At 61.0% G+C, this 55107-nt stretch carries 59 protein-coding genes and 2 pseudogenes (1 of these 61 only partly in view); 41 read left to right on the forward strand and 20 right to left on the reverse strand.

Annotation, left to right across the window (positions count from 1 at the left end):
* The first annotated feature begins 156 nt into the window (after positions 1 to 156).
* On the forward strand, positions 157 to 1389 hold the full coding sequence (locus tag OUZ52_RS02885; protein ID WP_266156799.1) for an MFS transporter: 1233 nt from the start codon (positions 157 to 159) through the stop codon (positions 1387 to 1389).
* A 70-nt stretch (positions 1390 to 1459) separates the two neighbouring features.
* Positions 1460 to 1945, forward strand: a complete 486-nt coding sequence (locus tag OUZ52_RS02890) for an FKBP-type peptidyl-prolyl cis-trans isomerase (protein WP_266156800.1) — start codon at positions 1460 to 1462, stop codon at positions 1943 to 1945.
* Between the two features lie 87 nt (positions 1946 to 2032).
* Here the strand turns inward: OUZ52_RS02890 and OUZ52_RS02895 are convergent, their stop codons facing one another.
* From OUZ52_RS02895 to OUZ52_RS02910, 4 genes are all read right to left on the reverse strand, one after another.
* Positions 2033 to 2461 (reverse strand): organic hydroperoxide resistance protein, encoded by a 429-nt coding sequence (locus OUZ52_RS02895; protein ID WP_266156801.1) that lies wholly within the window; start codon positions 2459 to 2461, stop codon positions 2033 to 2035.
* A 4-nt stretch (positions 2462 to 2465) separates the two neighbouring features.
* Positions 2466 to 2924, reverse strand: coding sequence for a MarR family winged helix-turn-helix transcriptional regulator (locus OUZ52_RS02900; protein WP_266156802.1), 459 nt, complete (start codon positions 2922 to 2924; stop codon positions 2466 to 2468).
* Between the two features lie 76 nt (positions 2925 to 3000).
* Positions 3001 to 3549: a C40 family peptidase gene (locus tag OUZ52_RS02905; protein WP_266156871.1), complete on the reverse strand. Its 549-nt coding sequence runs from the start codon at positions 3547 to 3549 to the stop codon at positions 3001 to 3003.
* Between the two features lie 137 nt (positions 3550 to 3686).
* Positions 3687 to 5003, reverse strand: coding sequence for a hypothetical protein (locus tag OUZ52_RS02910; protein WP_266156803.1), 1317 nt, complete (start codon positions 5001 to 5003; stop codon positions 3687 to 3689).
* 59 nt (positions 5004 to 5062) lie between these two features.
* On the opposite strand from OUZ52_RS02910, the gene OUZ52_RS02915 reads away from it, so the two are divergent.
* On the forward strand, positions 5063 to 6322 hold the full coding sequence (locus OUZ52_RS02915; protein ID WP_266156804.1) for an NAD(P)/FAD-dependent oxidoreductase: 1260 nt from the start codon (positions 5063 to 5065) through the stop codon (positions 6320 to 6322).
* Between the two features lie 428 nt (positions 6323 to 6750).
* Positions 6751 to 6948, forward strand: a complete 198-nt coding sequence (locus OUZ52_RS02920; protein WP_266156805.1) for a hypothetical protein — start codon at positions 6751 to 6753, stop codon at positions 6946 to 6948.
* Between the two features lie 66 nt (positions 6949 to 7014).
* Here the strand turns inward: OUZ52_RS02920 and OUZ52_RS02925 are convergent, their stop codons facing one another.
* Genes OUZ52_RS02925 through OUZ52_RS02935 form a run of 3 tightly spaced genes read right to left on the reverse strand, consistent with a single transcriptional unit; the run spans position 7015 to position 9559 of the window.
* A complete protein-coding gene (locus tag OUZ52_RS02925; protein WP_266156806.1) occupies positions 7015 to 7443 on the reverse strand; it encodes a RidA family protein in 429 nt (142 codons plus the stop codon).
* 37 nt (positions 7444 to 7480) lie between these two features.
* Positions 7481 to 8149, reverse strand: coding sequence for a carbonate dehydratase (gene can, locus OUZ52_RS02930; protein ID WP_266156807.1), 669 nt, complete (start codon positions 8147 to 8149; stop codon positions 7481 to 7483).
* A 9-nt stretch (positions 8150 to 8158) separates the two neighbouring features.
* Positions 8159 to 9559, reverse strand: a complete 1401-nt coding sequence (locus tag OUZ52_RS02935) for an aldehyde dehydrogenase (protein ID WP_266156872.1) — start codon at positions 9557 to 9559, stop codon at positions 8159 to 8161.
* Here OUZ52_RS02935 and OUZ52_RS02940 point away from each other — a divergent pair.
* Complete coding sequence (locus OUZ52_RS02940) at positions 9518 to 9661, forward strand: hypothetical protein (protein ID WP_266156808.1); 144 nt, start codon at positions 9518 to 9520, stop codon at positions 9659 to 9661. The two genes, OUZ52_RS02935 and OUZ52_RS02940, sit on opposite strands and share 42 nt — an antisense overlap.
* A 219-nt stretch (positions 9662 to 9880) precedes the next feature.
* On the opposite strand, the gene OUZ52_RS02945 is transcribed toward OUZ52_RS02940, so the two are convergent.
* The 4 genes from OUZ52_RS02945 to asnS all read right to left on the reverse strand — a co-directional run bounded on the left by OUZ52_RS02945 (position 9881) and on the right by asnS (position 13312).
* Complete coding sequence (locus OUZ52_RS02945) at positions 9881 to 10672, reverse strand: SDR family NAD(P)-dependent oxidoreductase (RefSeq protein WP_266156809.1); 792 nt, start codon at positions 10670 to 10672, stop codon at positions 9881 to 9883.
* 25 nt (positions 10673 to 10697) lie between these two features.
* Positions 10698 to 11012: a hypothetical protein gene (locus tag OUZ52_RS02950; RefSeq protein WP_266156810.1), complete on the reverse strand. Its 315-nt coding sequence runs from the start codon at positions 11010 to 11012 to the stop codon at positions 10698 to 10700.
* Positions 11013 to 11053: 41 nt separating this feature from the next.
* Positions 11054 to 11815, reverse strand: a complete 762-nt coding sequence (locus tag OUZ52_RS02955; protein ID WP_323135309.1) for a MalM family protein — start codon at positions 11813 to 11815, stop codon at positions 11054 to 11056.
* Between the two features lie 96 nt (positions 11816 to 11911).
* Positions 11912 to 13312: an asparagine--tRNA ligase gene (gene asnS, locus OUZ52_RS02960; protein ID WP_266156812.1), complete on the reverse strand. Its 1401-nt coding sequence runs from the start codon at positions 13310 to 13312 to the stop codon at positions 11912 to 11914.
* Between the two features lie 128 nt (positions 13313 to 13440).
* Here asnS and OUZ52_RS02965 point away from each other — a divergent pair, with 128 nt between their 5' ends.
* The 8 genes from OUZ52_RS02965 to OUZ52_RS03000 all read left to right on the forward strand — a co-directional run bounded on the left by OUZ52_RS02965 (position 13441) and on the right by OUZ52_RS03000 (position 21864).
* A complete protein-coding gene (locus OUZ52_RS02965; RefSeq protein WP_266156813.1) occupies positions 13441 to 13767 on the forward strand; it encodes a HesB/IscA family protein in 327 nt (108 codons plus the stop codon).
* A gap of 222 nt (positions 13768 to 13989) precedes the next feature.
* Positions 13990 to 14421, forward strand: a complete 432-nt coding sequence (gene rpsF / locus OUZ52_RS02970) for a 30S ribosomal protein S6 (protein WP_114844068.1) — start codon at positions 13990 to 13992, stop codon at positions 14419 to 14421.
* Positions 14422 to 14435: 14 nt separating this feature from the next.
* A complete protein-coding gene (rpsR, locus tag OUZ52_RS02975; protein ID WP_114844067.1) occupies positions 14436 to 14666 on the forward strand; it encodes a 30S ribosomal protein S18 in 231 nt (76 codons plus the stop codon).
* A 106-nt stretch (positions 14667 to 14772) separates the two neighbouring features.
* On the forward strand, positions 14773 to 15222 hold the full coding sequence (gene rplI / locus OUZ52_RS02980; RefSeq protein WP_266156814.1) for a 50S ribosomal protein L9: 450 nt from the start codon (positions 14773 to 14775) through the stop codon (positions 15220 to 15222).
* Positions 15223 to 15561: 339 nt separating this feature from the next.
* Positions 15562 to 16956, forward strand: coding sequence for a replicative DNA helicase (locus OUZ52_RS02985; RefSeq protein WP_266156815.1), 1395 nt, complete (start codon positions 15562 to 15564; stop codon positions 16954 to 16956).
* Positions 16957 to 17292: 336 nt separating this feature from the next.
* A complete protein-coding gene (alr, locus tag OUZ52_RS02990; protein WP_266156816.1) occupies positions 17293 to 18381 on the forward strand; it encodes an alanine racemase in 1089 nt (362 codons plus the stop codon).
* 231 nt (positions 18382 to 18612) lie between these two features.
* Positions 18613 to 19995 carry a DNA repair protein RadA gene (gene radA / locus OUZ52_RS02995; RefSeq protein WP_266156817.1) on the forward strand — a complete coding sequence of 461 codons (1383 nt, stop codon included), beginning with the start codon at positions 18613 to 18615 and terminating at the stop codon, positions 19993 to 19995.
* Between the two features lie 165 nt (positions 19996 to 20160).
* The gene (locus OUZ52_RS03000) at positions 20161 to 21864 is read left to right on the forward strand and encodes a hydrogenase maturation protein (RefSeq protein ID WP_266156818.1); all 1704 of its coding nucleotides are present in this window, start codon (positions 20161 to 20163) and stop codon (positions 21862 to 21864) included.
* A 15-nt stretch (positions 21865 to 21879) separates the two neighbouring features.
* On the opposite strand, the gene OUZ52_RS03005 is transcribed toward OUZ52_RS03000, so the two are convergent.
* Entirely contained in the window at positions 21880 to 22677 is a 798-nt protein-coding gene (locus tag OUZ52_RS03005) for a cytochrome C assembly family protein (protein ID WP_266156819.1), read from the reverse strand.
* Positions 22678 to 22865: 188 nt separating this feature from the next.
* Here OUZ52_RS03005 and ffh point away from each other — a divergent pair, with 188 nt between their 5' ends.
* From ffh to rplS, 5 genes are all read left to right on the forward strand, one after another.
* Positions 22866 to 24248, forward strand: a complete 1383-nt coding sequence (ffh, locus tag OUZ52_RS03010; RefSeq protein ID WP_266156820.1) for a signal recognition particle protein — start codon at positions 22866 to 22868, stop codon at positions 24246 to 24248.
* A gap of 162 nt (positions 24249 to 24410) precedes the next feature.
* Positions 24411 to 24665 (forward strand): 30S ribosomal protein S16, encoded by a 255-nt coding sequence (gene rpsP, locus OUZ52_RS03015; protein ID WP_114844057.1) that lies wholly within the window; start codon positions 24411 to 24413, stop codon positions 24663 to 24665.
* Positions 24666 to 24667: 2 nt separating this feature from the next.
* A complete protein-coding gene (gene rimM / locus OUZ52_RS03020; protein WP_266156821.1) occupies positions 24668 to 25183 on the forward strand; it encodes a ribosome maturation factor RimM in 516 nt (171 codons plus the stop codon).
* A gap of 21 nt (positions 25184 to 25204) precedes the next feature.
* The gene (trmD, locus tag OUZ52_RS03025; RefSeq protein ID WP_266156822.1) at positions 25205 to 25963 is read left to right on the forward strand and encodes a tRNA (guanosine(37)-N1)-methyltransferase TrmD; all 759 of its coding nucleotides are present in this window, start codon (positions 25205 to 25207) and stop codon (positions 25961 to 25963) included.
* A gap of 29 nt (positions 25964 to 25992) precedes the next feature.
* Positions 25993 to 26394 carry a 50S ribosomal protein L19 gene (gene rplS, locus OUZ52_RS03030; RefSeq protein ID WP_266156823.1) on the forward strand — a complete coding sequence of 134 codons (402 nt, stop codon included), beginning with the start codon at positions 25993 to 25995 and terminating at the stop codon, positions 26392 to 26394.
* A gap of 167 nt (positions 26395 to 26561) precedes the next feature.
* Here the strand turns inward: rplS and OUZ52_RS03035 are convergent, their stop codons facing one another.
* On the reverse strand, positions 26562 to 28607 hold the full coding sequence (locus OUZ52_RS03035; RefSeq protein ID WP_266156824.1) for a GGDEF/EAL domain-containing response regulator: 2046 nt from the start codon (positions 28605 to 28607) through the stop codon (positions 26562 to 26564).
* Positions 28608 to 28759: 152 nt separating this feature from the next.
* On the reverse strand, positions 28760 to 29803 hold the full coding sequence (gene epmB / locus OUZ52_RS03040) for an EF-P beta-lysylation protein EpmB (protein WP_266156825.1): 1044 nt from the start codon (positions 29801 to 29803) through the stop codon (positions 28760 to 28762).
* A 121-nt stretch (positions 29804 to 29924) separates the two neighbouring features.
* On the opposite strand from epmB, the gene efp reads away from it, so the two are divergent.
* The 8 genes and pseudogenes from efp to OUZ52_RS03080 all read left to right on the forward strand — a co-directional run bounded on the left by efp (position 29925) and on the right by OUZ52_RS03080 (position 36163).
* Positions 29925 to 30491, forward strand: a complete 567-nt coding sequence (efp, locus tag OUZ52_RS03045) for an elongation factor P (RefSeq protein ID WP_266156826.1) — start codon at positions 29925 to 29927, stop codon at positions 30489 to 30491.
* A gap of 155 nt (positions 30492 to 30646) precedes the next feature.
* A pseudogene (locus OUZ52_RS03050) lies at positions 30647 to 31940 on the forward strand (TRZ/ATZ family hydrolase).
* A gap of 49 nt (positions 31941 to 31989) precedes the next feature.
* Positions 31990 to 32244, forward strand: a complete 255-nt coding sequence (locus tag OUZ52_RS03055; protein WP_266156827.1) for a YciI family protein — start codon at positions 31990 to 31992, stop codon at positions 32242 to 32244.
* Between the two features lie 84 nt (positions 32245 to 32328).
* Positions 32329 to 33033 carry a bifunctional 2-polyprenyl-6-hydroxyphenol methylase/3-demethylubiquinol 3-O-methyltransferase UbiG gene (ubiG, locus tag OUZ52_RS03060; protein ID WP_266156828.1) on the forward strand — a complete coding sequence of 235 codons (705 nt, stop codon included), beginning with the start codon at positions 32329 to 32331 and terminating at the stop codon, positions 33031 to 33033.
* Positions 33034 to 33074: 41 nt separating this feature from the next.
* Positions 33075 to 33755: a phosphoglycolate phosphatase gene (gene gph, locus OUZ52_RS03065; protein ID WP_266156873.1), complete on the forward strand. Its 681-nt coding sequence runs from the start codon at positions 33075 to 33077 to the stop codon at positions 33753 to 33755.
* An 11-nt stretch (positions 33756 to 33766) separates the two neighbouring features.
* Positions 33767 to 34618 carry a squalene/phytoene synthase family protein gene (locus OUZ52_RS03070; RefSeq protein WP_266156829.1) on the forward strand — a complete coding sequence of 284 codons (852 nt, stop codon included), beginning with the start codon at positions 33767 to 33769 and terminating at the stop codon, positions 34616 to 34618.
* A gap of 107 nt (positions 34619 to 34725) precedes the next feature.
* Positions 34726 to 35658 (forward strand): GTP cyclohydrolase FolE2, encoded by a 933-nt coding sequence (gene folE2, locus OUZ52_RS03075; protein WP_266156830.1) that lies wholly within the window; start codon positions 34726 to 34728, stop codon positions 35656 to 35658.
* Between the two features lie 70 nt (positions 35659 to 35728).
* On the forward strand, positions 35729 to 36163 hold the full coding sequence (locus OUZ52_RS03080; protein WP_266156831.1) for a YbaY family lipoprotein: 435 nt from the start codon (positions 35729 to 35731) through the stop codon (positions 36161 to 36163).
* A gap of 76 nt (positions 36164 to 36239) precedes the next feature.
* Here OUZ52_RS03080 and OUZ52_RS03085 read toward each other — a convergent pair whose 3' ends face one another.
* From OUZ52_RS03085 to yidD, 4 genes are all read right to left on the reverse strand, one after another.
* A complete protein-coding gene (locus OUZ52_RS03085) occupies positions 36240 to 36884 on the reverse strand; it encodes a DUF4339 domain-containing protein (RefSeq protein WP_266156832.1) in 645 nt (214 codons plus the stop codon).
* The gene (locus OUZ52_RS03090; RefSeq protein WP_266156833.1) at positions 36881 to 37708 is read right to left on the reverse strand and encodes a M23 family metallopeptidase; all 828 of its coding nucleotides are present in this window, start codon (positions 37706 to 37708) and stop codon (positions 36881 to 36883) included. The genes OUZ52_RS03085 and OUZ52_RS03090 overlap by 4 nt, the downstream gene beginning before the upstream one ends.
* Positions 37705 to 39042, reverse strand: a complete 1338-nt coding sequence (locus tag OUZ52_RS03095) for a dihydroorotase (protein ID WP_266156834.1) — start codon at positions 39040 to 39042, stop codon at positions 37705 to 37707. Before OUZ52_RS03095 ends, OUZ52_RS03090 begins: the two co-directional genes overlap by 4 nt.
* Positions 39043 to 39300: 258 nt before the next feature.
* A complete protein-coding gene (gene yidD / locus OUZ52_RS03100; RefSeq protein WP_266156835.1) occupies positions 39301 to 39558 on the reverse strand; it encodes a membrane protein insertion efficiency factor YidD in 258 nt (85 codons plus the stop codon).
* 139 nt (positions 39559 to 39697) lie between these two features.
* On the opposite strand from yidD, the gene dksA reads away from it, so the two are divergent.
* Positions 39698 to 40873 (forward strand): RNA polymerase-binding protein DksA, encoded by a 1176-nt coding sequence (gene dksA, locus OUZ52_RS03105; protein WP_266156836.1) that lies wholly within the window; start codon positions 39698 to 39700, stop codon positions 40871 to 40873.
* 74 nt (positions 40874 to 40947) lie between these two features.
* Here the strand turns inward: dksA and OUZ52_RS03110 are convergent, their stop codons facing one another.
* Both OUZ52_RS03110 and cysS read right to left on the reverse strand, forming a co-directional pair.
* Positions 40948 to 41382 carry a SufE family protein gene (locus tag OUZ52_RS03110; RefSeq protein WP_266156837.1) on the reverse strand — a complete coding sequence of 145 codons (435 nt, stop codon included), beginning with the start codon at positions 41380 to 41382 and terminating at the stop codon, positions 40948 to 40950.
* A gap of 30 nt (positions 41383 to 41412) precedes the next feature.
* Positions 41413 to 42795: a cysteine--tRNA ligase gene (gene cysS, locus OUZ52_RS03115; protein ID WP_266156838.1), complete on the reverse strand. Its 1383-nt coding sequence runs from the start codon at positions 42793 to 42795 to the stop codon at positions 41413 to 41415.
* A gap of 180 nt (positions 42796 to 42975) precedes the next feature.
* Here cysS and OUZ52_RS03120 point away from each other — a divergent pair, with 180 nt between their 5' ends.
* From OUZ52_RS03120 to OUZ52_RS03185, 14 genes and pseudogenes are all read left to right on the forward strand, one after another.
* Positions 42976 to 43512, forward strand: coding sequence for a glycine zipper 2TM domain-containing protein (locus OUZ52_RS03120; protein ID WP_266156839.1), 537 nt, complete (start codon positions 42976 to 42978; stop codon positions 43510 to 43512).
* Positions 43513 to 43812: 300 nt separating this feature from the next.
* Positions 43813 to 44820 carry an N-acetylornithine carbamoyltransferase gene (locus OUZ52_RS03125; RefSeq protein WP_266156840.1) on the forward strand — a complete coding sequence of 336 codons (1008 nt, stop codon included), beginning with the start codon at positions 43813 to 43815 and terminating at the stop codon, positions 44818 to 44820.
* 21 nt (positions 44821 to 44841) lie between these two features.
* The gene (locus OUZ52_RS03130) at positions 44842 to 45471 is read left to right on the forward strand and encodes an FMN-binding negative transcriptional regulator (protein ID WP_266156841.1); all 630 of its coding nucleotides are present in this window, start codon (positions 44842 to 44844) and stop codon (positions 45469 to 45471) included.
* Positions 45468 to 45944, forward strand: coding sequence for an OsmC family protein (locus OUZ52_RS03135; RefSeq protein ID WP_266156842.1), 477 nt, complete (start codon positions 45468 to 45470; stop codon positions 45942 to 45944). The genes OUZ52_RS03130 and OUZ52_RS03135 overlap by 4 nt, the downstream gene beginning before the upstream one ends.
* 30 nt (positions 45945 to 45974) lie before the next feature.
* A complete protein-coding gene (locus tag OUZ52_RS03140; RefSeq protein WP_266156843.1) occupies positions 45975 to 47165 on the forward strand; it encodes an argininosuccinate synthase in 1191 nt (396 codons plus the stop codon).
* 12 nt (positions 47166 to 47177) lie between these two features.
* Entirely contained in the window at positions 47178 to 47618 is a 441-nt protein-coding gene (locus OUZ52_RS03145) for a GNAT family N-acetyltransferase (RefSeq protein WP_266156844.1), read from the forward strand.
* Between the two features lie 33 nt (positions 47619 to 47651).
* Positions 47652 to 48752: an acetylornithine deacetylase gene (locus OUZ52_RS03150; RefSeq protein WP_266156846.1), complete on the forward strand. Its 1101-nt coding sequence runs from the start codon at positions 47652 to 47654 to the stop codon at positions 48750 to 48752.
* A gap of 37 nt (positions 48753 to 48789) precedes the next feature.
* Entirely contained in the window at positions 48790 to 50055 is a 1266-nt protein-coding gene (locus tag OUZ52_RS03155; RefSeq protein ID WP_266156874.1) for an acetylglutamate kinase, read from the forward strand.
* Between the two features lie 59 nt (positions 50056 to 50114).
* Positions 50115 to 51071: an N-acetyl-gamma-glutamyl-phosphate reductase gene (gene argC / locus OUZ52_RS03160; RefSeq protein WP_266156848.1), complete on the forward strand. Its 957-nt coding sequence runs from the start codon at positions 50115 to 50117 to the stop codon at positions 51069 to 51071.
* 57 nt (positions 51072 to 51128) lie between these two features.
* Positions 51129 to 51707: an aminoacyl--tRNA ligase-related protein gene (locus OUZ52_RS03165; protein WP_266156849.1), complete on the forward strand. Its 579-nt coding sequence runs from the start codon at positions 51129 to 51131 to the stop codon at positions 51705 to 51707.
* Positions 51708 to 51741: 34 nt separating this feature from the next.
* Complete coding sequence (locus OUZ52_RS03170) at positions 51742 to 52398, forward strand: His/Gly/Thr/Pro-type tRNA ligase C-terminal domain-containing protein (protein WP_266156850.1); 657 nt, start codon at positions 51742 to 51744, stop codon at positions 52396 to 52398.
* Between the two features lie 108 nt (positions 52399 to 52506).
* Positions 52507 to 53802 (forward strand): argininosuccinate lyase, encoded by a 1296-nt coding sequence (argH, locus tag OUZ52_RS03175; protein ID WP_266156851.1) that lies wholly within the window; start codon positions 52507 to 52509, stop codon positions 53800 to 53802.
* 6 nt (positions 53803 to 53808) lie between these two features.
* A pseudogene (gene proB / locus OUZ52_RS03180) lies at positions 53809 to 54919 on the forward strand (glutamate 5-kinase).
* 29 nt (positions 54920 to 54948) lie between these two features.
* A protein-coding gene (locus tag OUZ52_RS03185) for a glutamate-5-semialdehyde dehydrogenase (protein WP_266156875.1) crosses the window boundary here: on the forward strand, positions 54949 to 55107 show its 5' end (the start). The gene runs 1113 nt beyond the window's last position; only the first 159 of its 1272 coding nucleotides appear in the window; it begins with the start codon at positions 54949 to 54951; its stop codon lies off the right edge, out of view.

A 55107-nucleotide genomic window follows, 5' to 3' on the forward strand; every position in this document is an offset into this window, starting at 1 on the left:
CGAGGGCTTGCATGCGATTCTCTGCGTGCACGAGTCGGGGCGATAGTTGCGGTAATGGCACTACAGGTGCAATGCCTCGCCCATCCAGGCGTTTCTTGTCAGCAACTGTGCGGCAGCATGTTAGCCTCGCGATTCACTGCCATTCGGGAGCTGTCGATGTCGTTCCTGTCACCTCTGCGCGAACTCAATCACCAGCAGCGCCATACCGTGCTGGCGAGCTTTTTGGGCTGGACGCTGGATGCGTTTGATTATTTTCTGCTGGTGTTCGTCATCGTCGGTATCTCGCATGAATTCAATGTGGATAAGACCGAGGTTACTTATGGCTTGTTCTTGACGCTTGCCGCGCGGCCGATTGGTGCCTTGCTGTTTGGCCGCCTGGCAGACCGTTTCGGTCGCCGGCCGATTCTCATGCTCGACGTCATTCTGTTTTCGCTGTTCGAGCTGGCGACTGCCTTTTCGCCTTCGCTGACGGTGCTGTTGGTGCTGCGCTTTATGTTCGGCGTGGCGATGGGCGGCGAGTGGGGGCTGGGCGCCTCACTGGCGATGGAGTCGATTCCGGCGAAGTCGCGCGGCATGGTGTCCGGGCTGCTGCAAAGCGGCTACCCCTGCGGTTTTTTCCTCGGCGCGCTGGTGAATTGGTTATTGGTCGATCACATCGGCTGGCGTGGCCTGTTCATGGTTGGCGTGGTGCCGGCGCTGTTGGTGCTGTACATCCGCCGCAAAGTGCCCGAGTCGCCGGTATGGCAGGAAACCCAGCAGACGCAGAAGCGCAGCTTGATGGAGGCGATGCAAGGGCATTGGAAGCTGGCGATTTATTTGATGCTGTTGATGATGGCATTCAACATGTTCAGCCACGGCTCGCAGGACATGTACCCGACCTTCCTGCAGGAAAACCTGCATATTCCCGCGGGCTCGGGTACGGCGTTCATGCTCACGGCCTTGCTTAATCTGGGCGCCCTCGTCGGCGGCTTGTTCTTTGGCACCTGGTCGGAACGAGTCGGCCGGCGCAAAGCGATTGCGATCGCCGCGCTGCTGGCGATTCCGGCGATTCCACTATGGGTTTATGGTGGCTCGCTGTTGTTATTGGGGCTTGGCGCGTTCTTGATCCAGGTGATGGTGCAGGGCGCCTGGGGTGTCGTGCCCACCCATCTGAATGAGCTGTCGCCTGACGCGGTGCGTGGCACCTTGCCGGGCTTTGCCTATCAAATGGGCAATTTGCTGGCGGCGATCACGGCGACCGCCCAAACCTGGCTGGCGGGTCGGCATGGTGGCGACTTCGCCTTCGCCATGTCGCTATGGATGGCCGCGGTGGCGGTGTTGCTGGCCTTGCTCGCCTGGTTTGGCCCCGAGGCGCGTGGCGTGGGCTTTGGCAAGGCGCGAGGGCGATAAGTGATGGGTATCGTCCCGTCTTTCCCGGTGCTGCTAGAATCCGCCGTTTGCACTTATGACGAGACAGGCAATGAAGGCTGGCAAGGACAAGGTCATCTCGCTCCACTACACACTTACTGTGGACGGCGAAAAGGTTGAGAGTTCGCACGATCGCAATGAGCCGCTGTGGGTATTGCTAGGCCATGGCCAGCTGATCCCGGGGCTGGAAAAAGCCTTGGAAGAGCATGAGGCGGGTGAATCGCTGCAGGTCGATGTGGCGCCGGTCGATGGTTATGGCGAGCGTCAGGAGGGCCAGATCCAGCGCGTGCCGAAGAAATATTTCCAGCAGGCGGCCAAGCTCAAGCCGGGTATGACCACGGTATTGGCGCTGAAGGAAGGTGGTCACCGCGTGGTGGTCGTGCACAAGGTCGGCATGAGCACGGTCGATGTGGATTTGAACCACCCGATGGCGGGCAAGTCGCTGCACTTCGACGTCAGCATCAACGAAGTGCGCGATGGCAGCGAAGAAGAGATCAAGCACGGTCACGCGCACCCGCCGGGTGCCGAAGCGCACTGAGCGCAGCGGATCAGATAAAACAACGGCGCCCTGAGGCGCCGTTGTTTTATCTGGTTTGCGTCAGCCTTTAGGCCGTCGTAGCGGCGATCAGGCCAGGCTGATCTGTACGTCGATGTTGCCGCGAGTCGCGTGCGAGTACGGGCAGATATCGCTATGGGCGGTGTCTACCAATTCTTGCGCTACGGCGCGGTCGATACCCGGCAGGCTCACTTCGAGTTTTACGGCAATGCCGAAGCCGGTCGGTTCACGCGGGCCGATACCCACTTGCGCGGTTACCGAAGCTTCCTTCAATGCCACCTTGCGCTCACGTGCCACGAAACGCACGGCACCTTCAAAGCAAGCGGCATAACCGGCGGCGAACAACTGCTCTGGATTGCTGCCGGCGCCGCCGGGACCACCGAGTTCCTTCGGCACTTTCAGGTCAAAATCGAGCACGCCGTCGCTGCTGTGGATATGACCTTCGCGGCCGCCCTTGGCGGTAGCTGTAGCGGTATAGAGAATTTTGCTGACGCTCATGACTTCAGTTTCCTTCGTGGGAGGGGTGATTGAGTTGCGTGGCCAGCCGTTTCAGCTCGTCGCGCAGGTGCTGCACATCTTCAAGGGATAGACATAGCCGGTTGCCCAGGCAGCCAGGAATCGGCGTGGCTTGCTCGCGTAACGCAAGCCCGCGTGGCTGGAGGCGGATTTCCACTTCGCGTTCATCGCTGCTGCGGCGCTGGCGGTCGATCAGGCCTGCTGCCTGCAATCGCTTGAGCAGGGGGGTCAGTGTTCCGGAATCCAGTTGCAGCCGCTGCCCCAGTTCGCGCACGGTGAGGCCATCCTGTTCCCAGAGCACCAGCATCACCAGATATTGCGGGTAGGTGAGGCCGAGCGCTTCCAGCAGTGGGCGATAGGCTGATGTCATCGCTCGCGACGCTGCATAAAGCGCGAAGCAGAGTTGTTCATCGAGGAGTAGCGAGAGGGTGGGGGCGGCTTTCATGGGGCGTATCTAATCACACAATTAAATTGTGTGCAATATAATTTTTCGAAAGGAGTCGCAACGGCCCGCGAAGGCCTTAGTTGAGCAGGCGTTTGCCGTAGGTGAAGTGATCGCGCCAGTACGGCCCGTCGATGTCATCCAGCCGCACCGTGCCGCCACTGTTGGGCGCATGCACAAAGCGGCCTTTGCCGACATACACGCCGACATGGCTGATGTTGCCGCGGCTGCCGAAGAACACCAGGTCGCCGCTGACCAGGTCGGTCATGCTGCCCACCTTGCGGCCATTCATCAGAGCCATGTCGTGCGAGGTACGCGGCAGCATGAGGTTGGCCGCATTGCGATAAATATAAGTGACCAGGCCGCTGCAATCGAAACCGCCATCGGGGGTATTGCCGCCCCAGCGGTACGGTGTGCCGACCAGGGCGATAGCGCGAAACAGCACGTCGTTGGCCGTGCCGATGTTGGCTTCAGAGGGCCCTCGCGCCGGCTCGTTGGCCAGGCCGGAACGCGAATCTTTGAAGGTTGGTTGTGGCTTGCGTGGCGCACTGCCACAAGCGGCCAGCAGCAAGATCGCGACCGCCAGCGTCAGCTGGGATGCGACTCGGAATGAGGCCGGCCGGGCCATGAATGAGGTATCGGGGCGTAAGCGCATGTGACAACCTCGAATGAATCTGGGTAGAGGTTATCAAATCAATAGCTTGCGTGATAGTTCTAACGGTGTGGTTTAGCCGTGGCCGGTGAGGCCGCGCGGCCGCTCAGTGCTCAGGATTTCTGTTCATTGATATGCACCGTTCGCGTGCTTAGCACGCGTCCGTCATCGCTGGAGCTGCGCAGGCGGTAATCGCCGGGGCGCAGATAGAGCACGCCGGTGCTGTCCGGGTCGAGCAGCGTGCAGCGATCGGCAGGTATGCCCTGATCGGATTCGTTGGCGTAATGCGCGTCGACGACGCAGGGGAAATGGCCGCTGCATAAGTCGGTGCTTATCGTATGCGTTCGACGCTGGCCATCCAGGCCTAGCCAGGCAGGGCGCCGGTGATGGCCGGCGGGGGGCAGCAAGACGCTGATGTCGTAGACAGACGACTGGGCGCTCCAGGCATTGCCTGTGGCGCGATTGAGCAACACCGTCGGGCCTTTGGGCTGAAAGCTGGCAATCAACGAGCGGTAAACCGTATCGCCGCGCATCGGGCCGACATCACGTAATTGGGTCTGGTCGATCGACAGCGGATCGATGCCGCTGAGTTGTTTCAAATGCATGGCCATCGGCTGGATGCTGTCGCCAAAACTGCCGATATCCTTGTCGATATGCGCGTAGCCGGCATGTACCAGCAGGCGTGCTTTGGGATCGTGCATGAACACGCGTTGATACAGATTGTCAGCCTGGCTGGCTTCACGGCCAGCGGTAGTCATGGTGTCTGATTCGTAAGGCACGATGACAAAGCCGAGCTTGATCGCTTCGCGCACGAGCTCGCCGTAGATCGGCTCGTGCAGGTACTCCGAGCCACTGCTTAGTACCGGGTAGCCGCGCTGCGTCAGCGCGGTGTCTTTTGCGTCCAGCGCTTCTACCGCGAAATAGTTGAACCCCAGCGCGCGCAGTCGCGGCAACAATTCGAGGGTGAGCACCCGGGTGTGGGCGTCGTGATGGGCTTCGTTGACCATCACCAGGCGCCGGTCGGCAGCCAGTTTGGCGATGGCCTCTACCGCATCGACGGCTTGCCAGCCGGCAGCTTGCGGCAGCTCGGTTTTGGCGCGGACGCGGTTATCGAAAGGGAAGTCGCGGATGGCTTCGTTATACATCCCCAGCTCGTTCTCGGCGCTGGCCAAGAGCTGTTGCGCGACCAGCCGATCGGCTTCGGACAGGCGCGGCAGGGATTCGCTCAGGAACTCGTAGCGGGCGAGATCGTTTTTCAGCAGTGACAGCTCGCGTAGCAGGTTGTGTTGATAGGTCGTGGCCGGCGCCGAGGAGGACGATGCCGGTTGCTGCGCGGCATGCGCTGCGGGCATTGCCGATAGGGCAAGCAGTAAACCAAGGCGGGCGAGCTGGATAGGCATGGTCGGGATGGCATCTGGCATTCGCATCATGCATGTCCTGGTCGATTCAGGGTCAGAGGGTAGGTCCGTCGCGCCGCTACAATACGCGGATGGATGCTTCACGTAGCGATGTGCTGATTCTTGGTGGCGGTGTCATTGGCCTGGCCTGCGCTCTGTACCTGCTCAAGGCGGGTGTTTCGGTGCGGGTGCTGGAACAAGGTACGCCGGGATGCGGCAGTTCGCATGGGAACTGCGGCACGATTACGCCCAGCCATGCCGCGCCGCTGGCCATGCCGGGGGTGCTTGGCGTGGCGCTGCGTTCGATCTTTCGAGCCGATGCGCCGCTGTATTTGAATCCACGTCCTGAGTGGGATCGCCTGCGCTGGTTATGGGGCTTTGCCCGCCACTGCAATTGGCGTGATTTTCAGCATGCCGCGGAGGCGCGCTCGGCCATCTTGCAGCGCTCGCGCCGGCTGATCGAGGCCCTGGTGCGTGGCGATGGCCTGGATTGCGAATTTGTTCCGCGCGGCGAGCTATATGCCTATCGGACGCCGGCGGCACTGGCGGCGGACGAGCGCCATCACGCCGCCGTGCTGGATCGCCTGGGGGTTGAGGTACAGCGTCTCAGCGGTGCGGAGGTGGAAGCCTTGGAGCCTGCACTCAGGCCGGGGGTTGTCGGTGGCTTGTTCCATCCCGATGATGCCCAGCTGCGGCCTGATCGCTATGTGGCTGAGCTGGCGCGACGGGTGCAGGAACTGGGCGGGGTGATTGAGAACGGGGCACGCATCGATCATTTCGGTACCCGCTCAGGTGCTATCGATTTTGTCCGCACCACGCGCGGTGTATTTCGTGGCGAGCAGGTGGTGATGGCCTTGGGTGCCTGGTCGCCGCTGCTGGGACGCATGCTTGATCTGCGCTTGCCGATGCAGCCTGGCAAGGGCTATTCGCTGACGTATACCCGGCCTCAGCGGGTGCCCCGTCATGCACTGGTTTTGCGCGAAGCTGCCGTTTGCGTCACTACCTGGGGCAGTGGTTACCGCCTGGGCAGCACGATGGAGTTTTCCGGTTACGACGAAGGGCTTAACCGGACCCGGTTGGATGCCTTGCGCCGCGGCGCCGCCGCCGGCCTGCACGAGCCTGAAGGGCCGCAATTGCTGGAAGAGTGGTGGGGCTGGCGGCCGATGAGCATGGACGAAATACCGATTATCGGCCCAAGCAGCCGTTGGTCGAATCTGACCCTGGCGACGGCCCACGGCATGCTGGGTGTCAGCATGTCAGCGGCTACCGGCGAGTTGGTCGCGGCGCAGTTGACGAAGACCGCGGCGGCTATCGATCCGGCGCCCTATGCGCCAGCTCGATTCGGTCTGTAAGCGGGGCGATATGTGGCTTGTTCCGGGAGTGCGCGGCTTATAGTTAAGCCGTGGATAAACAAGATTTGCTGGTTCTGCCGGAGTATTGAATCGCAATAAATTGCGAATTAATGTATTCGCCTCGACTTAGCCGTCCAAATGCCCGGTGTGCGTAGAGCTGATGCCTTGTTTTAAGCCGTCTTGAGCTATGTCACAGGGTGGAAACACGATGCCCGGAGCAGAGGCTGGTTTGGTCAATGCGCAAATAATTGCGTTTCGACTTGGCATATTTGAAAGTCAAGAACTGCACTTGTGCAGGTAGAAAAAATAGTGTGATACCGCCCGTTTCGACGACTGGATCACGATGCTATCGTGGCCGCGTCGCGCCGCTCGCGCTGCCGGGTTCCGGCCGGGTCCGCGTCACTCTCTAACGTTTGAGGCATACGACTATGCGTAAACTTGCAATCGCTTCCCTGCTGGTAGCTGCCGTGGCTTTCTCCGGCTCCGTGCTGGCAACTCAGTCCACCGCCGCTCAGCCGGGCTCGGGCAAGTCGGCGTCCGGGCAGATGCTGGCCAAGAAAAAGGCCGCCAGCAAACCGGCTCATGGTCATAAGCACAAAGCTGCCAAGACGGCAAAGAGCGCCTAATCGCGTTTGCTGTGTAGCGGCTTGCAACCCCGGCGAGTTACCGCCGGGGTTTTTTATGGCGTGGATTTATTGCGCAGCGGGTGACAGCGCGGCGATGCACTTCAGCTCGATCGCGATCGGCGTCGGTAAGGCAGTAATCCCCAGCGTCGTGCGGCACGCGTCGACGCCGACGAAGTGCTCGGCGTAGAGGCGGTTGTAGGTGGAGAAGTCATTCGCCATGTCGGTGAGAAACACCGTGACGTCGACCAAGTCAGTCCATGCCGCGCCACTGGCTTCGAGCACCGCCCGCACATTGGCAAAGACTTGCCTGCATTGTGCCGCGATGTCATAGGCGATCAGCTTGCCATCCGCATCGTAGACGTTGCCGGGGATGGCGTTGCTGCCGGGTTGGCGTGGACCGACGCCGGATAAGAACAACAAATCGCCCACGCGACGCGCATGTGGATAAGCGCCCACGGGAGCGGGTGCGGACTCGGTACGGATGATGTTGCTCATCGAGCCGCGCTCACTGGATCGGTACCGTGCAGGGCGATCATCGCGGCTGCCCTGGAATAGCGATGAGCTGCTCAAGGGCCTGGCTATAGGCAAGCGGCAGCGACATGCGCGAATCGACGTGCATATCCAGGTCTTTGATATGGCCATCGAACAGGCTGTAACACCATGCGTGCACGGACAGCTTCTGGCCGCGCTCCCAGGCATCGATCACGCTGGTGGTTTGACAGACATTGGCCACTTGTTCGATCACGTTGAGCTCGCACAAGCGGCTGCTGCGCAAATGGGCCAAATCCAAGGCGGCCAGTGCGCCGGCGTGTTTCTGGGCGACGTCGCCCACGTGCCGCAGCCAATTGTCGACGAGGCCGAGGCGGCGATCGTCGATCACTGCCTGCACACCGCCGCAACCGTAGTGGCCGACCACCAGGATGTGCTCCACCTTGAGCACATCGACGGCGAATTGAATCGTGCTGAGGCAGTTGAGATCCGTGTGCGACACCACGTTGGCGACATTGCGCTGGACGAAGATGTCGCCGGGTGGCAGGTCGACAATCTGCGTGGCGGGCACGCGTGAATCGGAACAGCCGATCCATAGGTAGCGGGGCGCTTGCTGTTGCGATAGGCGCTCGAAGAAGCGCGGATCTTCCGCACGAACCGAAGCGGACCAGCGGCGGTTACCGTCGAGGAGACCTTGCAGGGGATTGCTCAAAGGGAAACCTCAGTAGCGAATGCAAATATTTTTCGGTTCGGTGAAGAAACGCAGTGCTTCGACGCCTCCCTCACGACCGACGCCCGATTGTTTGGTGCCGCCAAAGGGCGTGCGCAAATCGCGCAGCAGCCAGCAGTTGATCCATACGATGCCGAAGTCCAGCAGCGCAGCAAGCCGATGCGCGCGCGACAGATCGCAAGTCCACAGCGAGGCGGCCAAGCCGTAGCTGCTGTCGTTGGCGATGGCCAGGGCCTCGGCCTCGTCGTCAAACGGAATGAGGCTGACTACCGGGCCAAAGATTTCGAGTTGATTGGTGATCGCGCCCGAAGCCAGTCCTTCGATAACCGTCGGCGCGACATACCAGCCATCGGCGCAGCGGCCGGGTAGATGGATGGCTTCGCCGCCACAGAGTATCTGGCCGCCTTCGGCACGGGCTTGCGCGATGCAATCCATCACTTTGTCGAAGTGCGCCTGCGAGACAAGTGCGCCGAGATCGCTGCCGCTGTCGTTGGGGTCGCCCACGGTCAGCGCGCGCACCCGCGCGAGATAGCGTTGGCGAAAACTGTCGTAGATCGAGCGTTGCACCAGCAGGCGCGAGCCGCACAGGCAGATCTCACCCTGGTTGGCAAAACCCGATCGAACGATGATGTCGAGGTTGGCGTCGCTAAGGTCTGCATCGGCAAACACGATGGCGGGATTCTTGCCGCCAAGCTCAAGCGAGACTTTCTTGAAATGCGGTGCGGCGGTGGCGGCGATGCTGGCCCCGGTCTTGGTGCTACCGGTGAAAGAGATCGCCTTGACCGTGGGATGCTCGACGATGGCTTGGCCCACGCTGGGACCGCGGCCTTGCACGATATTCAATACGCCCGGCGGGAATCCCGCCTCAATGCTTAGCTCACCCAGCAGTGCCGCCGTGCATGGGGTGATTTCCGATGGCTTGGCGACAACGCTGTTTCCGGCGGCCAGCGCGGGGGCGATCTTCCAGGTGAACAGGTATAGCGGCAGGTTCCATGGGCTGATACAGCCCACCACGCCCAGCGGCTGGCGCAAGGTGTAGTTGATCGCGCCCGCTCCGGTTACGCCATGGTCCGTCGCATGCGATTCACTACCCCACGGCACGATGGCTGCCGCGAAGTAACGCAGATTGCTCACCGCGCGCGGGATGTCGAGACTGCGTGCCAGGGCCAGCGGCTTGCCGCTGTCGCGCGACTCCAGCGCGGCGAATTCGTCAAGGCGCGCTTCCAGCAAATCGGCCAGCCGCTGCAACAGCCGACTGCGTTGCTCCAATGGCGTCGCGGCCCAGGCAGGTGCCGCATGCTGGGCCGCGGTGACAGCAGCAGCCACATCGGCGGCGCTGGAGTCGGGGCAGTGAGCAAACAGCTTGCCGGTGGCGGGCTCGAATACATCCAGCCATTGATCGGCGCATGGCGCCTGCTGATGGCCGTCGATCAGGTTGGCAAGGCGCAGATTTCGCTTGGGCTGAGCTTAAGGCCTGGGTCGGTCGGGGGGTAGGGCGGGGAGCGGGGAACAGAGTTGAGAGCAGGGGGCGGGGAATAGGGAACGGGGAACGTGAAGGTCGTGTGGTGATTGCGGCGCATCGTTCTTTTGGATCTTTCTTTGTTTTAGCCCTTGCTTTTCCGCTTCTGCTTTTTAGGCTTTTCCCCGTTCCCCGTTCCCCGTTCCCCGTTCCCCGTTCCCCGTTCCCCGTTCCCCGTTCCCCGTTCCCTGCCTTCAGCTCAACGCTCGCGTCCGCCCCCCATCGACGGCGATGCTGACGCCATTGACGTAAGCGGCAGCTGGCGTACAGAGGAAGGCGATCACGGCGGCGATTTCGGCCGCCTCGGCAAAGCGCTTCGCCGGGACGGTGCTCAGCATATGCGTGGCAATCTCGTCTTCACTGCGGCCTGTCGCTGCGGCCTGGGCGGCGAGCAGGTTGTCGAGTCGTGCGGTGCGGGTATAGCCGGGCAGCACATTGTTGACGGTGATGCCATCGGCAGCCAGTTCGCTGGCCAGCGTCTTGGCCCAGCCGGCGACAGCGGCGCGTACGGTGTTGGAAACGCCAAGACCGGTAATAGGCTCTTTCACCGAGGTGGAAATGACATTGACGATACGGCCGTAGCCTTTTTCGCGCATGCCGGGCAAGAGCGACTGCACCAGGGCCTGGCCGGCTAACAGGTGCTGGCGGAAGGCTGTTTCATAAGCTTCCGAGGTCGATGTATGGGCGGGGCCGCCCGGTGGGCCGCCACTGTTATTGATGAGGATTTGCACCGGATCACTGGCTGCGATACTTGCCGCAGTGTCTGCAAGGCCGGCGGTGTCGAGCATGTCTGCGATGCGCCAATGATGCTGCTGCTCGACATGTACGCGTGGGAGCTGTTCGGTAAGCGTCTTCAGTGCATCTGCGTTGCGTGCCAGCACGGTGACGTTGGCGCCCAGTGCGGCCAGTTCCATGGCGCTGGCGCGGCCGATGCCCTGCGATGCGCCGCAAACCAGGGCGTGGCGTCCGCTCAGATCCAAATGCATGACGAGTTCCTCAAGGTGTGCGTCTTCAACGCGCCGACCATTGCACGGCCAGCGCGCCAAACCAACAGATCCAGGCCAGCCAGGGAGCATAGCGCCAGACCTGTCGCCAGCGGGTGATGGCGTTATCTTCCAGTGCCGGCAGTACCGGCGAGCGCAGCGCCAATTGCAGGCGCATCCAGGTGCGCAGCGGGTTGCCTTTGCCGGTATCGGGCACAGCGATGATTAGCCACTGCTGTGGATGACGCTGCTGCAATAAGCGGGCAATGCGCATCTGCGCGAAGAAATGCAGCAGAAAGAAAACCACGCCGACGACCAGCAGTGATAGGTAAAGCTCGATCATGGGTGTCCTGCTGAAAAACGGATAAGAGTGATGGTGCGGGTTTAGTGTGTGTCGCTGGCGGGTTTGTTGGGGCTGGCCTTCGCGTCGTCGCTGGGGCTTTGCCCGGACCATAGGGGCACCGGTATGACATCGCGCAGCGTGCTGAGTACGCCGTTGCCTTGGGGCGCCTTGCCGCAGACCGCGTTATCCACCGCGCTGGCGTAGGCCTTGTTCATCATGCCGACCCAGATCGTGCCGTCAGGGCCGTGGGAAATCTTGAAGCTGCCTGTCGTTGCCATGCGCGCCGGGGCTTCGGCCGAGAAGGCCGCCGGGGATTGTTCCCAATAGGTTTGATCAGCTTGCTGTTTGGCCGAGCTGTAGACCACGAGATAACGGGCCTGCGGATTGCTCACTTTCATGCTGCCGAGGGCGCCGCTGGTTTCGCTGCTCCAGCCCATGTGTTCGCACAGGTTCACCTCTTCGGAGCTGAGTGGCTGGAAGGCCTCGTCCAGCAAGACCACGGTGGGGGCGAACAAGTAGCTGGAGCGCAGCCAACGACCGTTCAATTCCGACTTCAGCGCTATCCTGTAAGGCAGCTTGGTATCGCTGGGCAAGCGGAAGCTGAGGAAATAGCTGTGTTCGCCATTGAGGCTAAGCACCATGCTGCCACTGCCGAGCTCGAACTTTTTCGGCTGCCACGGCAGCAGTGTCTGGTAAGAGAAATCGGCGAAATTGCTGCAGCAAGGAGTGGCCTGCTGCAGCGTTGCCCTGGCTTGCTGCAATGGGGTGTCGCTATTTTCCGGTGGCCGAAGGTTCGGCGGCACCAGTCCTTTCACGCTATGGCATGCGCCAAGTAGCAGAGCAAGGACGAGTAAGGCGGCAGAGGCAGGCGGTCGATAGCGCATCGGATAGTCAGACGATCAGAATTCAGCCGTCCCTGCGGCACGGGGGTAGGGAATGGCATCGCGAATGTTGGACAGGCCGCAAACGTAAACCAGCAAGCGTTCGAAACCGAGGCCAAAGCCCGCGTGCGGCACGGTGCCGTAACGGCGCAGGTCACGATACCAGCCGTATGTGGCCAGATCGAGGCCAAACTTGGTCATGCGGCGGTCCAGATAATCCAGGCGCTCCTCGCGCTGGGAGCCGCCGATGATTTCGCCGATGCCCGGTGCCAGCACGTCCATCGCGGCGACGGTTTTCTCGTCGTCGTTGAGGCGCATGTAAAACGCTTTGATCTGCTCTGGATAGTTCATCACCACCACCGGCCGGCCGACATGCTTTTCGGCGAGATAGCGTTCGTGCTCGGTCTGCAGGTCGATGCCCCAGGCCACCGGGAATTCGAACTTGTGCCCGGATTTTTTGAGAATTTCTACGGCATCGGTGTAATCGATGCGTTCAAACGGCTGGGTAATAAACGCTTCCAGTCGGGTGATGGCATCGGGCTGCACGCGTTCGGCGAAAAACGCCATGTCATCGGCGCGCTCTTCCAATACCGCCTTGAAGATCGCTTTGAGAAAGGTCTCGGCACAGTCGGCATTGGCGGTGAGGTCGGCGAAGGCGATCTCCGGCTCGACCATCCAGAACTCAGCCAGATGACGCGGGGTGTTGGAGTTTTCCGCCCGGAAGGTCGGGCCGAAGGTATAGACCTTGCTCATCGCCAGGGCGTAAGCCTCGACATTGAGCTGGCCGGACACGGTGAGAAAAGCCTCGCGGCCGAAGAAATCCTTGCGGAAGTCGATCTTGCCTTGGTCATCGCGCGGCAGGTTGGCCAGATCCAGGGTCGACAGGCGGAACATGTCGCCAGCACCCTCGGCATCCGAGGTGGTGATGATCGGTGTGTTGATCCAGAAGAAGCCTTGCTCGGTCAGGTGGCGGTGAATCGCCATCATCATCGTATGGCGTACACGGGTCACCGCGCCGAACAAGTTAGTGCGTGGGCGCAAATGCGCCACTTCGCGCAAAAACTCCATCGAGTGCTGCTTAGGTTGGATCGGGTAGGTTTCCGGATCGTCGACCAGGCCGGTAACGATCACTTCGTCCGCCTGCAGCTCAAAGCTCTGGCCCTTGCCCTGTGACGGTACCAGCGTGCCGCTGACGATCAGGCCGGCGCCTGCGCTGAGGTGTTTTACTTCGCTTTCGTAGTTGCCTACGGTGGCCGGTACCACGGCCTGGATCGGGTCGAAGCAAGAGCCGTCACTGATATTGACGAAGGACAGGCCTGCTTTTGAATCGCGCCGGGTGCGCACCCAGCCGCGCACGGTCACCTTGCTGCCGGCCTCGAGCTTGCCGGAAAGAGCCTGTTTGACGCTGACCACCGTCATGGATTGAAACTCCTGCTGGGCACCGCATATACGGTGCGTATGGGCAAACCGGCATGATAATGTAGCCATCGCCTGCATCGCGATATTTCCTTTCGCGCAGACCTCCGCTCGATGAGCAACGCTTCTATATGACGATCACCATCACTCCCGCTGCGAACGAACGCATGCGCCATTTCCTGGCCAGCACCCCGGATGCCCATGGCGTGCGTTTCGGCGTGAAACGCACCGGTTGCTCGGGTTTCGCCTACGTGGTGGACCTTGCCGACGAGGTCGGTAGCGACGACGAGCAGGTCGAGATCGATGGCGTGCGCCTGATCGTGGACAGCAAAAGCCTGCCCCTGGTCGAGGGCACGGTGATCGACTTCCAGCGCCAGGGGCTTAACGCCAGCTTCGTCTTCCACAACCCCAATGCCACTGGCGAGTGCGGTTGCGGCGAGAGCTTTACGGTCGGCTGAGCTGCCGCCGGGCGAGTGCCTGGCTCGGTTTGCCGGGGCGGCACTGGTTCGGTCAGTCAGCCCCATCGGGGTGTCCGTTTTTCAATGACTTGCGTGACTCGGGGCTGACCGCCTACAATTCCGCTTCTGTCCGCGCAGGTTTCATGCTGGCAGGTACTTGCCTCACCGCGCCGGCGGGAGGCTGCGAGGCCTAACGGCCGCATCCACAAGGAGCTACCCACGATGACCCTGCGTCATTATGAAGTCGTGTTTCTGGTCCACCCTGACCAGAGCGAACAGGTCCCCGCGATGATCGATCGCTATAAAGCGCTGATCGAGACCGACGGTGGCAAGATTCATCGCCTGGAAGATTGGGGTCGCCGCCAGCTGGCCTACCCGATCGTGAACCTGGCCAAAGCTCACTACGTCATGCTCAACATCGAAGTGACCCAGGGCGCGCTGAACGAGTTGGAGTCGGGTTTCCGCTTCAACGACGCCGTGCTGCGTCACCTGGTGATTCGTCGTGACGAGGCCGACATCGAGCAGTCCTTCATCCTGAAGTCGAAAGAAAAGGATGATGCCAAGTCGTCGCGTCGCCGCGATGACGACAGCGAAGGTGAAGAGCGCGGCAGCCGCCGCGACCGCGACGACAATGATCGCGACAGCGACGACTGATAAGGAGCACTGATATGTCTAAGTTCTTCCGCCGCCGCAAGTTCTGCCGCTTCACTGCCGAAGACGTGAAAGAGATCGACTACAAGGATCTCAACACCCTGCGCCAGTACATCACCGAGAACGGCAAGATCGTGCCGAGCCGCATCACCGGCACCAAGTCGCGCTATCAGCGCCAGTTGGCCGTTGCTGTGAAGCGCGCGCGCTTCCTCGCGCTGCTGCCGTACACCGATAATCACGACGTCTAAGCGTCGCTCCGCCTTGCCCGGGGTTCAGCCGGGCCGGGCGGAAACAATTTCGGACAACCGTCCACGGTTGCGTCGGCCACCCCGGCGCTAACGAAAAGGAACCATCATGCAACTGATTCTTCTGGAAAAAGTCCGCAACCTCGGCAACCTTGGCGACAAGGTCGACGTCAAGCCGGGTTACGGTCGTAACTACCTGATCCCGCAGGGCAAGGCTGTACGCGTCAATGCAGCCAACCTCGAAGCTTTCGAAAAGCGTCGCGCCGAGTATGAGGCCAAGGCCAATACGCAGCTGGCCGAAGCCGAAGCCCGCAAGGCCAAGCTGGCCGACGTGTCGGTGACGATCACCGCGCACGCCAGCCCGGAAGGCAAGCTGTACGGCTCGGTCGGTCCTCGCGAAATTGCCGAGGCACTGGAAGCGGTCGGCCAGAGCGTGCACAAGGGTGAAGTGATCCAGGGCGAAGGCCCGATTCGCAACACCGGCGAATACGACGTGGTCATCAGCCTGCACGCTGATGTGCAGACCACGGTCAAAGTGATCGTTGTCGGCGAGAAGTAAGTCGCTAAGCCATCGTTAGATGGAAACAACGGGCGCCCTAGGCGCCCGTTTGTTTTTAAGGGCGGGAAGTTAAAGCGGGGAGCGGGGAAGTGAAGTTCGGGCGGTGCTGGTGGCGCCACGTCCTTTTTGATCTTTTTGCTTTTCTTTGTTTCTGCGCTTGCTTTTGGGTTTCTGCTTTTTACGCCGTTCCTCGTTCCCCGTTCCCCATCTTATCCACACATAAACACAGCTTATCCACAGACTTATTGTCTCGGCGGCTGAGACTTCGCCGCGTATGATGGCTTCCAGGGTTGCGGCCCGGCGATCGCCGGCACCGTGGTTCCGCTGCGAGGAAAACCGATGTCCTTTGTTCCCGAACGCCGAGCAGGTGCCCCCTCTATTGAGGCGTTGCGTATACCGCCACACTCCATCGACGCCGAACAGGCGGTATTGGGTGGTCTGATGCTGGCGCCTGACGCATTGGACAAGGTGGCCGACAAACTCGGCGAGCAAGATTTTTACCGCAAAGATCACCGGTTGATCTGGCGGGCGATTACCGAGCTGGCGAACAAGGGCATGCCGTGCGATGCGGTGACCCTGGGTGACTGGTTCGATGCGAATGGCCTGGCGGAGATGGTCGGTGGCGCCAGCTATCTGATCGAGCTGGCTAACGCCACCCCGAGCGCGGCGAATATCGTGGCCTATGCCGATATCGTGCGTGAGAAATCGATTCTTCGGCAATTGATCGACGCGGGTACGGAAACCACCGAAGACGGCTACCGCCCCGAAGGCAAGAGTGTGCAAGAGGTGCTGGAAAGCGCCGAGCAACGCGTGTTCAAGATTGCCGAGTCGGGTGCGCGCGGCAAAAAGGATTCCACCTCGATACGCGACGCGGTCAAAGATGCCTTTCGCCTATTGTCCGAGCGTTATGAGAATCGCGGTCAGCTCACCGGTATCTCCACCGGCTTTAGCGACCTGGATGAATTGACCTCGGGTCTGCAGCCGTCCGATCTAATCATCGTCGCGGCCCGTCCGTCGATGGGCAAAACCGCGTTCTCCGTCAATATCGCCGAGTCGGCGGCCCTGCGCGGCAAGAAGGCGGTAGTGATTTTCTCGATGGAAATGTCGGCGTCGCAGCTGGCGTTTCGTATGATTTCCTCGATCGGCCGTATTCATCAGCAGCATCTGCGCAATGGCGATCTGGAAGAGGAGGACTGGCCGCGTGTCACCAACGCCATCGCCATCCTCTCGGATGCGAAGATTTTTATCGACGATACCCCCAGCTTGTCGCCGGTGGAAATGCGCTCGCGCGCGCGTCGTCTGCATCGCGAGCACGGCGGCCTGGGCTTGATCGTGATCGACTATCTGCAGTTGATGCAGGTGCCCGGCAATAAAGAGAACCGCGCCACCGAGATCTCGGAGATTTCGCGCTCGCTCAAGGGTCTGGCCAAAGAACTGAATGTGCCGGTGATCGCGCTCTCGCAGTTGAACCGCTCGTTGGAGCAGCGCGCCGACAAGCGGCCGATGATGTCCGATTTGCGTGAATCAGGCGCTATCGAGCAGGACGCCGACGTCATCATGTTTATTTACCGCGACGAGTACTACAACAAGGAATCGCCGGATAAGGGCTTGGCCGAAATCATTATCGGCAAGCAGCGTAACGGCCCTACCGATACGGTAAAGCTGACCTTCCTGGGCCACTACACCAAGTTCGAAAACTACGCGCCCGACTCCTTCGTCGGCTCGTTCGAATAAGGGTGGCGTCGGCGAGGCGTCATCGCTCGCCCAAGGTTCAGAAGCGGCTGCTGGCCTGCCAGGCATCCATGGCGGTATGCCCGGACTGCGCAGGCCAGGGCTGAATAACCGGATGATCGTGCGTTGCCTGCAAATTTCCTCCGGCAGGCCTTGTCAGGTCCATGCATGCGAGGCGGTTAGCTTTTAGGCTGGAACCTTGACGGATAGGCATGGAGGGCAGGCGATGACTGATAAGCTTTGGCGGGATATTTGCTGTGCCGCGCCCTGTGGCGCTTGGTCTGAGTCAGTCCCCTTAGTGCCTGCCGTGACGCTGCGCGTCATGGTGAAGTTGGAATCATGAGCCGTACTACCGTAGCGACCATCCATCTTGGCGCCTTGCGCCACAATCTCTCACGTATCAAAGCGCTGGCAGCGCCAGCCAAGGTCATGGCGGTGGTCAAGGCTGACGCATACGGCCATGGCTTGGAGCGAGTGGCACGCGCGCTCGACCGCGATGCCGACGCGTTTGCGGTGGCTGCGCTGGGCGACGGCTTGCGCTTGCGCGCCGCCGGCCATCGTCAGCGCATCGTGGTGTTGTCCGGCCCGGATCAGTCAGGCGATATTGCCGAGATGCAGCGGCTTGGCCTGGACGCGGCGATTCATCATGAAGAGCAACTGCGCTGGCTGGCCGAGGCCACGCCTGAGCGTGGTCTGCTCCGCGTCTGGCTGAAAGTGGATAGCGGCATGCATCGCCTGGGTTTTGCACCCGAGCGCGCCGCCGAGATTCACGCCAGGCTGTCGGCCATGCCCGGCATCGATGGAGAGGTCGGCCTGCTGACCCACTTTGCCGAATCCGAAGTATTCGATGGCACCGAGACGCCCGCGCAGCTGGCACGGTTTAATGAGGTTACGCGCGACTTGCAGGGCCCGCGCTCACTATCCAATTCGGCTGCCGTGCTTGGTTGGCCCGATGCACGCGGTGATTGGGTGCGCACTGGCGGCTTGCTGTATGGCTTGTCCGTCGTCGCGGGTAAGAGCGGCGCCGATTTTGGATTTCGCCCGGCGATGACCTTGAGCACTCGCCTGATTGCCATCAACCACATCAAGCGTGGCGAGCGCATCGGCTACAACGGCACCTGGACTTGTCCGCAAGACATGCCGGTCGGGGTCGCGGCGGTGGGGTATGGCGATGGCTATCCGCGTAGCGCGGTTGCCGGCACGCCGGTGCTGATCGGTGACCGTCAGGTGCCCTTGATTGGCCGGGTCTCGATGGATCTGATTACGCTCGATTTGCGCGAGGCGCCGCTGGCGCGAGTCGGCGACCGGGTGACCCTCTGGGGGCCGGCGTTGCCGGTCGAACATATTGCGGCGCAGGCGGGCACGATTTCGTACGACCTGACCTGTGGCATGACCCGCCGCGTGTTGTTTGTCGAAGACGAACATTAGGGCCTGTTTGCCCGCAGTGCGGCGTCATCGCTCGGTCGTGTACGGACGTACACTCCCTCACTCTTCCTTGCCCTGCGCGCAAACAGATCCCGGCGCGGGCTACGCGAATAGCGTGAACAGGCCCTAGATAAGCCGGCTGCGTGCCGGCAGCCTGATCGGCTGCAACGTCTCGCGATATGCGATGGCAACCGGCTAAGCTCGTCGCACCTCAGCTGGAGCATGTCGAGACCCATGGCCAAAGCCAAGACCGCCTACGTCTGTACCGACTGCGGTGCCGAGCATTCGAAATGGCAGGGCCAGTGCATCGAATGCGGCGTGTGGAACACGCTTAGTGAAGTGGTGCTGCAGCCAGCGATAAAGTCGGTCGGCGCGGCGCGCAGTGGTGGCAGTTATGCCGGTGCGGCGGCGGGAACACCCAAGGTGACCCCTTTGGCGACGGTGGCATTGACCACTGAGGCGCGCACGCTGACGGGTATCGGCGAACTCGATCGCGTCTTGGGCGGCGGTCTGGTTGACGGCTCGGTGGTGCTGATCGGCGGCGATCCGGGTATCGGCAAGTCGACATTGCTGTTGCAGATGCTGGGCAAGCTGGGCGAGAAGTTAGCCAGTGTGTATGTCACCGGCGAAGAGTCGTTGTCCCAGGTGGCATCGCGCGCACAACGCCTGGATCTGCCGCTGGCGCCGTTGCACGCCTTGGCTGAGACCTGCATCGAGCGGATTCTCGAACAAGCGCTTGCCCATCGGCCGCGCGCACTGGTCATCGACTCGATCCAGACCATCTGGACGGAGCTGCTCACGGCGGCGCCGGGCTCGGTAAGTCAGGTGCGCGAATCGGCGGCCAAGCTCACCCGTTTCGCTAAAGAGACCGGTACCTCGGTCTTCTTGGTCGGCCATGTCACCAAGGAGGGCGGCATTGCCGGTCCGCGTGTGCTTGAGCACATGGTCGATGCGGTGCTGTATTTCGAGGGTGAGTCGGGTAGTCGTTTCCGTATCTTGCGCGCCTTCAAGAATCGCTTTGGCGCAGTCAATGAGCTGGGCGTTTTTGCGATGAGCGAGAAAGGTTTGCGCGAGGTACCCAATCCCTCGGCGATCTTCCTCTCGGCGCATTCGGGGCCAACCTCGGGCAGCGCGGTGATGGTTACCCGTGAGGGCACGCGACCGTTGTTGGTCGAGGTGCAGGCCCTGGTCGATCAGTCTTCCCTGGGCAATCCGCGCCGGGTGGCGTTGGGTCTGGAACAGAATCGTCTGGCGATGTTGCTGGCGGTGCTGCATCGCCATGGTGGCGTAGCGGCCTACGATCAGGATGTATTCGTCAACGTGGTCGGCGGTATCCGGGTGCAGGAGACGGCGGCCGATTTACCGGTGTTGCTGGCGGTGTTGTCCAGCCTGCGCGATCGACCCCTGCCAGAAAAAACCATTGCTTTTGGCGAGGTGGGCCTGTCCGGGGAAATTCGTCCGGTACCCAATGGCGAGGAGCGCTTGAAAGAGGCCGCCACTCACGGCTTTCGACGCGCGATCGTGCCCAAGGCCAATGCGCCGAAGAAAGCACGTATCGGTGACATGGAAGTGATCGGTGTCGAGCGGTTGTCACAAGCGATCGACGCAGTCAATTAAGTAGCGCGCAGATCCGAACTCGCCAGGTTGGTAATGTGCGTTGGGTCATAGATTCAGCGCGTGGTGCTCTTGGAGTGCGCTTGTGCGAGCGATTTACACGCGGAATAAACATCCCCCATACCTAGCATGTGTGTACGCGCTAGATGGCGCGACTAGGGGGACATCGTGCGGATTCTTTTTCTGTCTACGCGACATAACGGGTTGTCGCAGCGAGCGCAGGTCGAGCTGGAAGATCTAGGTCATCACATCGATGTGGCTGAAGTCAGCGATGGCGCCCAGATGGAGGCGGCCGTGCATAGATTCCAGCCAGATCTGATCTTGGCGCCGATGCTCAAGTCGGCGATTCCCGCTGAAATCTGGCAACACCATCTTTGCCTGATCGTGCACCCTGGCATCCCGGGGGATCGAGGTCCGTCATCGCTGGACTGGGCGTTGTTGGATGCTGCGCCGCAGTGGGGCGTGACGGTGCTTGCGGCGCGTGACGAGATGGATGGCGGCCCGATCTGGGCGCATCGGGAATTTCCCATGCGTGACGCCAGCAAGGGGGCGATTTACCGCCGCGAAACCACCGATGCAGCGATGCTGGCCATACGCGATGCCTTGCGACGCATAGCCGAAGGCGTGCGTCCTCTCCCTGCGGGCTATGCGGTTGCGCCGATTGGGCGCGAACGTCCGCTGTGCCGGCAAGAGGATCGCCGTATCGGTTGGGACGCGCCCTTAGACGAATTACTGCGGCATATCCATTCGGCCGACAGTGCCCCGGGGTTGTTGTTACCGCTGGCTGGCGCCAAGGTGCGGGTTTATGGCGCTCATCCCGAAGCGGGCCTGCGCGGGCGTCCGGGCGAGTTGCTGGCGCAACGCGACGGTGCGCTTTGCGTGGCATGTGGTGACGCGGCGTTGTGGATCAGCCATTTGCGTCGACGGCAGGGCTTGAGTGCAGACGACCCGCGCTATGACATCAAGTTGCCCGCGGCGCAGGTGTTGAGCGATCGCTTGCAAGGCGTCGCCGAGCTTCCGTTGTCGCCAGAAAGTCAGTCCGAGACGGCGACCTGGCAGCCGATTCGTTACCGTGAGCACGGTTATAACGGCTATCTGCATTTCGACATGCTCAATGGCGCCATGAGTACCTTGGTGCTCGAGCGTTTGCTGGCCGCCTATCGCTATGCGCGCGGGCGTCCCACGCGCACGCTGGTCTTGTGCGGCGGTGGGGATTTCTGGTCCAACGGGATCGATCTCACTGCGATCGAGGCAGCGGCCGATCCCGCGCAGGAGTCATGGCGCAACATTGTGGCGATGAATGCTTTGGTGCGCGAGATCGTGCTGACCGATGACAAGCGCACGGTGTCGCTGATTCAGGGCAATGCCGGCGCGGGCGGGGTGATTCTTGCGCTGGCGGCCGACCATGTCCTGGCGCGCGAAGGCGTCGTGCTCAACCCCCACTATCGAGGCATGGGTGGCTTGTATGGCTCGGAGTACTGGACCTATCTGTTGCCACGGCGAGTAGGAGCCGTTGTGGCCAGGCAGCTCACCGAGTCTTTGCAGCCGCTAGGCACCGCGCGTGCGCAACGCATCGGTTTGCTCGATGGCTTGCTCGACAATGGCCTATCAGGCGAAAGCCTTATTCAGCATGTCGAGACTCGACTGGCTGCGGGCAATAAACTGAGTGCCTGGCGGGCAGCATTGGCTGGAAAGGCGCGGCAGCGCTTGCGCGATGAGCAGGCCAAACCGATGGAAGCCTATGCGGAAGAGGAGCTGGCCGAGATGCGGCGCAATTTCTTTGGCCCCGATCCTGCCTATCATTTGGCGCGGCGGGCCTTTGTGCGCAAACAAGATGCCCTGATCGAGGTGGCTGCCGCCAGGCACGGCTGATGCCTGGCGATATCCTCAACCTGCGCGGTTGAGCACCAGCTCGAGCACGAATTTCGAACCAAAGAAAGCCAGTAGCAGGATGCCCATGCCGATAAGCATGAGATTGACCGCGCGCCGGCCACGCCAGCCGTAACGCCAGCGACCATAGAGCAAGGTGCCGAAGATCAGCCAGGCAATGATCGATAACACGGTTTTATGAATCAGGTGCTGACCGAACAAGTCGCCGACGAACAGGGCGCCAGTGATCAAGGTCAGCGTCAGCAGCATGAATCCGGCGCCGATAAGCTGGAACAGCAAGGTTTCGGTCAAGGTCAGCGGCGGCAGCGCACGCATCCAGCTGCCGAACTGCCGGTGGCGCAAGGCGCGTTCCTGTACGGCCAGCAAGATCGCCAACACGGCGGCAATACACAGCACGCTGAAAGACACCAGGGCGACCGTGACATGCAGCTTGATCTGCCAGTCCAGCACCAGTGGCTGGGTGGCCGGGGCGAGAAAGCTGTCCGCGGCGAGCAAGAGCGCGGTGAGCGGAAAGACGATCACGCCGAGGGCCGCCACCGGTCGCGACATGTTCACCAGCAAGGTCAGTGCGGAAACCACGCAGGCGACCAGCGACAGGGCGGCAAAAAAATGCAAATCCAAAGCGCCGCGATGGATGCCAAGCAAGATCCCGGCATGAATCAAGACCGCCGTGCCGGCCAGGCCCAGCGCTGATTTATTCAGCGGTTGTCCGCCGCCCAGCAAGGGGCGGGCAAGGCCGCCCGCTGCGGCGAGATAAAGCGCGATGGCAAGCAGTGCAAGGACAGTTATGACCATAGCCGTGCAGTGTAGGGGGTTAGCTGGCGGCGCGGGAACGGGGCCTTCGACACAAGCACCGAAGTTTGCAGTGTTTGTGAATGGGGATTCACGGCGAGACGACTTTATGGCCCGTGCGGTTTGCCCATTTCCCGTTCCTCTTGGTCCCCCGGCTATACTGTGCGACTTCTCATTCAACACCCATCGCCATGTTCGAGTCATTGAGCCAACGTCTTTCCGCCACCGTTAACCGCCTGCGTGGTCGCGGCCGACTGACCGAAGAAAACATTCGCGAGTCGCTGCGCGAAGTGCGCATTGCGCTGCTGGAGGCTGATGTCGCGCTGCCAGTGGTGCAGGCGCTGATCGAGCGCGTCAAGGTGCGTGCGGTGGGCCAGGATGTGCTCAAGAGCCTGTCGCCGGGCCAGGCCCTGGTCAAGGTGGTCAGCGACGAACTGACCGCGGTCATGGGCACCGCCAATGCCGAACTGAACCTGGCCCAGCAGCCTCCGGCCGTGGTGCTGATGGCAGGTTTGCAGGGTGCCGGTAAAACCACCACCGTGGCCAAACTTGCGCGCTTCCTCACCGAGCGCAAGAAAAAGAAAGTGATGGTGGTCAGTTGCGACGTCTATCGTCCCGCCGCTATCGAGCAATTGCGTACGCTGGCCGAGCAGGTCGGGGTGAAGTTCTTCCCGTCTGAGGCGGGGCAGAACCCGGTGGATATCGCCAAGGCGGCCATTGCCGCTGCGCGCCGCGAAGTGGTTGATGTGTTGTTGGTCGATACCGCCGGCCGCCTGCATATCGACGAAGCGATGATGACCGAGATCAAGGCCTTGCATGCCGCGATCAACCCGATCGAGACCTTGTTCGTGGTCGACTCGATGACGGGTCAGGACGCGGCCAATACGGCCAAGGCCTTTGCCGACGCCTTGCCGCTTACTGGCGTGGTACTGACCAAGACCGACGGCGACGCCCGTGGCGGTGCGGCACTGTCGGTGCGCTACGTCACCGGCCGTCCGATCAAATTCCTCGGCGCTGGCGAAAAAACCGACGCGCTGGAGCCGTTCCATCCGGATCGCCTGGCGCAACGCATCCTCGGCATGGGCGACGTGCTGTCGCTGGTCGAGGAGGTCGAGCGCAAGGTCGATCAGGAAAAGGCGCAGAAGCTGGCCGAAAAGGTCATCAAGGGCAAACGCTTCGACCTGAACGATATGAAAGACCAGCTCGAGCAGATGAACAGCATGGGCGGCCTGGCTGGCTTGATGGATAAGTTGCCCGGCGTAGCCAATCTGCCGGACAGTGTGAAATCCAAGGTCAATAACAACGAAATTGGCCGTATGGTGGCCATCATCAATTCGATGACCAAGAAAGAGCGCCGCCATCCGGATTTGCTCAATGGCTCCCGCCGCGCCCGCGTAGCGCGCGGTTCAGGCAGTCAGCCGGCGGACGTCAACCGTCTGCTCAAGCAATACATGCAAATGGAAAAGATGATGTCCAAGCTGTCCAAGGGCGGCAGCAAAGGCCTGTTGCGGCAGATGCGCGGTGCCATGAAGGGCATGGGCGGGATGGGCGGCGGCATGCCTCCCATGCGCTGATGCGCCTTGATGGGAGGGTAACTTGGGCTGCGGTGTGGGCTTAATCGGCCTCTGATCTCGATTACCTATTCCCTTTTTTCTGATTTTCGCTAAAATGCCATGTTTACCGCGCACGGTCTCGTGCGTGCTGCCGGCCTTTCCGGCAACTCTGGAGCTTTTACTATGGTCAAGATTCGTCTTTCGCGCGGCGGCGCCAAGGGCCGTCCGTTCTACCACGTCGTTGTTACCGACCAGCGCAACAAGCGCGATGGCCGTAACATCGAAAGCGTGGGTTATTACAACCCCGTTGCTTCGGGCAAGGACAAGCGCCTTGAGCTGAACGTCGAGCGCGTTAAAGAATGGGTGGGCAAGGGTGCGCAGCTGACTGATAAGGTCGCCGCCCTGCTTAAGGAAGCCGGCAAGCAGCAGGCTGCCTGAGCATGACGGCAGCCGGTCGACGCGTCCTGGTTGGGCGCATCGTCGGACTGTACGGCGTGCAAGGCTGGCTCAAGATCGAATCTTGGACCGAGCCGCGCATGCGGATCTTCGATTACCAGCCCTGGCTGCTTAGTTCGGCGCCGGGCACGGAGTTGGAGGTCAAGGGAGTCAAGGGCCGTCCCCAGGGCAAGGGTTTAGTCGCCTTTTTGCCCGAGGTAACGGACCGCGAACAGGCAGCTGCATTGATCGGTCATGACATTTATGTCGCCCGTGAGCAACTGCCGCCTCCTGGCAAGGATGAGTATTACTGGGTCGATCTCGAAGGTCTCGAGGTCGTCACCACGGAAGGCGTGGTGCTGGGGCGGGTGGCTCACCTGTTCGCTACGGGCGCCAACGATGTCGTGGTAGTGAGGGACGGCGAGCGCGAGCGGCTGGTTCCTTTCGTCCAGGGTTCTTATGTGCGTTCGGTGGATTTGTCCGGCGGGCGCATGGTGGTGGACTGGGATCCTGAATTCTGATGTTGCTGGATTGAGGGCCTGATGCGCTTCGACGTCGTTACGCTGTTTCCCGACTTCGTGCACCAGTGTGCCGCTGTAGGTGTCGTGGGACGTGCGCAGCAACGTGAGTTGTTGCAGGTGGAAACCTGGAACCCGCGCGACTTCGCCACCGACAATTACCGCACCGTGGATAGCCGTACGTATGGCGGCGGCCCCGGAATGGTGATGCTGATCGAGCCTTTGCGCGCGGTGTTGAAAGCCCTGCGCGAGGCGGCACCGGAACCGGTGCATGTGATTTATCTCAGTCCGCAAGGAGCGCGGCTGACACAGGGCAGGGTGGAGGCGCTGGCCAAGTTGCCGCGAATCGCCTTGCTCTGTGGTCGTTATGAAGGTGTGGACGAGCGTCTGCTGGCGCACGAGGTCGACGAAGAGCTTTCTATCGGCGATTATGTGTTGTCTGGTGGTGAGCTGGGCGCTGCGGTGGTGATTGACGCCGTGGGCCGCTTGCAAGAGGGTGCATTGAACGATGCGCAATCTGCCGAGCAGGATTCGTTCTCGAACGGGCTGCTTGACTGTCCGCATTATGCGAAGCCGGTGCTTGATGCATTCGGTAACGTGCCGGAGGTATTGCTCTCTGGTGATCACGCGGCGATTCGCCGCTGGCGCCTGAAGCAATCGCTAGGTAGAACCTGGCTGCGCCGCCCGGACTTATTGGCGCAACGCGCGTTGGATGCTGAATCCCGTGCGTTGTTGGATGAATTCCGCCGCGAATATGCGCGGCAAAACGATGCGGCTGAGTAAGGTCGCAGCAAATTATCGACGGGTGTGCCATGAACAAGATCATTGAACAGTTCGAAGCCGAGCAGATCACCCGCCAGCTGCCTGATTTCGGCCCTGGCGACACCGTGGTGGTTAACGTGAAAGTGAAGGAAGGTAACCGCGAGCGCGTTCAGGCGTTCGAGGGTATCGTTATCGCCAAGCGTAGCCGCGGCCTGCATTCGGCTTTCACCGTGCGCAAGATTTCGCATGGCACCGGCGTGGAGCGCGTGTTCCAGTCGCACAGCCAGGCCATCGACTCGGTGGAAGTGAAGCGCAAGGGCAAGGTGCGTGGCGCCAAGCTTTACTACCTGCGTGGCCTGGAAGGCAAGGCTGCTCGTATTAAAGAAGATATCGCCGCCGCTGCCGCCATCAAGGCTGCATCGAAGGCTGCTGCAGCCGCTGCTGCCAAGTAAGACCTCAGCGTCTTGCTCGACAAAAAAACCCGCGGATGGCTCCGCGGGTTTTTTGTTGCGCGTGCTGTACGCGAATCGGGCTGATCTTATCGGGCTGGTCTTTATCGGACTGATCGTCGATCGGGCTTTGCCGCCTCTTTGAGGAGGCGGCAGTTGGATCAAGCCGATCAGCCGTGCAGTCGCTGTGGCTCTTGCAGAAAGTTGCCTTGGACGAAATCAACGCCACAGGCAAATAGCAGCGACGTGCTGGCTGCGTCTTCCACCCATTCGGCGATAGTCAGCCGCTTCATTTCATGCGTTTGGCGGCATAGTTCGGCGACGCGCTTTTGGTTCTCTGGGTGCTGCGGCAGTTCGGCCATGTAGCTGCGGTCGATCTTCAGGTAATCCGCGTCGATGTGGTTGAGTAGCTGGAAGGAATTCAATCCCGAGCCAAATTGCTCCAGTGCGAAATGGCCGCCGTATTGCTTCCAGGTATTGACGAATTCTTGCGCCGGACGCAGTGCCGTCACGACCTTGCTTTCGGTCATTTCCAGCACGATTTGCCCATGCCGCAACGCCGCCTGTTTCAGGCGTTCGCCCAGCCAGGGTAGTAACGTGGCGTCATTCAACGAGCCAGCCGTCAGCTTGACGAAGAAGGTGGTTGGGCTGTTGTAGCGTTCGCGTGCGCGCAGCGTATCGATGACCTGATTCAATACCCAGCGGTCGATGGCTGGGGTCAGGTTGTGCTTCTCGGCGATCGGCATGAAGAAGCCTGGCAATACCTCGCCTTGCGGGCCGTTCATGCGCAACAGAATTTCCGAGAACTCACCTTCGGCGTCTTGCAGGCTGATGATTTGCTGGTGGTAGAGCACGAACTCATTCTGGATCAGGGCTTGCTTGAGCAAGCTAAGCCAGTAACGCTCGCGCTCTTCGTCGGCTTTGTCGCGTGCGGCCGGGTCGTGCAGTTCGCTGCGGTTGCCGCCCTGGCTTTGCGCATTGCGCAGCGCCTGGCTGGCCTGATCGAGCAGTAACTCGGTATTGGCGTTTTTTTCGCCGAGCAAGCTGCCGCCGATGCTGGTCGTGACCGTGATGGAGCGGGTGCCGACGTCGAAGATATCGCTGGCGATACTTTGCTGCAGGCTGGCGATCCAGGCCTTGACGCTTTCATCGTTACGCGAATGCAGCGTGACGCCGATGGTGTGCTCGGCGAGCAAGCCTGCACTGTCTTCGAGGCCGAGCAGGGTTTGCACGCGAGCGGCGAAAGCGGTGAGCAACTCATCGGCTTTGCCCAGGCCGATGCCGGCCACAATGGATTGCCAGTTGTCAGGTTCGATCAATAACAACGATTGACCCTTGGTGCCTTTGGCCGCGGCAGCGACGGCTTGGTCGATGCCTTCCAGGGTGCGTGCGCGATTGAACAGGCCGGTGACCGGATCTCGTTGCAAATGCTCGATCATGCCCGGATCGATCTGCTGCCGCCGGAACACGACTTGCAGGCAAGACTCGCCCTCGAAGGTGGCATGGGCAAATTCCACGCTGGCTTTGAAGGTGGCCGCGTCGGCGCGACGCGCTTGCAGGTCGAGCAGATTGGGGGCCTTTTCGCCCCGCGAGAGCATCTTCAGGGTGGCCTTGAATTCATCGGCATGGCTGGGGCTGATCATGTCGAGCACCGGCAGGCCGAGCAGATCTTCAAAGCTGTCGTAACCGAAGGTTTCCAGATACGCCTGATTGGCGCGCACATGCATACCTTCATGCACATAGGCGATGGCGTCGGTCGAGGAGTCGAGCAAGGCATCGCAGCGCCGCTCGGACTCGCGCAGTGCGGCCTCCAGGCGGCGCAGTTGGCGACGCGTATTCAAGGCTTCGAATTCGCGCTGGATAACCGCCATCAATTGTTTCGGCTGGGGCCGCAGGCCAATGCTGCGCACACCATTGGCAAAGAGGTTGGTCACCTCGTCGTTGTCCAGATGAGCGACCAGCGCGATCAGCGACAAGTCGCGCCCATGTGCATCGAGCTGGCGGGTCAGGTCGCGTAGTTCCACGCTGCCGATGGAAGGGTCAAATAGCACCAGATCCGGTCCGAGCTCATCCAGTGCGCTTTGCACTTGCTCGGCCTGGGTCGCGCGGGCAGGGCGCACGGCAATACCGTTATTGCGCAGCAGGCTGATGATTTGCTCGGCATCTTCAACCGATTTTTCGATGAAAAGAATCTTGATGACCAGGTCTGTCTTCATGGTTACGTCGAGCTATCCGTAGGTTGCCGCCGGCTGCAGTGCCAGCCGATCGCTAGTGCCGATCACTCTTGGGTTGTAACGGATTCCGATCATCGCCGCCAGCAGAAATATCCCTAGAGTGACGGCGCGCGCATGTGCTGTCTAAGACGTGATCAAACTGGCCGCTTAGCAGTGTCGCCACCGACTTCGCGGACCAGCTTGGGTACCAGGTAGCCAGGTAGGCGCGCCCGAACAGCCTCGATCAAGGCCTGCGCGCGGCTGTCGTCGACTTCAAAGTGTGCCGCGCCCTGCACGCGATCGAGCTGGTGCAGGTAGTACGGCAATACGCCGGCGGCGAACAGCCGCTCCGATAGCGCGGCCAAGGTGTCCGCATGGTCGTTGATGCCGCGCAGCAGCACCGATTGATTGAGCACGGTGGCCCCGGTCGCCCGCAGGCGTGTGCAGGCCGCGTCTACACTGGCGTCAAATTCATTGGCATGGTTGGCATGCAGCACGACCACTTTTTGTAGTGGCAGTGCCGTCAGCCACTGTTGGAAGGCCTCGTCGACCCGTTCCGGCAACACCACGGGCAACCGGGTGTGGATACGCAACCGGGTGACATGGGGGATGTCGGCCAAGCCCCGGGTAAGCTCTTCCAGTTTGGCGGTGGTCAGGGCCAGCGGGTCGCCGCCAGAGAGGATTAATTCGCTGATCGAGGCATCTTGTCGCACGTGCTCCAAGGCCTGTCGCCATTGGCCTGCCGCGGCCATTTCGTCGCCGTACGGGAAGTGGCGGCGAAAGCAGTAGCGGCAATTGATGGCGCAGCTGCCGCTGGCGATCAGCAGCGCGCGGCCCTGGTATTTATGCAGCACCCCCTGGGCCGCTCGTGCGTCCAGGTCGCCAACCGCATCGACAGCGAAGCCCGGCGGCTGCTCCAGTTCGGCCAGCGAAGGCAGCACTTGCAGCAATAAGGGGTCGTGCGGGTCGCCATGCTGCATGCGCGCTAAGAAGCCACGGGGAACGCGCAAGGCAAAGCCTGCGTTGCCAGCAGGCAACTGGCTGTGGAGATGCTCCAGGCCTAGCTGGCGCAGCAGTTCAGCGGCATCGGTGAGCGAATCCCGCCATAGCTGGCGCCAGTCGGCCGGCTTCGGGGCGGTGTCCGCCGGGCTGGCCATTTGGTGGTGTGTAATGCGGGCGCCGGGGCTTGCGGTTATCATGTGCGGCCTTGTGCCGGGCAATGGCCCGTCAATTTGCATATTTTAGCCGCTGATGAGGGCGTGCAAAGGGCTTTTGGGGCCTTTGCCCATCGAATTGGCATTTCATTTTGGAGCGTACTGCATGGCCACTTACGGGCTCAACGACGTTAAAAACGGTGTAAAAATCATCGTTGACGGCGCCCCCTATACCATCGTCGAGGCGGAGTTCATCAAGCCGGGCAAGGGCCAAGCCTTTACCCGTATCCGTATCCTCAACCTGCTTAACGGCCGCACCACCGAAAAGACGCTGAAGTCGAGCGACTCGTTCGAAGGCGCCGACGTGGTCGATACCGATATGCAGTATCTCTACAGCGATGGCGAGTTCTGGCATTTCATGCAGCAAGAAACCTTCGAGCAGCATCAGGCCGACAAGACCGCGATGGGCGAGACTGCCAAGTGGCTTAAGGGTGAAGAAGCCTGCGTCGTGACCTTGTGGAACGGTCGTCCGATTTCGGTGCAGGCGCCGAACTTCGTCGAGCTGAAAATCGTCGAGACGGATCCGGGCGTGCGCGGCGATACCTCCGGCGGTGGCGGCAAGCCGGCCAAGCTGGAAACCGGTGCGGTGGTGCGCGTGCCGTTGTTCGTCAATCAAGACGAAATCATCAAGGTCGATACCCGCACCGGCGAATATTTCAGCCGCGTGAAGTGATGCATGAGCGCATGAGCTGGCGCCAACAAGCACCGGCGTATGCGTTGCCAATCGCTGTTCTGGCTTGCGCCAGGGCCGCGGTTATAGACATGGGGCGGCCACCGCAAGGTGCACCGCCCCATGTCGTACCAGTTGATGCCACAGAGTGAGTTCAGATGAACCCGACCGCCTTGCAACCCGTCGACCTGTTGATCGAAGCGCGCTGGGTCGTGCCGGTAGAACCCCACGCTGTGGTGCTGGAAAATTACGCAGTAGCTGTCAGCGAAGGGTGTATTGTCGCTTTGCTACCCATTGCTGACGCCCGTGCCGCCTACGCACCGCGCGAGCGCGTAGCGCTGACCGAGCATGCGTTGATTCCCGGCCTGGTCAACGCCCACACGCACAACCCCATGACACTGCTGCGCGGTCTGGCGGATGACTTGCCCTTGATGGTCTGGCTGCAGCAGCACATCTGGCCTGCCGAAGCCAAAGTCATGGGGCCGGAATTCGTCCGCGATGGCGTCGAGCTGGCGGTGGCGGAGATGTTGCGCGGTGGCACCACCTGCACCAACGAAAATTATTTCTTTCCCGACGTGATCGGTGCCACCTATCGGCGCATGGGGTTTCGCGCGGTTGTTGGTTTGCCGGTGATCGATTTCCCCACCGCCTGGGCAAAATCCCAGGACGAATATTTCGAGCGGGCCGGCGATGTGCATGACAGCTTTCTGGGCGATGCCCTGGTGAGCACCGCGTTTGCTCCGCATTCGTGTGCTGGCCGACCAATTGGATATTCCGGTCCATTTGCATACCCATGAGACCGCGCACGAAGTCGAGGAAGAAAAGAAAAAGAGCGGCCTGCGTCCGTTCCAGCGGTTGCAAAAGTTAGGCCTGGTCAACGACCGCCTGATTGCCGTGCATATGACTCAGCTGACCGATGGCGAGATTGCGGCATGCGCCGAGGCGGGCGTATCGGTGGTGCATTGCCCGGAGTCGAATCTCAAGCTGGCCTCGGGGTTTTGCCCGGCCGAAAAATTGCGCCAGGCAGGCGTCAACGTGGCCATCGGCACCGATGGCTGCGCCTCCAACAATGATTTGGATATGTTCGGCGAGATGCGTACCGCGGCACTATTGGCTAAGGCGGTGGCTGGTGATGCCGCAGCCTTTGACGCGGCCCATGCGCTGCGCGCAGCAACGCTGAATGGCGCCAAGGCGATGGGGCTGGAAACAAAGATCGGTTCGATCGAGGTAGGCAAGCAAGCCGATTTTGCCGCTGTGCGGCTGTCGGATCTCGAGACGCAACCGCTGTTTCATATCGCCTCGCAACTGGTTTATAGCACCGGCCGGCATCAGGTCAGCGACGTCTGGATCGCTGGTGTACGCAAGCTCGATACGCGTGAATTGATCGATGTCGACACTGCCGCCATTTTGAGCAAGACCCGTGCCTGGCGTGAGCGCATTGCGGCTGGCTGATGCGTGAGCGCTATCCTCGTTTTCGATCTCTGTTTCCTAGGTAATGTCGATGAATCGCTATTTGATCTTGGTCATGCGCCGTCCACAGTTCGATCCGGCGATGGTGAAACCGCACCAGGATTTTCTCGAAGGGCTACGCGCTGGCGGACGGATCGAATTGAGCGGGCCCTTTAGCGATAAATCAGGCGGCGCCTACCTGTTGCTGGCAGAGAGCCTCGAAGCGGCCCTGGCTATCGTCCATACCGATCCGGCCTATATCAGCGGCGGTTGGGAATTTACGGTGTACGAATGGCAGGCGCGCTAAGCTTCACGCTGCTTCTCCAGCCCTCACCGACTGGCATCCCCTTTCGACAGTCGGTCGACTTGCCACGCGCAAGAGGAACTCATCATGCAAGCCGCTAATGTAAGCCCCGAAGAAATTGCCCGTTTCGACCAGCTGGCGTCGCGCTGGTGGGATCCGGATGGCGAGTCGCGCCCGCTGCACGACCTTAATCCGGTGCGTACCGCTTATATCGCTGCCCGCACGGAGTTGCGTGGCGCGCGGGTCGTGGATGTCGGCTGCGGTGGCGGTCTGCTCAGCGAAACGCTGGCGCGCGCCGGTGCCCAGGTCACCGGTATTGATATGGGGCAGAAGGTGATCGACATCGCCAAGCTGCATCTGCATGAGTCCAATCTCAGCGTCGATTATCGGGTGCAATCCTCGGCCGATCTTGCCGCGGCGGAACCGGCGGCATTCGATGCCGTGTGCTGTATGGAACTGATCGAGCATGTGCCTGACCCAGCCGCCTTGGTGGCTGACTTGGCTGCGTTGGTCAAGCCGGGTGGCCGTGTTTTCATGTCGACGCTAAACCGTACTCCGGCGGCTTTCGGCGCGGCGATTCTTGGTGCCGAATACGTGATGCGCATGCTGCCGCGTGGCACCCATCACTACGCACAGTTCCTTAAGCCATCCGAGCTGGGGCGCTTGCTCCGTCATGCCGGCCTGGAGCTGGAGGATGTCTCGGGTCTGGGCTATAACCCGCTGACCCGCAAGGCCTGGCTTAGCCGTTTCACCGCGGTGAATTACTTGCTTAGTGCGCGTAAGCCCGCATGACGTCAGCCATGACTCCATTGAATATCCCAGCGCTGGGTGCGTTGAAATCCTTGCCTGAAAATATCCAGGGTGTGCTGTTCGATCTCGACGGCACCTTGCTCGACAGCGCGCCCGACCTATACGCCGCATTGCTGCTGCAATGCGAGGAAGAAGGCGTTGCCGCGCCAGCTTATGCGCCGGTGCGCGAGGTTGTGTCGCGTGGCTCTAGAGAAATTTTGCGTTGCGGTTTCCCTGGCCGCGATCAAGCCGGCATACAGGATCTGGTTCCGCGTTATCTGAGGTTGTACGAAGAAGTGATGGCGCAGAAGACACGGCCCTTCGATGGCGTGGTCGAGCTGCTCGGCATGCTTGAAGCGCAAGGTCTGGCCTGGGGCATTGTGACCAACAAGCCTGGTTTTCTTACCGATGAGCTGGTCCGGCGCCTGGGCTGGTCGGGTCGAGCCCGTGCGGTGGTTTCCGGTGACACGCTGGCGGTGAAAAAGCCCGATCCGGCGCCGGTGTTCTTGGCCTGTGAACAGGCTGGGCTGGACCCGGCGCGTTGTGTGTTCGTCGGTGACGACCATCGCGATGTGTTGGCCGGCGCTGCCGCGGGTCTCTACACCGTGGCCGTCAGCTGGGGCTATCTCGATGGCGGCAACCCCTGGCAATGGGGGGCGGATGCCGTGCTTGATCATCCTCTGCAGTTGGCTGAACTACTCCAGCTTCGACCCGTGCCGGCGTGAGCGCGGATGTCATGAGTACGGATGTTGCCCCTGGCGGCGCGCTGCAAAGCTATATCGATAAATGGTTGGCGGTGCAGCCACAACAGCGCATCGCCCTGAGCTTTGTCGACCCCCGGCAGTATCCGGGGCATATCGCCTTGGCCGCGCTGGAGCAGGAGCTGCTGGGCGCTGCTTACGGTATTCGCGAACCCCAAGTAGCCGCAGCCAAGCTCAATTGGTGGGCTGAGGAGCTGGCTGGTGCCGCTGCCAGTGGCGGGCGGCATCCGTTAACCCAGGTGCTGTTCGACGATGAGCGCGCGCATGCGATAGCCGGCGAGCGCTGGCTGGCGCCGGTATTGGCGGCGATGGCTCAGTTGGAAGAGGGTACGGCCGCGGATTTTGCCGCCCAGGTCGCCGCTGCGACGCAGTTGCATGGCGCGCTGGCCGCATTGGAAACGAGCTGGTGGTATGGCGACGGCGTATCGTGTGAGCGGGCCGCGCGCGCTGCGGTGTTGTCGCATTTGCTGCATGCCTTGCTGCGATTAGAAGAGGACGCTGAGCGCGACCGTCTGCCTTTGCCGATGGCACGATTGGCTCGTTACAGCCTCAGTCGCGCGCAATTGCATAAGGCCAGTGCAGAGCGTGAAGAGGCGATTCGCGCGCAATTGAGCGATTTGGCTAGCGCCTGGCGCGAGGCGGAGCGCCTGCCGGGCCCGTTGAGTGTGTTTCGCGGGCTGGAATCGCGCCATGGAAATCGCATGACTTTGCGGGCGGCCAAGTCGGCAGAGCCGCTCGCTGCGTTGCGTAAGGCCCAGCTGTGGCAGGGCCCAAGCGTTGCCTGGCGGGCCTGGCAAGCGGCTCGGGCCTGGCGTCAAACTCAGTAACGCTGATTTGGCAGGCTGGGTGGCGACGCATCGCTGGCTGGCTTGCCATCAAGGTGAATGTTGCAGACGCAGCGTTTCCCTGCGGTCACTATTGCGCCCCGGGGTGGATGCCCCAAGATTGCTGGTCTCACGGCGGCGCATGCCGCCGGCATTTTGCCGGCGCGCTGGACTGGGTCGGTATGGATGGCATCGAGGTGCCGGTGCGTTTCGACGCGGGCGACGGCGACCCGCAACGCGCCAGCGCGCGCGTCGGCGCCTTCGTCAACCTGCATCGCCCGGACAAGCGCGGCATTCACATGTCGCGGCTTTATCTGCAGGTCGAGCAGGCGTTGAGCACGCAAACATTGAGTGCCGACATGCTGCATCAGCTGTTGCGTGGCTTCCTCGATTCGCATAAAGATCTGTCGGATCGCGCTTGCCTCAGTATCCGTTTCGAGCATCTCGTGCGCCGCCCGGCCTTGCGTAGTAACAACAGCGGTTGGCGTGCCTATCCGGTATGCATCGAGGCCAGCCTGACCGGCGACGATTTTCTGATCGAGTTCGGGACCGAGGTGGTTTACTCATCCACCTGTCCGGCTTCTGCGGCGTTGTCACGGCAATTGATCCAGGATCAATTCGCCAAAGACTTCGACGCCACCGCGGCGCTGGACCATGCTGCGGTGCTGGCGTGGCTGGGCAGCGAGCGCGGCATCGTGGCCACGCCGCATGCCCAGCGCAGCATCGCGCGGTTGCGAATTCGCCCGACGGCAGACACCGGATTTGATCTGATCGGCTTGATCGATAGCGTGGAGCATGCGCTTGGCACGCCGGTGCAGACGGCGGTGAAGCGTGAGGACGAGCAGGCCTTTGCCCTGGCCAATGGCGGCAACCTGATGTTTTGCGAAGATGCCGCGCGGCGGATTCAGCGCGTGCTCGATGCCGACGATCGCCTGGGCGATTTCCATATTCGCGTCGAACATCAAGAGAGCCTGCACCCGCATGACGCGGTGGCCTATGCCAGCAAGGGTATTGTCGGTGGTTACCGTGGCGACCGTTGCTGATGGCGTAGCGGTGCACGACTGTTAGCATGGCAAGTCACTGCCGTCACATGAGCGGCATCAGGAGCTTTCCATGCGTATTCGTTATCTCATCCTGGCCATTGCAGCCCTTTCGCTGACTGCCTGCATGAGCTGGTTTGGCGGTCACAAAGCCAGCGCGCCCGCTCAGCACGCGTTGATGCGCTCACTCACTGGCCAGGTTGAATACAGCCTCTCGCAGCCCTTGCCTGCGGATGCCTGGCTCGAAGTGACCTTGTCAGATGTCAGCCTGATGGATGCGCCCTCGCGGACGATTGCGCACGAGCGCATCGCGCCGGTCGGTGCTTCCCCGGTCGAATTCATGTTGACCTATGACCCGGCCGACTTGGGCAAGGGCGTGGATTTCGCAGTCTCCGCGCGTTTGCAGCAAGGCGACAAATTGCTGGCAATCAATGATGAGCGTGTCAGTGTGCTGGGACGCTCCGGCCAGGGTAGCCCGGTGCGGGTGGTTTTGAAGGCGGTACCCTGAGAAGGTGGTGGCCCAAGAGGTCACCGTTACATAGATCCGCCCCCGCCGGCATGAGCCTGGCGGGTAGCGGCGAAAATCATCCTCTCGCTGCCATCGCGATGCCGGCGATGATTAAGAAAAACACCACCAACGACACGATGCTGGTCACGAAGTAGCTCATTTTGCCGTCGAGGCGCCGTGATCTCAGATAGAGATAGATGGGCGCTCCGAAAGCCCCCAGGATAATGGCCCACCAGTAAGCATTGGACGGAGTGCGCCCAGTTTTCTTGATCGTTTCGCGGTCCCATACGGCGAGGCCGATATAAATCCCCATGCTTACGAAACTGGTGCCTGGGAGCAGGGTGAGCAAGGTGAGCCATAACGGTGCGGTCGCAATGACCCAGGCCGGCGTATCGCTGACGGGTCCGGTGATGACGTCCGCCGATGGCTGCATGGGTGACAGGATGGCTGCCGAGGTCGCGGCATAAGGATTATTCAGTGTTGACCCGCTTTCATTGGCAAATGGGGTGCTCTCTACGGCAGCCCAGTTCACCATGCCGTCGGTCCATACCAGGGTGCCGCGTCGAATAGTGCCTTGCTGGATTTTCTGGCGAATAACCTCTGCGCTGACGGGCCCTGCAGCTTGGGCTCCGTCTTGGTAATGCCATGCGCTTTCGGTTGCTCTGGTGCTGGACATCCGTTTCCCCCTAGGGCTGATGGTGGCTTTGAAACTAAGGATCAAGGCTGCGCTATGCCTGGCAGCAGTAGTGGGTCCAGGCGGGTGCCAAACCAGTTGAAGCCCCAGTGCACATGCGGTCCGGTAGCACGGCCGGTCATGCCGGCAAGTCCGATGATTTGGCCTTGTTGTACCCGCTGGCCCGATTTCACATCGATGCGCGACAGGTGTAAGAAGTTGGAACTCAGCCCAAACCCATGGTCGAGCAGTATCGTGCCGCCGGTGAGGTACTGCATAGGCTTGGCGAACGTGATGATGCCGGCGGCCGGTGCTTTTACTGGAGTGCCCTCAGGTACGGCGATATCCATGCCTGAATGCGGTGCCTTGGGCTCGCCGTTGACGATGCGCTGATTGCCGAAACGGCCGCTGATGCGGCCTTTTACCGGCCAGACAAAACCATTGAGAAAATCCTCGCGCTCATCGTCACGATTACGCGCCGCTGTTACTTCAGCTTGTTCGCGTTTGATCCGCTCGGCGACGCTGGGAGGGGGATTCACCGTTTGCGGCGGTACCCCATTGACGCGTTCAACCGGCCAATTACGCGGCGTAACGCGGATCAGCGCGTTTTCTTGGTGCCCATCTTGATAAATGAGGCTGATGTTGAGCGGGCCCTTTTCGTCCCGTCCTGCGCCGAACACCACCGTGCCATCGCGACCGACGTGAATCGCCTTGCCAGCGAGACTGGCCCGGGTCGCCAAAGGCAGGGTGGCGACGATCAAGCCACCTTGCGAGACACTCTGCGGCAAGTTCGATAGGGCGGCGGCTGACACATGGTTGCTGATGGCAAGCGCAAACGTGGCCCCCAGCAAGGCCGGTAAGCATAGTCTCATCGATCAAAGGCCAACCGCTGACCGCGCACTGAGCCATCGACCTTCGATCCATCCCATACCCGTTGGCCGTTGACGAAGGTGGCCGCAATGGAACTGTTGAAAGTGACGCCCTCGAACGGCGACCAGCCGCAGGTCGACAAAACCTCTTCGCGGCTGACTGTGTGTGGCCGGTTGGGATCGACCAGCACCAGGTCGGCCGCATAGCCTTCGCGCAGATAGCCACGCTGATGGACATCGAACAGGGTTGCCGGCGCATGGCATACCGCCTCCACCACCCGCTCCAGGGTCAGCTTGCCTTCGAATACCCGTTGCAGCGCAGCCTGCAAGGCGAACTGCACCAGCGGTAACCCGGAGGGGGCTTTGTCGTAGAGCTGAGCTTTTTCTTCCAGCAAATGCGGCGCGTGGTCGGTGGCCAGTACGTCGATGCGGCCTTCGGCTAGCGCCTGGGTAATGGCCTCGCGATCGGCGGCATTCTTGATCGCCGGATTGCATTTGATGAGAAAGCCTAGCCGCTCATAGTCGGCGGCGTCGAAATGCAGGAAATGCACGCAGGTTTCCGCGGTGATTCGCTTGCCCTTGATAGGGCCGGGCTGAAATAGCGCCAACTCATCGGCCGTTGAGATATGCAGTACATGCAGGCGGCTGCCGTGCTTTTGCGCCAGGGCAATCGCCAGCCGAGTGGATTTAATGCAGGCCTCGCGCGAGCGGATTAATGGATGCTCTCGCGCAGGAATCTCGTCACCGTACTTTTCGCGCGCCTTGGCATGCAGGGCGTCGATCATCGGGGTGTCTTCACAGTGCGTGATGATCGGTACCGGGGCTTCGCGGAAGATGCCGTCGAGCACCTGCGGATTGTCGACCAGCATATTGCCGGTGGAGGCGCCCATGAATACCTTTACGCCCGGCGCCGCCTTGGGGTCGAGAGTACGGATCGCTTCCAGGTTGTCGTTGCTGGCGCCGAGGTAGAAGGCGTAGTTCACCGCCGAGGTTTCGGCGGCCCGGGCGTATTTGGCCTCCAGCGAGTCCCGGTCCAGTGCCGGCGGCTTGGTATTGGGCATCTCCATGAAGCTGGTGATGCCGCCCGCTGCGCAGGCGCGGGACTCATGGGCGATATCGGCTTTATGGGTGAGCCCGGGTTCGCGAAAATGCACCTGATCGTCGATCATGCCAGGCAACAGCCACAAGCCGCTGGCATCGACGACCTGCTCGCCGGGGCGGGCATCCAGGTGACTGGCGATGGTTTCGATGCGGCCATGGCTGACCCGCAGGTCGGCATGAGTGCGCTGGCCTTCGTTGACCAGTTCAGCGTTCTTGATTAGCCAATTAGTGGACATGAGGTTCTCCGTGGGGGCGGCATCTAAGAGCCTGTTCGAGATCTCCGAGTGGCCCGCGCCGAAAACCATTTGCTCGCAGGACAAGGAAGAACGAAAGAGTGTACGTCGGTACGCGACTGAATGATGACGCGGTCGTGCGGGCAAACAGCTCAGGCCCCAAGGCTTGAGTCGCTATGGCCGCCATGTGCCAGCGCGCGGCTTGACCTGACGGCCAGTCAGGCGCTGCGCCACGCACTACCACCTGGCAGCCATAGCGGCTCAACGCGGGCTACTCGGAGATTTCGAGCAGGCTCTAAAGGTAAATTGCTCGGGGACAGGGTCTTCGCCGCCCGTACATAAGGGCTGACAACGCAATAATCGCCAACCAGTCAGCAGACTGCCACGAAGCGGACCAAAGCGCGCAACCGCAATCCGTGCATAATCCGAGCAGCTGGGGTGGAAGCGGCAGCGCTGCCCCAGCAACGGGCTGAGCCAGCGCTTATAGAAACCAAGCAGTAAAAGTATGAGTCGGGTCAAAACGTTTCACGCTGCCAGGACAGTTTGCGGCTTACCGGGATAAGCTCCATTAGTGCTGCAGTATTCCAGAAGCATGGTTGCTGGTGTAAGGCACATGAGCTATAACACCGGGCCGCCACGGCCAAAACGGTGAAGGGATATGGCGAAAACGACGCGTAGTTCGGCAGCTGTCAAGGCGCAGAAAGGGAAGTCTGCGAGCAAGGCGAATGATGTCAAAGCCCACAAATCAAAAGCTGCTGTTAAGGGCGGGGCTGCCAAGGGTGGGCAGACAGTGAAGCGTGCAGTGGCAAAACCAGCTGCCAAGGCGGCACCTGCCAAGACGGCAAAGAAAGCGGTGGCCAAGAAAGCCGTTGCGCCGGTCAAGAGCACGGCAGCGAAAAAGCCGGTTGTTAAGAAAGCAGTGACGAGCGGCACCAAGCAGTCCGCGGCCGTCAAGCCTGCAGCGACCAAGAAAGTGGCGGCCAAGCCGCAGCCGAAGAAGACCGCGCCGAGCAAGACGCCCGTCGCCAAGAAACCCGATGCCAAGAAGGCGCCCGTGAAAAAAGTCGTCAAGCCCGTCGTATCCAAGACCGTAGCGCCGGTTAAGCCGCCCAGCCAGCCGGCTGCCAAAGCGCCGATCGCCAAGCCAGTAGCCAGCCCGGTAGCCAAACAAGTAGTGCCAGCGGCCAGCAAACCGGCCACAATAGCCAAACCTATACCCCAGCAGCCCGCCGCCGCGCCTCTCAAAGGCAAGGTTGCGAGTGCAGTCGCCGTGGCGACTCCGCGGGTGGCCTCTGCCACCGCGCGCCACACCATCCACAAAAAACAGAAGACCCCGCAGTCCTCGATGAATAGTTCCGCAGCGCTCGACAACGGCATTACCAAAGACGATGGGCGTTATGCCCTGCCATCCACCACCCAGATTACTCTGCCGAAGGGCTATCACCCCTCGAACGACAAGGACGAGGAGTACATGAGTCCTCGTCAGCTGGCTTACTTCCGCAACAAGCTGCGCGATTGGCGCAATCAGCTTGTGGAAGAGTCACGGCAGACGATGGAGAACTTGCGCGATGAAGTGCGCGATGTCGGCGACGAAGCCGAGCGAGCCACTCGGGAAACCGAGAACTCTCTCGAGCTGCGTACCCGCGATCGCTATCGCAAACTGATCTCCAAGATTGACAAAGCCTTGCGCCGGATCGAAGAAGGGCGTTATGGCTATTGCGAAGAAACCGACGAGGAAATCGGCGTGGAGCGCTTAGATGCGCGCCCCATCGCCACCTTGTCGCTCGATGCGCAGGAGCGCTACGAGCATAAGCGTAAACAAATGGGCGACTGATCCCGCCTGTTGCTGCTACCAGACAAAACCCCGCCTGGTGCGGGGTTTTGTTTTAGCTGGGTTTGCGGCGGCATTTACCTGGATGCTTGCGCCGCGTAGGCCTTCAACTTGGCCAGCATGGCGGCGAGTCCGTTGGCACGGGTTGGCGAAAGGTGCTTGGCCAGGCCAATCGCCTCGATGAAGCGCGGTTCGGTCGCAAGAATCTCCGCGGCCGAGCGATCCGAATAGACGCGCAATACCAAGGCAATCAGGCCCGAGACGATGGCGGAGTCGCTGGCTGCGATGAAGTGCAGCTTCGCGGCGTCATCCCCGCACGGCACCAGCCACACCATCGACTGGCAGCCATGCACGCGGTGTTCTTCGGTCTTCAGTGCTTCAGGGAAGGCGGGCAATTTCTTGCCCAGGTCGATCAGGTACTGGTAGCGCTCGGTCCAATCGCCGAAAAAGGCGAATTCTTCGATGATGTCTTCCTGAGCCTGCTCAGTGCTTAGTGGGGCGGTAGCGTTCATGTACGGATTATCGCGCGTTTTGCCGGCATATCAGCTTTTCAGCACGCTCCAGCGTGTGCCCTGCGCGCCATCTTCGATAACAATGCCCAGGGCGCTAAGCTCATCGCGGATTTCATCCGCGCGCTTGAAGTCGCGCGTGGCGCGGGCATGGCGGCGTTGATCCAGCAAGGCCTCAATGCGCGCCTCGTCAATGTCGATGGCGCCGGTTTGTTTAAACCATGCCTCAGGATCTTGCTGTAACAGGCCGAGCAAGGCGCCGGCGCCAAGCAGCATGGCTTTGGCTTCACGCTGGGCTTGTGCATCGCCAGCCTGGCGGGCGGCGTCGGCCAATTGCGAGAGCTCGGCGAGCGCCTGCGGGGTGTTGAGGTCGTCGCAGAGCGCTGCCTCGGTGCGGCCGGGCACCGGCAGCGGATGTTCCACCTCGATCTCGGCCAAGTCACGCAGTACGCGATACCAGCCATCCAGTGTGCTGGTCGCCTGGGTGATGGCGGCATCTGACCAGTCCAGCGGCTGGCGGTAATGTCCGCGCAGCAAGACCAGGCGTAGCGATTCGGCAGGATGCTGCTTGAGTAGCTCCTGAATCAACAGCACATTGCCCAGCGATTTGGACATCTTGCGGCCGTCGAAGGTCAGCATGCCGTTGTGCATCCACCAGCGTGCGAAGGTTTTGCCACCGTGAGCGCAGGTGGATTGGGCAATCTCGTTTTCGTGATGTGGGAACAGCAGGTCGACGCCACCGGCGTGGATATCGATGGTCTCGCCCAATTGCGCCGAGCACATGGCTGAGCATTCGATGTGCCAGCCTGGCCGGCCACGGCCCCAGGGGCTGTCCCAGCCGGGCAGGTCAGGCGTGGATGGCTTCCACAACACGAAGTCGCCGGGGTTGTTCTTGTAGGGGGCGACTTCCACCCGGGCGCCGGCGATCAACTCCTCGGTATCGCGGCCCGAGAGCGCGCCATAGGCCGGAAAGGAATCCACCTGAAACAGCACATGGCCTTGGGCAGCGTAGGCATGCCCCTTGGCGATCAGCGCTTCGTTCATCGCGATGATCTCGTCGATATGCGCCGTGGCATGGGGTTCGAGATCGGGCGGGGCGACGCCAAGGCCGGCCATGTCCGCGTGGTAGGCCTTGGTATAGCGGTCGGTGATGGTGCTGATCGGCACGCCTTCTTGCTTGGCCGCGGCGTTGATCTTGTCTTCCACGTCGGTGATGTTGCGGGCGTAGATCACCTGCGGGTAATGCCGGCGCAGCAGCCGGGCCAACACGTCAAAAACCACCGGGCCGCGCGCGTTGCCGATATGTACGTAGTTATAGACCGTGGGCCCGCAGACATACATGGTCACTCGTTGCGGATCGAGCGGGGTAAAGACCTCGGTACGGCGTGTCAGGCTGTTGTAGAGCGAAATCGGCATCGATGGAAAATCCGCGGCAGAGATAAGGCCGGAGGGTGAGCACGGGCCAGCCTGGCATCTTAACAAGATGTAAGTATTGTCACAGGGTTACGGGCATTCTAAGCCTCGATTCAGTGTCAATTTGTTGGAATCACTCATGGCGCTGAAAAGCGTGATGCATGCCCCCGATCGGAGGTCGTAATGACCAAGCTGTTTTTCCCCGCGCTGATACTGGCCCTGACGACCGTCAGCAGCGCGTTCGCGCAGGATGCGCGCTATTCGAACGTCGACAGTAATGCCCACTATGGTTGGGCCGACGTGCTGCGCGTGGACCCCATCTATGGCGTGGCACGCACCGAGGTGCCGCGGCAGGAGTGCTACGACCAGCAAGTTGTGCACAGCGACTCGGGCAGTGGCAGCACGGCAGGCACCATCCTGGGTGCCGTGGTGGGCGGTGTCTTAGGCAGCACGGTGGGTAGGGGCGGTGGTCGCACGGCGGCCACGGTGGCTGGCGCAGTAGTGGGTGGCGCCGTCGGCAATAGCGCTACCCGCACGGGCGGCGGCGAATACGAAAGCACCGAAACCCGGTGCCGGCAGGTCAGCTCGGTCAGCGAGCAGCGCCGAATCATGGGTTATGACGTGGAATATCGCTATCACGGCGAGGTCTATGTTTCGCGGCTCAACTACGATCCCGGCGAGCGGCTGCGGGTCAGAGTCAGCGTAGGCCCTGCCGATTGATCATCTCCGCCGCCTTCGGGCGGCGGTTTGCTATGGGCGGTTTGGCCCCCGCCGCCCGCAGTTGCACGGCAACCAAAATCCCGTCATGATGCGCGCTTACTTGCCCGGAATTCTCATGTCCGCAGCCGTCTATACCGCTACTGTGCTTACCAGCGCCCGCATGGCCGCAGGTATGACGTCGCGTGCTCGCCGACCGCTGGTCCGACATCTGGCCGGGTAGGCTGTCGCGCACGTTTCATGTGAATCGACTAAAAACCCGGCCTTGTGCCGGGTTTTTTTGTTTACGGATTTGGAGCAGTTATGACTCTTCGCCATTTTCTAACCACGCAGGACTACAGCCGCACCGAGATCGAGGCGCTGCTGGAGCAGGCTGCTGCGTTCAAACGCTCGCCACGCGGCCAACAACTGGCGGGCAAGTCGATTGCGCTGTTGTTCTTCAATCCATCGATGCGTACGCGCACCAGTTTCGAGCTGGGCGCCTTCCACCTGGGCGGCCATGCCATCGTCTTGGCGCCGGGCAAGGATGCATGGCCGATCGAGTTCGAGGTCGGCAGCGTGATGGATGGCGATACCGAAGAGCATATCGCCGAGGTAGCGCGAGTGCTGTCGCGCTATGTGGATTTGATCGCGGTACGCGCATTCCCGAAGTTTCAGGATTGGGCGGTCGACCGCCAGGACAAAGTCATCAAGGCGTTCGCGCAGTACGCCACGGTGCCGGTCATCAACATGGAAACGATCACTCATCCTTGCCAGGAATTGGCTCACGCCCTGGCGATGAAGGAGCATCTGGGCAAGCTGCAAAACCGCAAGTACGTGCTTACCTGGACTTACCATCCCAAACCCTTGAACACCGCGGTGGCCAATTCCGCCTTGTTGATCGCGACCAAGCTGGGCATGGACGTCACCTTGCTTTGCCCAACGCCGGATTACGTGCTGGACGAACGCTACATGGCTTATGGCTGCCAGAACGCCAAAGACAACGGCGGTTCGCTCAAGGTCAGTCACAACATCGAAGACGCCTATAGCGGCGCCGAGGTGGTCTATGCGAAGAGCTGGGGTGCGCTGCCGTTCTTCGGTCGTTGGGAGCAGGAGAAGCCGATCCGCGAAGCGCATAAGCACTTCATCGTGGACGAAGCGAAGATGGCGCTGACCAACCAAGGGCTATTCAGTCATTGCTTGCCGTTGCGCAGGAACATCAAGGCGACCGACGCGGTGATGGATTCGCCTGCCTGCATCGCTATCGATGAAGCCGAGAACCGCCTGCATGTGCAGAAGGCGGTCATGGCTTCGCTGATGGCTGGTCGCTAAGCCCGGCTGCCGAGAAATCACATGTATACGCCACGCCACTTCAAGGAAACGCGCAACCAGGTTTTGCGCGACTTGTTGCACAGCTATCCGTTCGCGACGCTGGTAACGACCCATCCGGTATCGGGGCTTGCGATCAATCACCTGCCTTTCGAACTGGTCGGTGACGCGTTGCTGCATGGACATGTCGCGCGTGGCAATGAGCTGGCGGACATGGATGGAGCCGAAGTGCGGGTGATCTTTCAGGGGCCGGACGGCTATATCAGCCCGAATTGGTACCCCAGTAAGCATGAGACCGGGCGCGAGGTGCCCACCTGGAATTACGCCGTGGCACATGTTTATGGTCGCCTGCGTGTCGTCAAAGACAAGGATTGGCTGCGCCGTTTGCTGCAAACACTGACCGACCGTCATGAGCTGGGGCAGCCTGCGCCGTGGCGAGTGAGTGATGCACCGGCCGATCATGTCGACCAGATGCTTGGCGCGATTGTCGGCCTCGAAATCGCGATCGAGCGTATCGAAGGCAAATTCAAATTGAGCCAAAACCATCCCGCGTCTAATCGCGCCGGGGTAATCCAGGGGCTGCATCAGCGTGCCGATCATCGCGACGCCGAGTTAGCCCAGATGATGACTACCATGGAGAAGCTTCAGACATGACGATTGAACAACATAGTTACGCTGTCGACGTGGTGTGGACTGGCAACCACGGCACCGGCACGCATAGCTATCAAGGTTATGGCCGCGAGCATGAGATTCACGTTGCCGGTAAGCCGACGATTGCAGGTTCATCGGATGCGGCATTTCGTGGCGATGCATCGAAGCACAATCCCGAAGATTTAATGGTCGCTGCGCTATCCAGCTGCCACATGCTTTGGTACCTGCATCTGGCAGCGGTGGCCGGGGTCGTGGTGACGGCTTATGCCGACGCGGCGGTGGGCACGCTGAGCATCGGGGCACAGGGTGGCCAGTTCAGCGAAGTCGTGCTGCGACCGCTCGTGACGGTGACTGCGGCTAGCGACCCGGCCAAGGCCGTGGCCGTTCATGACGATGCACATCACGCTTGTTTTCTTGCCCGATCGGTGAATTTTCCGGTGCGCTGTGAGCCGCGCATCGAGGTTGAATCCGTATGACCGTTTTTCTATTTCAGGACCGATAAACCCATGAGCAAAGCTATTGTTCTCGCCTTTTCCGGCGGTCTCGACACCAGTTTCTGCGTGCCTTATCTACAAGAGCGCGGCTGGGCCGTGCACACCGTATTCGCCGATACCGGTGGCGTCGATGCGCAAGAGCGCGCCTTCATCGAACAGCGTGCCGCCGAGCTCGGTGTGGCTTCGCATGTCACGGTCGATGGTGGTCCGGCGATCTGGGCGGGCTTCGTCAAGCCGTTCATCCAGGCAGGCGAGGGCTATCAGGGACAGTATCCGTTGCTGGTTTCCGATCGTTATCTGATCGTCGAAGCCGCGCTGGCTCGCGCCGCGGAAATCGGTACCAAGGCGATTGCGCATGGCTGCACCGGCATGGGCAATGACCAGGTACGTTTTGACCTGGCGGTGAAGGCCCTGGGCGATTACGAAATCGTCGCGCCGATTCGCGAAATCCAAAAAGAACACACCGAAGTCCGCGCCTACGAGCAGAAGTATCTGGAAGACCGTGGTTTTGGTGTTCGCGCGAAGCAAAAGGCCTACACCATCAATGAAAATCTGCTTGGCGTTACCTTGTCTGGTGGCGAGATCGATCGCTGGCAAGCGCCGGGCGAGGGTTCGCGTGGCTGGTGCAAGCCGCGCGCCGAATGGCCGTCTGAAACGCTACGCGTCACGTTGAAGTTCGAGCATGGCGAGGCGGTGGCCTTGGATGGCGAAAAGATCGCCGGCCATAAGCTATTGGCAAAACTCAATGGTTTGTTCGCCCAGTACGGTGTAGGTCGCGGCATGTATACCGGCGACACCACCATCGGCCTGAAGGGACGCATCGTGTATGAGGCACCGGGTCTGTTCGCCCTGCTTGCCGCGCACCGCGCGCTGGAAGAGGCTGTGCTGAGCAAACAGCAGAATCGCTTCAAGCCCGAAGTGGCACGCAAATGGGTCGAGCTGGTCTACGAGGGCTTTTTCCATGATCCGCTGAAGACCGACCTGGAGGCTTTCCTGGCGGCCAGCCAGCGTTGCGTCAATGGCGAAGTCGTGCTGGAAACCAGCGGTGGCGTCGTCAACGCCGTGGAGATCCGTTCGCCGCATATCCTCAATGCCAAGGGCGCCACTTACGCGCAGGCCGCCGACTGGGGGGTAGCCGAGGCCGAAGGTTTTATTCGCCTGTACGGCATGAGCAGCACGCTGTGGGCTGAAATCAATCGGTGAACAGGTAAACCTATGAGCGACGATTTGCGCATCAGTACGGAGCAGAGCGAGCTTGACCTCGCCTTGATTCACGATTTTCTGTCGACCCGTTCGAGCTGGGCGCAGGGGATTTCGCTTGAGCGGGTGCGCAAGTCGATCGAGCACTCGCTGTGCTTCGGCGGCTTTCGCGGCGTGGCGCAGGTAGCGTTTGCACGAGTGATTACCGATTACGCCACCTTCGCCAACCTGGTCGATGTATTCGTGCTTCCCGAGCATCGCGGCCACGGATACGGCAAGCAGGTAGTGCAGGCGGTGATGAAGCATCCGGGGTTGCAAGGGTTGCGGCGTTTTACCCTGGCCACGGCGGATGCGCACGCGCTGTATGCGCAGTACGGATTCACCCCACCGCAGCGGCCAGCCTCGCTGATGGAAATTTACGTGCCGGACATCTACGCGGTCACCGACCGACGATGAACGGAATGATCAAGAAACCATAAGACGGACTTCATGAGCTCTTTACTGGACGAAACCCTTAAGCATTTGCGCGCGTTGGTTGGCTACGACACGCGTAATCCGCCGCGCGAGATTAATACCGGCGGCATCTTCGACTACCTGCGCGCGAATCTGCCGGGTTTCGCGGTGACGGTGACCGATTTTGGCGCTGGCGCAGTGAACTTATACGCCGTGCGCGGACAGCCGAAGTATCTGTTCAACGTGCATCTGGATACCGTGCCCGACTCGCCACATTGGTCGGCCGATCCGCACACGTTGCGGGTGACCGAGGATCGCGCGATTGGCCTGGGCTCTTGCGATATCAAGGGCGCGGCGGCGGCGCTGGTTGCTGTTGCCAATGCCACCAGCGGTGATATGGCCCTGCTGCTGTCCACCGACGAAGAGGCCAACGATGCTCGTTGCATCGACGGCTTCTTGAAGGACAAGCCTGTCTACGAGGCCATCATCGTGGCCGAGCCGACCAGGGGCGAGGCGGTGCTGGCGCACCGTGGCATCCATTCGGTGCAAATGCGTTTCAAGGGCCGTGCCGGGCACGCCTCGGGCGAACAACAGCCAGCCGATAACGCACTGCATCAGGCTATGCATTGGGGCACCGCGGCGCTTGGCTATGTGGCGAAGCAGTCGCATGAGCGCTTCGGTGGGCTGACCGGCCTGCGCTTCAATATCGGCAAGGTCGAGGGCGGTATCAAAGCCAATGTGATCGCGCCGACTGCCGATGTGCGTTTCGGCTTCCGTCCGCTGCCGTCGATGGATGCCGATCGCATGCTGGAAACCTTCCGTACCCTGGTCGAGCCGCAGCCGGTGGAGTTTGGCGAAACCTTTCGTGGCGACTCCTTGCCGGCTGGCGACACGGCGACCGCCGAGGCCCGTCGTCTCGCCGCGCGTGACCTCGCCGACGAGTTGGGTATCCCGGTGGGCAATGCGGTGGATTTCTGGACCGAGTCGGCGCTGTTTTCCGCAGCCGGCTACACCTCGTTTGTCTATGGCCCTGGCGATATCGCCCAGGCGCATAGTGCCGACGAGTGGGTGGCATTGAGTCAGTTGCAGCATTACGCAGAAACCATTTACCGGATCATCGATCGTGGAAGCGCATAAGCACACCCGTAAGACCATCGTGCGCTTGCTTTCGAGCATGGGCAGCACGAAGGAAATTCAGCAGTATCTGAAACGTTTCTCGCAGCTGGATGCGAAGCGCTTTGCCGTGGTCAAGGTCGGCGGTGCGGTGCTGCGCGACGACCTGCCTGCGTTGACCTCGTCACTGACATTTTTGCAGCAGGTCGGCTTGACCCCGATCGTGCTGCATGGTGCGGGGCCGCAGCTGGATGAAGAGCTGTCCGGCGCCGGTATCGAAAAGCAAACCGTCAACGGCTTGCGTGTTACTTCGCCCAAGGCTCTGGCTATCGTGCGCAAGGTATTCCAGGAGCAGAATCTGCGCCTGGTGGAGGCCCTGCAATCGATGGATACGCGTGCGACCTCGGTGCCCTCGGGCGTATTTACCTCGGTTTATCTCGATCGCGATATCTATGGTTTGGTGGGCAAGGTGGCCAGCATCAATCTGGCGCCGATCGAGGCCAGCCTTCGCGCCGGCTCGATCCCGGTGATTGCCAGCCTGGGTGAAACCGAAGAAGGGCAGATTCTCAATATCAACGCCGACTTCGCCGCCAATGAATTGGTACGGGTGTTGCAGCCTTACAAGATTGTCTTTCTGACCGGTACCGGTGGTTTGCTCGACGACAAGGGTAAGGTGATCGATTCGATCAATCTCAGCACCGAGTTCGAGCATTTGATGACGCAGCCGTGGATCAACGGCGGCATGCGCCTGAAGATCGAACAGATCGCCGATCTGCTGGCCGATTTGCCGTTGACCTCCTCGGTATCGATCACCCGTCCGTCGGAGCTGGCGAAAGAGCTTTTCACCCATAAGGGCTCGGGTACCATGGTGCGGCGTGGCGAGAAAGTGCTGCGCGTGACGTCGTGGGACGGCATCGACTGTGAGCGCATGCGTGGCCTGATCGAATCGAGTTTTGGCCGTACCTTGCTGCCCGACTATTTCGAGCGCACCAAGCCCTATCGCATCTATGTCAGCGAAAACTATCGCGCGGCGATGATTCTCACCGAAGAACACGGGCTGGCTTATCTGGATAAGTTCGCCGTGCTCGACGATGCGCAGGGCGAAGGTCTGGGGCGTGCGGTGTGGCAGGTCATGCGCGACGAGAATCCGCAGCTATTCTGGCGTTCGCGCCATGGCAATCCGGTCAACCCGTTTTATTACGCCGAGTCCGACGGCTGTTTCAAGCAAGAGCACTGGAAGGTGTTCTGGTATGGCCTGAACGACTTCGACACCATCGCCCGCTGTGTAGCGCATTGCGCAACACGGCAGCCGACCTTGATCGATTAAAGCAGCACCCCCTCCCGGTGCGAACAGGGAGGGGGCCGCACCGCATAGAGTGAACTCTCATGGCAGACCAGAAAAAAACCATCGGCATCGTCGGCGCGCGTGGCCATACCGGTGCCGAGCTGATTCGGCTGATTGCGGCACATCCGGCGCTGGAACTCATTTTCGTCTCATCCCGCGAGCTGGATGGGCAACGCGTTGCCGAGCATATCGATGGCTATGCCAGCGAGCTGCGTTACGCCAGCCTGGACCCCGCTGGCGTGGCATCGCAGGGCGCTGATGTGGTGATTCTGGCGCTGCCCAATGGCAAGGCGGCGCCCTATGTGGACGCGCTCGACCAGGCCAGGCCGGACACGATAATCCTCGATTTGTCGGCGGATTATCGCTTTGACGAACGCTGGTATTACGGCTTGCCGGAGCTGACTCGTCAGCGCTGGCGGGGGCAGAAACACATCAGCAATCCCGGCTGCTATGCCACCGCCATGCAATTGTCGATTGCCCCACTGAAAGATCTGCTGGCCGCGCCGCCGGTCTGTTTTGGCGTCTCCGGCTACTCCGGTGCGGGCACCACGCCCTCGGACAAGAACGATCCGGAAAAACTGCGCGACAACCTGATGCCGTATGCGCTTACCGGGCATATGCATGAGAAAGAAGCCAGTCGACATCTGGGCTTGCCGGTGGAGTTCATGCCGCATGTCGCCCCGCATTTCCGTGGCCTGACGGTAACCACCAATCTCTATCTGGCGCGCCCGCTTAAGCGCGAAGAGGTGATTCAGCGCTTCCACGCCAGCTACGACAACGAGCCGCTGGTACGCGTACTGGATGAAGCGCCCTGGGTCAGTCAGATTGCCAACAAACACCATGTCGACATCGGCGGTTTCGCGCTGTCGGCCGATGGCAAACGCGTCGTGGTGGTGGCGACGCTGGACAACCTGCTCAAGGGCGCTGCGACCCAGGCCATCCAGAACATCAATCTGCTGCTGGGTTGCGATGAATGGACAGCCATTCCGCGACCGTGACGCTTATCGGTATGTCATTCACTGGAGCTACCTACTTAATACACAACGAGCTACGTCATGCGCCTTTCACGATATCTGCTGCCCACTCTCAAAGAGACTCCTAGCGAAGCGCAGATCAGCTCGCACCGACTGATGTTGCGTGCGGGCATGATCCGACAAGAGGCTGCAGGCATTTATGCATGGCTGCCGCTGGGCTTACAGGTGCTTAGGCGAGTTGAACGTATCGTGCGCGAAGAGATGCACCGCGCAGGGGCGGTCGAGCTGCTGATGCCGACACTGCAACTCGCCGATCTATGGCGTGAAAGCGGCCGTTACGATGCCTACGGGCCCGAGATGCTGCGCATCCGCGACCGTCATCAACGCGAGTTGCTGTATGGGCCGACCAATGAGGAAATGGTGACGGGTATCTTTCGCGCCCATGTTCATTCGTATCGCGATTTGCCCTTGAACCTTTATCAGCTGCAATGGAAGTTCCGCGATGAATTGCGGCCACGCTTCGGGGTGCTGCGCGGGCGCGAGTTTCTAATGAAGGACGCCTATTCGTTCGACCTGGACGAAGCCGGCGCGCGGCGTTCTTATCAGCGGATGTTTGTTGCCTATCTGCGGATGTTTTCGCGCATGGGTCTCACCGCATGAGTTCATTGTCCTGGCTGATACCGGTGAATCCACGGTGTTTTGCGATCGAAGCCTGCTTGGGCTGAAAGCTCCCGCTGCGGATGTCGACTTCGATGGCGATCTGAGTGCGTTGATCGACCCTTGGAGCAAGCCTTATGCCGCCACCGAAGACGTGCACGACATTGCACGTTTCGAGCGCGAGGTGCCGCTTGAGCGGCAATTGCGCACGCGCGGTATCGAAGTGGGGCAGATCTTTTATTTCGGTACCAAGTACTCCGAGCCCATGAAAGCGCTGGTGACCGGCCCCGACGGGGTCGATCGACCGATTCATGGCGGTTGCTACGGGGTGGGTGTATCGCGTTTGCTCGGCGCCATCATCGAAGCTTGTCACGACGAGCACGGCATCGTCTGGCCCGATGCCGTGGCGCCGTTCCAGGTCGGCTTGATCAACCTGCAGCAAGGCGATGAACAAACCGATGCAGCTTGCGAGCAGATCTACTCCAAGTTGGCCCAGGCGGGTATCGATGTGCTTTACGACGATACCCAGGAGCGTGCTGGCGGCAAGTTCATGCAGATGGATTTGATCGGCCTGCCTTGGCAGTTGATCGTCGGCACCCGTGAGCTGAAAAACGGCAAGATTGAATTGAAGCGACGCGCGAATGGGCTGCGCGAGACGCTTCCCATCGACGTTGCGCTAGCCCGGTTGTTATAGGTACATGCGTTATAGGTACATGCTGCGCGTGATTGAGCGCAGTCATGGCCACTATTTACACCTTTTGCCCCCAGCCTGGGCTCTGAACCAACTTTGCAGGACATAGAAATGACTCAGCCGCTATGGCAGAAAGCCAATATCAAGATCGATGCCCGCATCATGAAATTTCTGGCCGGCGACGATGTGCTGCTCGATCGTGAATTTTTTCTGCATGACATCACCGCCAGCAAGGCGCATGTCGAGGGCTTGGCCCATATCGGTGTGGTGAGCGCTGATGAGGCGGTGGCATTGAAGCGTGAGCTGGATATGCTGGCGGTCGATTTCCGCAGCGGTGATTTCGTTTTGGACGAACGCTACGAAGACGGCCACTCGGCGATCGAGGCACGGCTTACCGAACGTCTTGGCGATGCCGGGCGTCGAGTTCATACCGGCCGTAGCCGCAACGACCAGATTCTGGTGGCGACACGGTTGTGGCTGAAGGACCAGCTGGCGGCACTGGAAACGCATTGCCGCGCGATTGCCGAGGTCTGCCTGCAGCGCGCGGCGCAGCCGGCGCTGCCATTGCCGGGGTACACCCATTTGCAGCGTGCGGTGGTGTCATCCACCGGCATGTGGTTTGCCGGCTTCGCCGAGGGCTTTATCGACAACGTACTGCGCGCGCGTCAGACCGCCGCGCTAATCGATGCCAACCCGCTGGGCACTGCGGCGGGTTACGGTGTGAACATGAAGCTGGATCGTGAGCACACCACCGCGGCGCTGGGTTTCTCGCGCATGCAGATTTCGCCGATTTATGCCCAGCTGTCCCGCGGCAAATTTGAAATGGCCGTGCTTGAGGCCATTGCCGGTGCCTTGCTCGACCTGCGTCGGCTGGCCTGGGATTTGTCCTTGTTCACTACCGCGGAATTCAACTTCGTCAGCTTGCCGTCGGAGTACACCACCGGTAGTTCGATCATGCCGAACAAGCGTAACCCGGACGTAGTGGAGCTGCTCCGCGCCAGTTATGCCAGCGTGGCGGCGGCGCGCACGGAGATCGAGCAATTGCTGTCGCTGCCTTCGGGTTATCAGCGTGATCTGCAGTTCTCCAAAGGTTCGTTGTTTCATGGTTGCCGTCATGGTTTGGCGGCATTGGAGCTGGTACCGGATCTATTGGCACGCATGCAATGGAACGAGGCACCGATGCGCGCGGCGATCGAGCCGGCGATGTACGCCACCGATGTGGCGATTGAGCAGGCGGCGGCGGGTGTGCCTTTTCGCGATGCCTACCGTGCCGCCGCCGAGGCTGCCAACAACGCCGGCCAGGGGCGTACACCCGAGAGCAGTCTTGCGGCGCGGGTATCGCCTGGCGCCGGCCATGATCTGCGACTGGATGAACTCACGGCGCGTTTGCGCCAACTCGACAGTTGAACTGAGATGACCACGCCAGGCCACCTAGCAAACGAGCCGCGCTTACCCGCATCTGCACTGCCGAGCTGGCGCCGTGCCGTGCTCAAGGTGGGCAGCAATTTGCTCGCCGCGGACGGCGGTGGCCTCACCTCACGGCACGCGCAGGCCTTGGCTGCGTTCATTACCAGCAGCCATGCGCAAGGCCGGCAGGTGGTGCTGGTGTCTTCCGGAGCGGTGGCGGCGGGGCTGGCGTTGATGCGTGAACGCCAGCCGGCGAGCGGCGATATGGCTGCACGGCAAGCGCTGGCTGCGCTCGGCCAGGCGCCGATGATTGCGCTGTGGCAAAGCCTGTCGGAGCGGCCGGTCGCGCAGGTGCTGCTGACCCATGACGATTTGCGCAATCGCCGCCGCTATCTCAACGCACGTGCCACGCTGCGTGAGCTATTGCTGCTGGACGTGTTGCCAGTCATCAACGAGAACGACACGGTGGCGGTAGATGAGTTGAAACTGGGTGACAACGATAATCTCGCCGCTATTGTCGCGGCGCTGGTCGATGCGGACTTATTGCTGATCGCCTCGGATATCGATGCGCTGTACAGCGCAGACCCGCGGCGCGAATCCACCGCGCAGCCGATCGCTCATGTCTCCGCATTGACACCGCACCGGTGGCATGCGCACCAAGCTGGAGGCGGCCAGCAAAGCCGGTGCTGCCGGTATTCCCACCGCTCTGTTCCATGGCGGCCACGCTGCTACGGTGCGGGCTTTGGCGCAGGGCCAGTTACACGGCACCTTGATCGATGCCTCCAGCAGCCGCATGCAGGCGCGTAAATACTGGTTGCGTCATGCGCCGGCGGCGCCGGGACGAATTCGCGTGGATGCCGGCGCGGCGGATGCTCTGGCAGGTGGCCGTGCCTCGCTGCTACCCGGTGGCATCCTCGGTACCGAGGGTGAATTCCAGCGTGGAGACATGGTGGAAATCGTCGATGCCGAGCATCGATCAGTGGCGCGTGGGCTATGCCAATACAGCGTCGCCGATGTGCGCCGCCTGGCCGGTCGACATAGCCGCGAGATCGAAGCGCAGCTGGGCTATAGCTATGGGGTCGAGGTCGTACATCGCGACGATCTGGTCGTGGTTTGAGTGGAGGCAGGCTGATGAGCGCAGCACCGATGGACTCTATCCGCGTACAGGCATTGGCTTGTCGCGATGCGGCGCAAGTCGTCGCCGAGCTGGATACGTCGGCGAAGCGACAGCTGTTGCTGTCGATGGCCGATGCCTTGCAAGCGCAATGCACTGCCGTGCTCGCCGCGAATGCCTTGGATATGCAG

The organism is Dyella silvatica (genome assembly GCF_026283955.1).
Lineage (GTDB): Bacteria > Pseudomonadota > Gammaproteobacteria > Xanthomonadales > Rhodanobacteraceae > Dyella_C > Dyella_C silvatica.

Bases quoted from the DNA above. Each gene is read 5' to 3' on its own strand.
- OUZ52_RS02885 (WP_266156799.1), top strand. From the start codon at position 157: ATGTCGTTCCTGTCACCTCTGCGCGAACTCAATCACCAGCAGCGCCAT.
- OUZ52_RS02890 (WP_266156800.1), top strand. From the start codon at position 1,460: ATGAAGGCTGGCAAGGACAAGGTCATCTCGCTCCACTACACACTTACT.
- OUZ52_RS02895 (WP_266156801.1), bottom strand. From the start codon at position 2,461: ATGAGCGTCAGCAAAATTCTCTATACCGCTACAGCTACCGCCAAGGGC.
- OUZ52_RS02900 (WP_266156802.1), bottom strand. From the start codon at position 2,924: ATGAAAGCCGCCCCCACCCTCTCGCTACTCCTCGATGAACAACTCTGC.
- OUZ52_RS02905 (WP_266156871.1), bottom strand. From the start codon at position 3,549: ATGGCCCGGCCGGCCTCATTCCGAGTCGCATCCCAGCTGACGCTGGCG.
- OUZ52_RS02910 (WP_266156803.1), bottom strand. From the start codon at position 5,003: ATGATGCGAATGCCAGATGCCATCCCGACCATGCCTATCCAGCTCGCC.
- OUZ52_RS02915 (WP_266156804.1), top strand. From the start codon at position 5,063: ATGGATGCTTCACGTAGCGATGTGCTGATTCTTGGTGGCGGTGTCATT.
- OUZ52_RS02920 (WP_266156805.1), top strand. From the start codon at position 6,751: ATGCGTAAACTTGCAATCGCTTCCCTGCTGGTAGCTGCCGTGGCTTTC.
- OUZ52_RS02925 (WP_266156806.1), bottom strand. From the start codon at position 7,443: ATGAGCAACATCATCCGTACCGAGTCCGCACCCGCTCCCGTGGGCGCT.
- OUZ52_RS02945 (WP_266156809.1), bottom strand. From the start codon at position 10,672: ATGCATTTGGATCTGAGCGGACGCCACGCCCTGGTTTGCGGCGCATCG.
- OUZ52_RS02950 (WP_266156810.1), bottom strand. From the start codon at position 11,012: ATGATCGAGCTTTACCTATCACTGCTGGTCGTCGGCGTGGTTTTCTTT.
- asnS (WP_266156812.1), bottom strand. From the start codon at position 13,312: ATGACGGTGGTCAGCGTCAAACAGGCTCTTTCCGGCAAGCTCGAGGCC.
- OUZ52_RS02965 (WP_266156813.1), top strand. From the start codon at position 13,441: ATGACGATCACCATCACTCCCGCTGCGAACGAACGCATGCGCCATTTC.
- rpsF (WP_114844068.1), top strand. From the start codon at position 13,990: ATGACCCTGCGTCATTATGAAGTCGTGTTTCTGGTCCACCCTGACCAG.
- rpsR (WP_114844067.1), top strand. From the start codon at position 14,436: ATGTCTAAGTTCTTCCGCCGCCGCAAGTTCTGCCGCTTCACTGCCGAA.
- rplI (WP_266156814.1), top strand. From the start codon at position 14,773: ATGCAACTGATTCTTCTGGAAAAAGTCCGCAACCTCGGCAACCTTGGC.
- OUZ52_RS02985 (WP_266156815.1), top strand. From the start codon at position 15,562: ATGTCCTTTGTTCCCGAACGCCGAGCAGGTGCCCCCTCTATTGAGGCG.
- alr (WP_266156816.1), top strand. From the start codon at position 17,293: ATGAGCCGTACTACCGTAGCGACCATCCATCTTGGCGCCTTGCGCCAC.
- radA (WP_266156817.1), top strand. From the start codon at position 18,613: ATGGCCAAAGCCAAGACCGCCTACGTCTGTACCGACTGCGGTGCCGAG.
- OUZ52_RS03005 (WP_266156819.1), bottom strand. From the start codon at position 22,677: ATGGTCATAACTGTCCTTGCACTGCTTGCCATCGCGCTTTATCTCGCC.
- ffh (WP_266156820.1), top strand. From the start codon at position 22,866: ATGTTCGAGTCATTGAGCCAACGTCTTTCCGCCACCGTTAACCGCCTG.
- rpsP (WP_114844057.1), top strand. From the start codon at position 24,411: ATGGTCAAGATTCGTCTTTCGCGCGGCGGCGCCAAGGGCCGTCCGTTC.
- rimM (WP_266156821.1), top strand. From the start codon at position 24,668: ATGACGGCAGCCGGTCGACGCGTCCTGGTTGGGCGCATCGTCGGACTG.
- trmD (WP_266156822.1), top strand. From the start codon at position 25,205: ATGCGCTTCGACGTCGTTACGCTGTTTCCCGACTTCGTGCACCAGTGT.
- rplS (WP_266156823.1), top strand. From the start codon at position 25,993: ATGAACAAGATCATTGAACAGTTCGAAGCCGAGCAGATCACCCGCCAG.
- OUZ52_RS03035 (WP_266156824.1), bottom strand. From the start codon at position 28,607: ATGAAGACAGACCTGGTCATCAAGATTCTTTTCATCGAAAAATCGGTT.
- epmB (WP_266156825.1), bottom strand. From the start codon at position 29,803: ATGATAACCGCAAGCCCCGGCGCCCGCATTACACACCACCAAATGGCC.
- efp (WP_266156826.1), top strand. From the start codon at position 29,925: ATGGCCACTTACGGGCTCAACGACGTTAAAAACGGTGTAAAAATCATC.
- OUZ52_RS03055 (WP_266156827.1), top strand. From the start codon at position 31,990: ATGAATCGCTATTTGATCTTGGTCATGCGCCGTCCACAGTTCGATCCG.
- ubiG (WP_266156828.1), top strand. From the start codon at position 32,329: ATGCAAGCCGCTAATGTAAGCCCCGAAGAAATTGCCCGTTTCGACCAG.
- OUZ52_RS03070 (WP_266156829.1), top strand. From the start codon at position 33,767: ATGAGTACGGATGTTGCCCCTGGCGGCGCGCTGCAAAGCTATATCGAT.
- folE2 (WP_266156830.1), top strand. From the start codon at position 34,726: ATGCCCCAAGATTGCTGGTCTCACGGCGGCGCATGCCGCCGGCATTTT.
- OUZ52_RS03080 (WP_266156831.1), top strand. From the start codon at position 35,729: ATGCGTATTCGTTATCTCATCCTGGCCATTGCAGCCCTTTCGCTGACT.
- OUZ52_RS03090 (WP_266156833.1), bottom strand. From the start codon at position 37,708: ATGAGACTATGCTTACCGGCCTTGCTGGGGGCCACGTTTGCGCTTGCC.
- OUZ52_RS03095 (WP_266156834.1), bottom strand. From the start codon at position 39,042: ATGTCCACTAATTGGCTAATCAAGAACGCTGAACTGGTCAACGAAGGC.
- dksA (WP_266156836.1), top strand. From the start codon at position 39,698: ATGGCGAAAACGACGCGTAGTTCGGCAGCTGTCAAGGCGCAGAAAGGG.
- OUZ52_RS03110 (WP_266156837.1), bottom strand. From the start codon at position 41,382: ATGAACGCTACCGCCCCACTAAGCACTGAGCAGGCTCAGGAAGACATC.
- cysS (WP_266156838.1), bottom strand. From the start codon at position 42,795: ATGCCGATTTCGCTCTACAACAGCCTGACACGCCGTACCGAGGTCTTT.
- OUZ52_RS03120 (WP_266156839.1), top strand. From the start codon at position 42,976: ATGACCAAGCTGTTTTTCCCCGCGCTGATACTGGCCCTGACGACCGTC.
- OUZ52_RS03125 (WP_266156840.1), top strand. From the start codon at position 43,813: ATGACTCTTCGCCATTTTCTAACCACGCAGGACTACAGCCGCACCGAG.
- OUZ52_RS03130 (WP_266156841.1), top strand. From the start codon at position 44,842: ATGTATACGCCACGCCACTTCAAGGAAACGCGCAACCAGGTTTTGCGC.
- OUZ52_RS03135 (WP_266156842.1), top strand. From the start codon at position 45,468: ATGACGATTGAACAACATAGTTACGCTGTCGACGTGGTGTGGACTGGC.
- OUZ52_RS03140 (WP_266156843.1), top strand. From the start codon at position 45,975: ATGAGCAAAGCTATTGTTCTCGCCTTTTCCGGCGGTCTCGACACCAGT.
- OUZ52_RS03145 (WP_266156844.1), top strand. From the start codon at position 47,178: ATGAGCGACGATTTGCGCATCAGTACGGAGCAGAGCGAGCTTGACCTC.
- OUZ52_RS03150 (WP_266156846.1), top strand. From the start codon at position 47,652: ATGAGCTCTTTACTGGACGAAACCCTTAAGCATTTGCGCGCGTTGGTT.
- OUZ52_RS03155 (WP_266156874.1), top strand. From the start codon at position 48,790: ATGGGCAGCACGAAGGAAATTCAGCAGTATCTGAAACGTTTCTCGCAG.
- argC (WP_266156848.1), top strand. From the start codon at position 50,115: ATGGCAGACCAGAAAAAAACCATCGGCATCGTCGGCGCGCGTGGCCAT.
- OUZ52_RS03165 (WP_266156849.1), top strand. From the start codon at position 51,129: ATGCGCCTTTCACGATATCTGCTGCCCACTCTCAAAGAGACTCCTAGC.
- argH (WP_266156851.1), top strand. From the start codon at position 52,507: ATGACTCAGCCGCTATGGCAGAAAGCCAATATCAAGATCGATGCCCGC.